Below are 57,671 nucleotides of genomic sequence, written 5' to 3' on the forward strand. Positions count from 1 at the left end.
CCCGTCCGCGACTTCGAAGAGTCCTGTCTTGGCCGACAGGGCGCCGGTGAAGGCCCCTTTCTCGTGGCCGAACAGCTCGCTCTCGACCAGCGTCTCCGGGAGGGCCGCGCAGTTGATGGTCACGAACGGCTTGTCGGCCCGGGGGCTGGCGGCCTGGAGCCCCCGCGCGACAAGCTCCTTGCCCGTTCCGCTTTCTCCCTGAATCAGGACCGCCTTGTTGGAACGACCGACCCGCTCGATCAGCCGGAAGACCGTCTGCATCACGGGCGATTCCCCCACGATCTTCAACGGACGCTGCTCCCGCTGGATGAGGGTCCGGAGATTGCGGTTCTCCCGCTGCAACCGGCTCCGTTCGTCCGCCAGCCGGCACCGCCGCTCCAGCTCCGCAAGGGGGAACGGCTTCGTGAGGTAGTCGAGCGCTCCCAGCTTCATCGCCTCGACGGCGTTCTCGACCGTCGCCTGCCCTGTGAGGATGATGACCTCCGCCTCAGAGCCGGAACTCTTCATTCGCTCCAGGACTTCCAGTCCCGAGATCCCGGGCATGTTCATGTCGCAGACGACGACATCGAAATGCCGGCGTTCCAGCTCCTTGAGCGCCTCCTGGCCGTTCCGGGCTTCGCGGACGGTGTGCCCGCGTTTCGAAAGCCATTGAGCGGCGAGCTGGCGGAACTCGTCCTCATCTTCGACGAGAAGCAGGTTCATCGGCGCTGCGGAGTCGGACATCCCTTACTCACCCGAAACAAGACGAGCCAAGCGGTTCATTCTGAACGGTCGGCGGATACGAATCCAACGGACCCGCGACCGCTCATGCATCTCAAGTGCCACCTCCCAGTTGAATCGAGAACGCCTGGATTCCGATGACGAAGGCGCGCGGCTCTTTGCGAGCCGGGCAGGGGGACGTGTCTGTCAGACTACGGTCGCCTGGTGTGGGGAGCCTTAAGCTCTAATGGCCGACGGCCGACGAGTGTGCGTGGCGTGCACACCGTGCACATTGCGAGACGGAACAGGGCGCCCGCTTGAAGCAAGATCGATCCCCGATTCTACGGCTTGAGAGAGCAGATCTCTTTTGGAGGCAGCCGCGAGGATTTCGAGGGGGCCGCGGTCGGAATCACAGATGACGGCGATGCATTCCTGGAAGTCGAAGGGACGCGAGTCCGCGCGGCACTTCGGTTGCTTTGGCCCCGGAGAAGGCCGTTCTGCGGCAGAGCGTCTTCCATTCGACACGCACTCATCTCAGGCGCCGGCATCATCGCCAGCTGCCGATTGAAAACTGACGACCGATCACTGAGAACCAGGAACAAAGACGTGAACGTGAGAGTTGTCGCGGCCGTGGGAGTTCTCTGTTCAGCCCTGGGTTGTCAGCGGGATGACGCCCCGAGCTATTCCTACTCCGCCAGAACGCAGGCGCTCCCGGTCGAGCTTCGGAGTGCGTTGACCACCGAGATGGTCGAGCAGGCAGGGACGTTCGAGACTCCTCGGCTGATCGGGGCCAAAGAGGTCTCGCGGGAGCGGCTGCTCCACGGCCAGGCGGTCTATCAGGACCAGTGCGTCCAATGCCACGGCGTATCCGGCGACGGCCAAGGCCCCGCCGCCATCTACCTGTACCCCCGGCCGCGCGACTACCGGAACGGGACGTTCAAGTTCATCACGACTCCGTATGGAGCCAAGCCGGTCCGACCCGACCTGCTGCGGACCGTTCGCCAGGGAGTCCGCGGGACATCGATGCCGTCGTTCACCCTGCTGCCGGTCGACGACCTGGAGGCGGTCGTCGACTATGTCCTCGCGCTGACCCACCGCGGCGAGCTCGAGGAGCAGCTCCTGGCGATGGCGGACTCCGAGGAGGCGATCGACAAGGAGCTGGTTCAGGACGAGTCGCTCCCGGCGATCACGAATCGCTGGAGCGAAGCCGACGAGGCTGTGGTGGCTCCGCTGACCCGCCAGCCGAAGTTCACGATGGAGCATGTCGCCCGGGGGAAGACCGCCTTCCTGTCGAAGGGCTGTTCCAAATGCCACGGCGAGGACGGCCGCGGCCAGACCGCCGACAACATCGGCAAAGACCTGTGGGGATTCACCACCCGCGCGGCGGATCTGACTTCCGGGATGCTTCACGGCGGCCAGGAGCCGATCGACGTCTATCGCCGGATCTACTCTGGAATCAACGGCACTCCGATGCCCGGGTTCGGCCTCTCGCTGCAGGGGGAGCCGGACACGATCTGGGACCTCGTGGCTTACGTGAAGTTCGTCTCCAGCCGCCGACGCGAAGGCCAGACACCGGAGCCGGGGCCGATTCGGCCGTACGTCCCGGCCGAACCGTCCGCGGCACAAGCAGCCAGCGCCACCGCCGAGAGCCCGGGAGGCTGACCGCCCTGATCGACCTCCCGCAGCTCTCTCCTGCACCTCGTCCCCGCTTCCCTTCCGTCCCCGCTGGCCCCTTCATGACAGATCGCATCCAGCTTGCAGAAGAACTCGCCCAGCTGCGGGACCGCGTCGCCGAATTGGAATCGCGCCTGTCCGGGCCGACGGAGTCCGCACCTCCCTGGGCGCCCCACTCGTTCTACACCGCCTACTACGCCACGACCGGGTTCCTGCTCGGGATCTTCGGCGCGCTGGCGAGCCTCGTCGTCAACGTCATCGGGGCGCCGCTCGCCGGCAAGAGCCCGCTCGAGCTGATCCGGGTCTACCTGACGTTCCCGCTCGGCGAGAACGCCCTGGCCCTCGCCTCGCAGCAGAAGGATCTTTACGCCATCGGCGATGGCGTGATCCTGGCGATCGGCTGCTGCCTGTACCTGGGAACCGGAATGCTGCTTGGAGCGCCGTTTTACACGCTCCTGGCCCGGCTTTCCGAAAGGCGGCCGGTGTGGTTTCGCTTCGCCGTGGCGACCGGCCTGGCCGCCGCGATGTGGTTCGTGAACTTTTACCTGCTCCTCTCCTGGATTCAGCCAGCCCTCATCGGCGGGCGATGGATCACCGACCCGAACGTGCTTCCCCCCTGGGTCGCCCTGATGACGCATCTCGTCTTCGGATGGACACTCGCGGCGCTCTACAGCTGGGGTACGTTCCACCCCTACCAGGTGCCGGGAACGGCGACGGAGGAAGCGCACTGACTCGCCCACCCCGTTCTGTTTCCAACCCCTCGCCTTTTTTGTCCTCACTGACTTCGACTGAAGGCTTCCATGGAAGCGACCGCTTCGATTTCGATCGCCGCCACCACCACATCCGCTGCCGGTCCCTCGCGCGCGTCCGACCTCGTCGAAGAGCGGCTGGTGCTGTGGTACTTCATCGCCGCGCTCAGCTACATGCTGATCTCGATGACCGCCGGCGTCCTGATGGGGCTGCAGCTCATCCGGCACAACCCGCTCCCGCACTGGGAAGTCTTTTCGCCGGGACGGTGGCGGATGGTCCACACCAACGCCATCGCCTACGGGTTCCTCGCCAACGGCTTCCTGGGGATGCTGCACTGGGTTGTCCCACGGCTTACCCGGCACCCCGTCTTCAGCCGGCCTCTCTCCTACATCATCTTCGCCGCCTGGCAGTTCGTCGTCCTGGCGACGGCGGTCGGCCTCCTGTTCGGCGAAGCACAGGGACTCGAATGGGGGGAGACGCCGGTCTGGATCGATCCCGTCGCCCAGTTGGGCCTGTTGCTCGTGGCGATCAACTTCGGCGATCCGATCCTTCGGGTCAAAGGGCCGATGTACGTCACGCTGTGGTATTTCCTCTCCGCCCTCGTCTGGACGTTCCTGACCTACGCGATGGGGAACTTCGTTCCGCAGTACTGCGTGACCGGCTCGGCGGCCGGGGCAGTCGGGGGGCTGTTCATCCATGACCTCGTCGGCCTGTTCGTCACGCCGCTGGGCTGGGGGATGATGTACTACTTCGTCCCGATCCTCCTTCAGCGGCCGATGTGGAGCCACGGGATGTCGCTCGTCGGGTTCTGGGGGCTGGCCTTCTTCTACCCGCTCCAGGGGATCCACCACTTCCTCTACACGCCGATCCCCATGTTCCTGCAGTACGGGGCAGTCCTCTCGACCATTGCCCTCGAGTTCGTGGTCCTGACGGTCATCATCAACTTCGTCGGGACGCTGCGGGGGACCGGCATGGAGTGCCTGCGGAACCTGCCGCTGCGGTACTTCTACACCGGGATCCTGTTCTACTTCCTGACCTGCCTGCAGTGCGCGCTCCAGGTCACCATGACGTTCCAGGCCCTGGTTCACTTCACCGACTGGGTCGTGGGACACGCTCACATGGTCATGTTCGGGGTCTTCAGCCTGTGGCAGCTGGGGATGATGACCTACCTCGTCCCGAAGATTCTCCGGACCGGTTGGTATCGCGAGGACTGGTGCCACTGGCACTACTGGGGCTCTGCCGGCGGACTGGTCGTCATGGCGGGAGACTTGATCCTGGGGGGGCTGTTTCAGGGGTGGTCCTGGGCGGCGCTACAGCCCTGGGAGAACTCGCTTCAGGTTTCGATCCCGTTCTGGTCGGTCCGCCTCGTCGCCGGGTTGGTGATGTTCTGGGCCCAGATCGTGTTTGTCCTGAACCTGTACCGCACCTGGCAGCGCTCGCCCGTTCGCGACTCGCTCTTCCGGATTGACCTGTCCCGCGCTGATCTGGTGCCGGCTGTCACCGTGGAAAGCTGATGGCGGTCAGTTGTCAGTCGTTAGTCATCAGTGAAATTGGCTCGGAGCGACCGATGTTCGAAAGCAAGTCCGGAATCTTCCTCGTCGCCGGGATCGGCTTCTTCGCCCTCGCGTTCCTTTCGAACGCCGCCGTCCCCGCCCTCATGTACCGCCACCTCCCCGAGAAATCGGTCCGGCAGGTCGTCAACGCGAACGTCCGATACCAGTTCGAAGACCTCGCCCAACGATACCCCGAACCCTTCCAGGCCGCCTTCGGTACGCCCCCCGCCAACCCCTCCGAGGCCGCCGTCTGGTATGACGACAAGTGCGCCGAAGCCCTCGAAATCGGCCGCAAGGTGTACGTCGGCGAAGGATGCTGGCACTGCCACAGCCAGTTCGTCCGGCCGGTTTCGAACGAGGATCGCCGCTGGGGCCCGGTCTCGAAGTCCTGGGAATACCAGAACGAACTGCAGCGCCCCGTGATGTTCGGCACCCGCCGCGTCGGCCCCGACCTCAGCCGCGAAGGAGGCCGCCGCTCAAACGACTGGCAGGCAGTCCACCTGTTCCAGCCGACCATGCTCTCCCCGACCTCCCCCATGCCCGAATACCGCTGGCTCTTTGACGGCGATCCATCCCGTCCCAACAAGCGGGGACTGGCAACCCTCACCTACCTGCAATGGCTCGGCTCCTGGCTCGAGAGCTACCCCTACTACGAGGACTACCGGCCGACCGTGATCCAGAAGCCGGAAGCCCCCACGGAGACTCCCAATGAGTAACCCCTCCCGCCGCAACCGCGTCTGGTTCTGGTTCTTCACGCTCCTGGTCCTGATCCCGACCGTCCTCGGGTTCTCGAACAAGTTCCTCGACCTGCTCGTGATCCTCCAGGGGGACGACGAAGGAGCCTTCGCCCTCACCCCCGTGATCAACTACCTCCTCGCCACCGCGGGCTTCCTGTGCCTGCTCCTGTGGACCGCCGCCCAGGGAGCCTTCCGCGACATCAACCAGCCCAGCCGCGACATGTTCGAGAACGAACGGCAACTCGACGCCGCCCTCCGCGCAGGAATGCTCCCCGCGCCCCAGCCGGTCCCCGTTTCCTCCACCGAACCCCGCCGACGATGAACCAGGACACCTCGACACCCGATCAGGACGGCCGCCAGCTCACCTACCTCAGCAACACGATCCCCTGGTTCGTGCGGCTCATGTGGGTCGTCTTCTGGATCTTCGCCGTCGCGTATGCCATCGCGTTCTTTCTTCCGGCGATCCAAAAGGAACTCGTTACGCCCCCGTAGTCGGGAACGCCCGTTGTGGCTTGGATGGTTCCTCAATGGGATGTTTCCGGCGGCTAGGCCCACCAAGCAAAATACGGCCCCCCTGGACCCCCGCCTCTCGGCGAGCAGGCTCGCCGAGAGGCGGCCGATTTGCAACCTCTTATCATGTCCCATTCCGCCTCCTGCGACTACTGCGGGCTGCCGGTCGCCACAGCGGCCTCGGCATCGGAGCCCGTCTACTGCTGCTTCGGATGCCAGTTCGCCGCCGGCGTGACGCGCGAGTCGGACGGGGCCATGGATCGCCTCTCCCTCCAGGGCCCTTACGCCCGCCTGGGGATCTCGGTCTTCTGCACCATGAACGTCATCATGCTCACAATGGCGCTCTGGGCCTACGCGGAGAATCCCGACACGCGATTCGCCGCCGCCTTGGCCGACTTCCTCCGTTACTTCGCCATGCTGTTCACGATCCCGGTCCTCGTCCTCCTGGGCCGCCCCCTGGCCGAGTCGGCGACGGGCCAACTGCGGCGGGGACTGCTCTCGACCGACTTGCTCCTCCTGACCGGCGTGCTCGCGGCCTCGGCCGCCTCGATCCTCTCGACGTTTCGCGGGAACGGCCACGTCTACTTCGAAGTCGCCTGCGTGATCCTGGTCCTCGTCTCTCTGGGACGCTGGCTCGAGGCGCACGGCCGGGTGCGGGCCTCGCAAGCGCTCGACGAGCTCGAACGCCTCCTCCCTGACCGGGTCCTGCGACTGGAGGCGACGGGAGACCAGACGGAGGAAATCCCGGTGGCCGAGATCCGCGCCGGAGACCGTCTGCGGGTCCGCGCGGGAGAACGAGTCGCCGTCGACGCGACCGTCGAGTCGGGCACGGCCTCCGTCGACGAGCAGTTCTTCACGGGCGAAAGCGTCCCGGTCCTCAAGACCGTCGGCGATGAGCTCCTGGGGGGAAGCTTGAACCTCGACGGGGACCTCGTGGTCTGCGCGCGGTCCACCGCCGAGGGAGGAGCCCTGGCACGACTCGTGAGACAGGTCCGGGAGGCGCGGCTTACCCGCGGCGAGCACCAGGCGCTGGCGGACCGCTGGTCGCGGGCGTTCTTCCCGATCATCGGGCTGCTGGCGTTGGCGACCTTCGGCGTTCATACGTGGCGGGAGCGGTGGGATGTCGGGCTCATGAACGCCCTCTCGGTCGTCCTGATCGCCTGCCCCTGCGGCCTGGCGCTCGCCACCCCGCTGGCGGCGTGGGTGGCCCTCGGAACGGCCGCCCGCCGCGGAGTCCTGTTCCGAAGCGGCGAAGCAATCGAGCGGCTGGCCCGGACCCGCCGCGTCTACTTCGACAAGACCGGAACGCTCACGACCGGCCAGCCCCGCGTCGTCCGGTTCGTCTGCGAGAACCCGCAGGACTTCGACCTCCTGCGGAACCTCTCGGTCGCGATCACGCAGTCGTCGACGCACCCCTTTTCGGTCGCGATCCACGAGTTCCTCGAAGCGGCGGGACCGATCCCGGCGCTGGAAGGATTCCGTACGGTCCCCGGGGCGGGCCTCGAAGCGGTTCTTGCCGATGGCGGGTTCGTCTACGTCGGCTCGCGGGAGTGGATGGCGTCTCAAAAGCTGGCGGTCGGACCGCGGGTCCAGGCGGCCCTGGCCGATTCGAAGGGAGCGAGCGCGTCCCACGTCTTCGTCGGAACGACGGGGAGGGGGACCGCGGCCGCCGGCGTCGGGGCGCTGTTTCTCCTGGAGGAGACCCTGCGGCCCAGCGTGGCGGCGTGTCTCGCTGGGCTGGAGGACCTGGCGATTGGGGCGGAAGTCCTGACGGGAGACCGGCGGGAGCGAGGCGAAGCGCTGCGGCGGGAGTTGGGGATTCCAGTCCGGGCCCGGCTCCTCCCCGAGCAGAAGGTCGAATGGATCCGCCGGACGGGCGGGTCTGCAGGGCGAGGAACGGAGACCGATCCCGGTGTTGTGATGGTCGGGGACGGGCTCAACGACGCTCCCGCGCTGGCGGCGGCGTCGCTCGGTATGGCTCTTGGATGCGGGACTGATGTCAGCCGCGACACTGCGGATGTCTGCCTCGTCCGCGACGATCTGGCGATGGTTCCGTGGTCGATCGGCTTCGCCCGACGGACGGTGCGGACGATGCGGCAGAACCTTGGCTGGTCGTTCGGGTACAACGGCGTGGGGGTCGTGTTCGCGGCGGCCGGGTGGCTTCATCCGGCGATCGCCGCCGCCCTGATGGTCGTCAGCAGCCTGATGGTCCTGGGGAACTCACTGCGGCTTCAGGAGGGAGAGATCTCGCCCTCGTTTCCGTCGCCGCTCCAGGAAGGCCCGGCCGGCCTGCTCCGTCCTTCGGAGGGGGTCGAGGCATGAGCGAGCTTCCGCTGGTTTTCCTGGGCGGCCTCCTGGGATCGTCGCACTGTGTCGGGATGTGCGGCGGGTTTGCGCTGCTGGTCGGGATGTCGACCACGTCGTGCCGGCAGAATGTCGCGGCGCAGCTCGTGTACAGCAGCGGCCGGTTGATGACGTACACCGTTCTGGGAGGGGCGGCGGGGCTTGCGGGAGGGCGGCTCGTCGAGCGGGTTCCAGCCCTGGCGAACGCGCCGGCGATTCTGTCTCTCCTGGCGGGGTTGTTCCTGATCGGGGAAGGGTTGTTCGCGACGGGCGTCATCCGTCGGCGGCGTCCTCGATCGGGGCCGGCGGCCGCCTGTCTGGCGGGGCCGTTGTTCGGGGCGATCCTGCGGACACCCGGGTTTCAGAACGTATTCACGGCCGGTGTCCTGACCGGGCTGCTGCCGTGCGGTCTCGTTTACGCCTTCCTGTCGCTGGCGGCGAGTACGCACGACCTGCTGCGCGGAATGACGACCATGACAATGTTCGGGCTAGGGACGATGCCGCTCATGCTTCTGACCGGCTCCGGAGCGATGCTTCTGGGGCCTGAGGCACGGAAGCGCTTGTTCCGCGCGGCGGCGTGGTGCGTTGTCGCGACCGGGCTTCTGACGGCCTGGCGGGGCTATCAGTTCTGGAATGCGCCTGTCGAACCGGGCGCAACACCTTGCCCGTTCTGCACGGTCTCAGCGCCGGTACATCCAGAGCTTGACACCACCTCGTGACTCTCCGCGAGCTTGCGAATGGAGAGTCGGGGTGGGCCTGGGCCGAAGTCCCTTCAGCCGCCGGAGGCAACCTGTGAGGAACGGTCCAGGGCACGTTAGACGGGCCGCTTGAAGACCCAGGCCAAAAGCAGACCGCCGCCGACAAGGTGCAGGAGTGCGACGAGGAACCCGACGCCCCACAGGGTGTCGGCGCCGGTTTCGTCGCGGCCGGGGCAGTTGAAGAAGCGTGTTCGGATGAGTCCGCAGATCCAGGACCAGTGCAGCATGACGTGCACGAGCAGGCCGAGGCCGAGTCCGATCAGGGTGAAGAACTGCAGGTTCCGCCACTGTGTCAGGGTCTGGCCGAGGACGGTCCAGCCAAATCCGGCCGGTCCTGCGGGAAAGACGAGGTGCAAGACGCCCGAGATCCAGACGAGGAGGAGGAAGGCGGCGAGGAGAGCTGCGTCGAGCCAGAAGTTGACGAGGGCCCACGAGATCGCGCGGGGCCGTTTGGCCTCGGGCCTCTGGTGCTCGGCGGGAGCAGAGCTGGAAACATGCCGGAGGTGGTGGGCTGCCTCCGACATGGGGGGACTTTGAGGACTGGGGGTCACGTTGGACTCAGGAAACGAAAGATGTGGGGCGGTTCGAAGACCGTCATTTGCGGCTCTGGGTGGCAGTAGAGGGCTTTCCTTCGGCGATCAGTTTGTCGCGCACGAAGCGGTGGCAGTCGACGCACTGCATCGTGACGTCCACCCAGCGGACCATTGCCTTGTCGAGGTCTCCCGCCTGGGCCGATTCACCGAGCAGTTTGGTGACGCGCTGGAAGTCGTCGCTGAACTGCCGGTACATGACGTCCTTGGAGATCCGCCATGTCTCGGCTTCGCACATCTTCGCCAGTTCGTCGGCACCGGACTTCACGAGTCGGGAGTCCTCCGTCACGAGCCCTTCCAGAATGCGGTTCGAGGCGTCGAGCTTCTTCCGCATGAACTGCTGAAGCTCTTTGGTCCGCTCGAAGCCGGGCCGCGACGGTGAAGGCCTCGGAGCGTCCTGGGCGGCGGCGCCGTGGAGGGCTTGAAAGGCCAGGACGCCAGCAGCGAGAGAGGCGGTGGCGAAGGAAGCGAAGGAAAGGAGGCGCATGGGAAAACCTTGGAGGGGGGATAGAGGCTCGTGACGCTCCAGCCGAGGGCGCGGCGGCTCTTTGCGTTGCGATGTCAGCGGGCGTTCAACAGATCGCGAAGGCGTCGGAGTTCGGATTCCTGTTCGGTCTGAAGGTCCGTGGCGAAGGTCTCGAACTCACGGCCGGCGGTTCCCCAGCAGTCGAAGCCGGGGCCGCAGCCGTTGAGGCGGGCGATGATCCCATCCAGCCGGGTGAGCAGGAGGCGGTGACGCGCTTCCATCTCGTTCGGATCGAGGGGATGCAGGGATCCCGGAAGGGAGGCGTCGGGCGGGGAAACGAGTCGATGCTCCGCCGTTTCCTCCTGGGAGAAATGCCTGGCGAGTCTTTCTCGCAGGGCGTCGAGACGCATCCCCATCTGTCCGAAGTTCGGCTTGCCCCACTCGCGGAGTTGCTCCCACCATTGCCGTTCCGATTTCAGCCGCAGGACCAGCTCTTCCTGTTCGCGGACGAGTTCGGAGAGCCCGAGTTGAGAGGGGGATACGTTCATGGCTGCGGCTCCGTAAACAGGACTGTCACCCGCAGTTCTGCATGTCGAATGCCGAACGGGTGAGCTCCGGTAAACCGACGGAACCTCGTCATTCCTTCGGTCCGCTGCCGCACAGGCCCTCGCGGAGGTGACACCAAAGAGCACGGCATGGGACGGATCCGCACACCGGGGCCCTGAGGCTCGCCCTTAGTCGGGCACGGGGGATGGTGTTGTTCTCTGGGCCTCTTGCCGCCCGTAACTGGTATGGGAGTTGCCGCCCGAATGAGGGACATCTCGTGCGAGAACGCACCTGCACTTCATCGGCCCCGTCGCCCATTCCTCGATTTTCCAGTCCTGCGACTCCGCACAGCGCGGACGCTATCCTGACGGCACACGCCCCTTTTCGTGAACGACTCCAGCCCACCGAAGATGGACCCTCAACGGCTCTTCGCCCGATACCGCGAACTGCAAGCGTACGTGGGCTGGACCGACGGGCATGCGGAGAAGATCCGATCGATCGGCCCGCTGGTGGGCCCTCATTTTCCCCGGCTGGTGGAGGATTTCTACGCGGAGATCGAGCGGCATCCGGACGCCCTCAAGGTCATCACCGGAGGAGCGGCCCAGATCGAGCGGCTCAAGGGGACGCTCGTCCTGTGGCTCGAGCAGCTGGTCTCCGGCCGGTATGACGCCGACTATGTCGTCCGGCGTTGGAAGATTGGACATCGGCATGCGGAGATCGGGCTGGATCAGGTCTTCACGAACGTCGCCCTCTCACGCCTCCGCCGCGGGCTGCACGGCGTCCTCGACGAGTTCTGGACCGGATCGGTGCAGGAACTCCTTGAACTGCGTGTGACCGTCAATACGCTCATCGATCTGGATCTGGCACTAATCGAGGATGCGTACCAGACCGAGCACTTCCTGCGGCAGCAGGCGACCGAGCGGCTGGCGCTCATCGGCCAGGTGGCGGGTGGGGTTGCTCATGAGCTGCGGAACCCGCTGAACGTCGTCAAGACGTCCGTTTACTACCTGCTCAATGCGAAGAATCCGTCGCCGGAGAAGTCTGTCAGCCATCTGCAGCGGATTGAGCGGCAGGTCGGCCAGGCCGAAGAGGTGATCGCCGCGCTCGTCCGCTTTGCGAAGATGCCCCTTCCCGATGTGGGGCCCCTGGAGATCGACAAGCTGGTCGACTCGGCGCTGGCCCTGACCGAGGTCCCGGCGAATATCCGAGTGGTGCGGAATTGTCCCGAGGGGCTGTGGGCGATCGCCGACGCCGACCAGTTGCGGATCGTCCTGGATAACCTCATCCGCAACGCCTGCGAGGCCATGCCGAACGGCGGAACGCTCTCACTGACCGCGGGGTCTCGCCCCCCATATCTCCACATCGACGTGACCGACACGGGGACGGGGATCGAGCCGGACAATCTCCAGCGCGTGATGGAGCCCTTCTATTCGACGAAGGCCCGGGGGATCGGGTTGGGGCTGGCGATGGCGAAGGCGCTTGTTGAGAAGAGTGGGGGCCGGATCAGTGTTGCCAGTGAAGCGGGGCGCGGGACGACCTTCACGGTTGGACTCAAGGCCCGGGGCGAATGAGCTTGAACCGCTAACTCGAGCGGCGCACTTGCCGGCACAGCTTTGTTTGCTCAAGCCCGATGTGCGACGGCAGCCAGGATGCAAGGGGGGCTCACCCCCTTGCATCCCCCACCAGGGTGCCCCTGGACCCGGTGAGGTCAGCGGCGCGGGGTGAGCGTTAGTAACGACTCCTTGTCGGCTTCGATAGAGACCCGATAAATTCGCTGGAGCGACGGGGCTGCCGCAAAACATGTCGAACCCGCTCGGCTGCGATCAACAGATCGTCAATGCCGGCGTGCCGCCCGACAGTCACCCGGCCCCCTCAGCCAACGCTCATGCGAAATCGCCCCTCCATCCTCGTCGTCGACGACGAACTCGACATCTGCCAGAACCTCGCCGACATCCTGGCCGATCAAGATTACGACGTCGACATCGCCAGCAGCGGCCAGGCGGCTCTCGACTGCGCCGCCCGCAAGTCCTACGACGTCGCCCTCCTCGACCTCAAGATGCCGGAGATGGACGGCATCGCGCTCTACCGGAAACTCCGGGAGATCCGCCCCGAAATTGTGGCGATCATCCTGACTGCCTACGCCAGTGACCCGACGATTCGCAGCGCCGTCCATCTCGGAGCCTGGCGGGTCCTGCCAAAACCAGTCGACCTCTTCCGCCTCTTCTCGCTGCTGGGAGACGCTGTTAAGCAGCCGCTGGTCCTAGTGGTCGACGACGACCGGGCCCTCTGCGAGAACCTGTGGGACCTGTTCCGGGAGTGGAACCTGCGCGTCTGCGTCGCCCACACGGAACCCGAAGCCCTGTGCCGCATCCACGAGCGGGCCTACCAGGTGGTCCTGGTCGACCTCAAGCTCCCCGAAGGGGACGGCCGGAACCTGATCGGACAGGTCCACGTCACCCGTCCCGACGCCCGGACGATCCTCATCACTGCCCATGCCGAAAGCGTGGGGGACGCCACGACGGACACCCGGCCGCCCGACGCCGTCTGCCTCAAACCGTTCGATCTGGAGAGGCTGCGGACGACGATCGCCAGGCTGACCGCGAGCCCCCCCCGAGAGGAGTGAGCTTGGAAGCGCCGTCCCCGCTGTCGATCCTGATTCTCGAGGACGATCCCGACGCCTGCGAAAACCTGCAGGACATCCTGGAGTTCGATCGCCATCGCGTGACGACCTTCCCGTCCTCTCGAGCCGCCCTCGCCTCCCCTGGCCTGAAGACAGCGGACGTCATCCTGCTGGACTGGAAGCTTCCTGACGCTTCGGCCCTGGAGCTCCTCCCCATCCTGACCCGCGAGGCCCCCGAGGCGGACATCGTCATTGTCACCGGTTTCGGCGACTTCGACCGGGCGGTCCTAGCCCTGCGAGAAGGGGCGGCCGACTACCTGCTCAAGCCGATCAACCCGGAGAGCCTGCGGGCCAGCATCGGCCGTCTCTCGCAGCGCCGCTGGCTGGCCAAGGAGAAGGTCCGGTCTGAGGAGATGTTCCGGCATCTCGTGGAGGCGGCGCCGAGCGTGATTCTGATCCTGCGGCGGGACCTGCAGGTCGACTACTTCAGCCCCCACGCCGAACGGGTCACCGGCTACTCCGCCGCCGAGATCACCGGCAACGGCCTGGAGCCGCTGCTGACCAAGCACGATCCGGAAACGGTCCGCAACGTCGTCGACGAGCTGTTCCGGCAGGGGGAGCTATGGGGACGTGAGGCGGAGATCGTCTGTCGCGACGGGACGCACCGCTGGCTGATGTGGAACGGGCGAGTGATCGACGACGTCGAAGGGGAGCCGGCCCTGCTGATCGTGGGCCAGGACGTCACCGAACAGAAGCAGGCGGTCGAGAAGCTGGTCCAGTCGGAGCGGCTGGCCGCCATCGGCGAAGCGATGGCCGGCCTGGCGCATGAAAGCCGCAACGCCCTGCAGCGGAGCCAGGCCTACCTTGAGGTGCTGGCGAGTGAACTGGAGGGGCAGCCGGAGCCGCTCGAACTGGTCGCGCGATTGCAGAAGGCACAGAACCATCTGCACCAGCTTTACGAAGAGGTCCGGCAGTACGCCGCTCCGCTCCGTCCGCGCTTGGCTCCCTGCGCGATCCCGCGGCTGATCGAGGAGACGTGGGCGAACCTGGAGCACGTCTGGCGGGACCGCGACGCCCGGCTGTCGTTCGCGTCACCGCACGGTCCGCCGGCGGTGGCGGTCGACCGGAGTATGATGGAGCAGGTGTTCCGGAACATCCTGGAGAACGCGCTCGCCGCCTGTCCCGATCCGGTCCGGGTGGAGGTCCGGTGCGAAGAGATCGCCAGACCTGCCGGACCGCGTCTGCGGATTGCGGTCGGCGACAACGGCCCGGGCCTGACGGTGGAGCAGAAGCGGCGGATCTTCGACCCGTTCTACACGACCAAGACCCGCGGCACAGGTCTGGGGATGACGCTCGCCCGGCGGATCGTGGAGGCTCATGGGGGGAGGATTGGCGTAGGTGACGGCGAAGGCCCAGGCGCCGAGATTATCGTCGAGCTTCCCAGCGGGAAGTAGCACGGTGCGCGGGGACGGCCCCTATCCTTCACGTCATTGGACTGAGCCCGATAAGAGGTCGGGTAAGCGTCCTCAGTCAAATGTGATCAACGGCTTGATGATCCCCTCCTCTTTGGTCTCCATCAGCCGGACCGCGCGGTCGACCTCTGAGAACGGGACGCGGTGCGTTGTCATGAGGCTCGGATCGACCCGGCCGGTCTCGATCAGGCGGAGCAGCCGATTCATGCGGACGCGCCCTCCCGGACACAATCCCCCGCGGATCGTCTTGTCTCCCATACCGACGCCCCACTCGACGCGCGGAATGTCGACCGAGTCACCGTGGCCGTAGTAGCCCGTGTTCGAGATCGTCCCCCCCGGTCGCGTCACCTTCACGCACGCCTCGAATGTCGCCTGAGCCCCGTAGCATTCGATCGCGGAGTCGACTCCGAGCCCGCCGGTCAGGCTCAGCACTTCCTCCACGACATTCCCCGAGCCGGGATCCACGATCTCGTCGGCCCCGTACCGCCGGGCGAGCGCCTGCCGGTCCGGCCGCCCCTCAACGGCGATCACGAGGCCAGCCCCCAGGAGTCTCGCTCCCACCGTGGCCATCAGGCCGACGGGCCCCTGGGCGAAGACCGCCACAGTCCCTCCCAGTGGAATGGCGGCGTTCTCGGCTCCCATGAACCCGGTCGACAGCATGTCCGCGCAGTACACCGCGACGTCGTCCGAGATGCCGTCCGGAATCGGAGTCAGGTTCGCTTCCGCGTCGTTGACGTGGAAGTACTCCGCGAAGACCCCGTCTTTGACGTTGGCAAACTTCCACCCCCCCAGCAGTCCCGAGCACTGCGACGTGAAGCCCCGCTGGCAGTTCTCACAACGAAAGCACGGGGTGATCGCCCCGGCCAAGACGCGCTGTCCCTCCCGCAGGCCACGGACCGCGCTCCCCAGCGTCGCGACGACTCCCACCCCTTCGTGTCCCAGGGTCAGCGCCTGGCGGGGGCCGATCGCCCCTTTGACTGTGTGGATGTCCGACGTGCAGACGAGAGCCCGCGTCGTCTTGACCACTGCGTCGTTGGGACCAGGTTCGGGGATCGGCTTCTGCATGAAGCCAACTCGACCGATCCCCTCCATAACAAATGCCTTCATCGAACCTGCCATCGCGACCTCACTTTTGGATCGACACTCCCCGGAGCGACCGTACCGCCGCAAGCCGGAGGGACAGGCGAGCCGGAACGGGAGACGGACTGGAAAGTCTTCAGGATGCGGTCCTCAGCTCGGGAGTCCTGGGGCGAATCACGAGCACGGGATAAGGGGCGCGCCGGACGACTACCTCGGCAACGCTTCCCAGAAGCAAGTGGGAGATCCCAGTCCGGCCATGAGACCCCATGACGACGAGGTCAATGTACTGAGCTTTCACATACTGCAGGATCCCGTCAACCGGATCGCCGACAAGGACCGCTCGATGAATGGACGGAATGCCGATCGCGGAGACGACCACCCCCGCCAGTTTGGCTTCGGCTGGCTGCGTGGGATAAGGCTCGGGCTTGGCCATGGCGGCACTGGGCCGGGACTCGACAATGTGGAGCAGGTGCAGTTCCGCACCGTACCGGCTCGCCAGGTCGCACCCCGCCTGCAGCGCTGCAAGGCTGCTTTCGCTCAGGTCGAGAGGGACAGCGATCCGCTGAAAACTCATAGTTAACTCGAAGGATGATGGTCGGATTTCGCGAGGATGGACGATTCGGCGATGGCAAGAAGTCGCACGCTGCGAGTTGGCAAAACATGTTCCTTCCTTCGCGACGATCCCCGTGCCTGCGTATGTCAGTGACAGCCCCTCGGACCACGAAGCAGTGGTGACACACTGTGTGCTCAATGGCACATGCTCGGTGTGCACTTGGGAAGATGAGCCCGAGGCGTCTGGTTAGTAAGGCTCGTCCGCGGGGGATCATCGACTCGGCTTCGTAGGGGACTCCATCACCGGATTGCGGTGTCCTTATCTGCACGAAGACTGCGAGTGTCGACCTTCGCCCTTCTCGGCAATCGCCACGCGTCGTGAGGCGTTCACACAAAGCTCGATGGAGGGCGACACCTCGTTCCCGTGCCCGAAGTCGACGACAACGCATTGAACGCTGCTTACGGTAAGGTGCGTTCCTTCCTGATTGGGGCGTAGCCTTTCAGCTGCTGCTCCTCGCCCGATGGAAATTGTTGTTACATAGTGAGTTGACTGCTGGCCTTCGTCGGTGCGGTGGAGCGCATTCTGCTTGCTAGCTGTCGGGGCTCGATGCATCGAGGGATACCGCGGCAACGAAAGCCTCAGTCGACCTCCGGATCGGACCCTGCAAACCGGATGAGTTTCATTGCGACGCGGGAAGGATCGCCGGGCAAGCGGCATCGCTGACTCTGCCGCAACGATCTGAGAGCTCTGATTCAACTTCGACGATTGAGCTCAACAACGCGATCCGAGAGTTCATCCGGCCGATTGCTACCGGTTGACTCGAACCTCCGAGCACAAAAGCAATCGGCGTTATCCGTCCTGAGTCGGTTCGCGTCGTCGCGGTTGATATACCGGAGGTCTGCGATAGGGGATTCCGGTGGAGACCTCACAGGCTTTGCGACGACTCGGAGTGGAGGGCCCGGGCCACCAGGCATCGCCATCGTGTTTTCGCTGGCGTTTTGTCACCCCTGCCGTGTTACGCGTCATTGAGTGTTGATCCGAGGTGGGCGTTTGCCGGGAACAATCGACGGCCATGTCGTGATTGGTCGTGATGACCTCTCCTTCTTGCGGATGGTCAGCGCCAGTAAGTCGGGCAGCTTTCAGGTGATGCCTGGTGTGGTGCCAATGGCGGTCCCTCGGCTGATCGAGTTGGGTCTGCTGCACGTGATCGGGGGCAGGGCGTGTATCACGGGGCGGGGAATCCGTGCCGCTGAGGCATCTCCGATCAGGGAGAGCGAGCGGTCAGTCTCGATCCGCAGTGCGGACCTGCGCTGAACACCGGCAGCCGAAGCCTTTTCTGAAGTGCTTCTTGGCGCGGGTGCGAGTGAGATGGGTGAGGCGGCCGCGAGCCGTCCCCATAGCATCAGCGATCGGAGACCAGAGCCCGGACCGGAGGATTTGCGAGGACCGGACTCGGACCGAGAGCCAGGCGCGTTGAGCGGGCTCGCTGAGCCGGTTCCCCTTATTAGCGCGCTACACGCAACCCCAGGCGATTTCCTCGCCGAATGGCCTGTGACTCGGCGAAATTCTGTGTCGATGGTTCTGAAGGAGGTGTTAAAACAGCTCCACCATCGTCCATGTACCGGTGAGTGACGCAGCCATGCCTTTCGAGAGTTGGTCCCACATCGTGGTTCTCGAAGCGGATCGCCAGTTACTTCGCACGCTTCTCTTCTCGGGCTACGCGCGGCTTCATTGCCTGCGGGACGAGGAGCGAGAAGGGGTGGACCGTCTGGCGAGTTCCGGCCTGGTGACGATCGAGTGCGCGAAGGCCCGGCTGACGGAGCGTGGCTACCGTCTGGCATTTGCCGAGCCGTGGTACGCCGGCGGCGGGGTTGCGTTCTACTGGTACCAGCGAGCGACGTCCGGCTTGAGGCCCGTATAGGGGGGCTTTCAGCGCGGGTTCGATTCTTAGCGGGACCGATGGGCTCGGTTCTGCAATGCGCCGCCGAGGCGGGGAGCAGTCATCATGTACAGAGTTATGCTGAGCCGGCCCGAATGGGACTGGCTTGTTCACTTGCGCTTCGTGCCTCTGCGCCTTGTGACGAGCGTCCAGCAGGTGGGGGCGCAGGCGGTGGCGAACATCCTCCGTTTCAAGCTGGTGGAGGAGGTCGAGGGGTACCACCATCTCACGTGGCGTGGTCTCAAGCTCATCGAGACTCCGCCTTATCCGCTGCCGGACGGCTCCCGAATCGTGAAGCTCCAGTGGGTGACGCCCCCGGAGCATGCGACGTGATGGCAGCGGTACCGACGCCGCTTCCCATCCGTGGCCCTTGTGACGCTGGGTCGTTCGCGCTGTAGGCGGCCCGCCAGCACCTCTCGTCGCTGCCGCGATTGATGTCCGGTGGGAGCCTTGCCGGGACACGCGACGGTTGCGTGGGGATTCGGTGGGATGACTTCGCCGTGTTGCGGATTCTTTCCGAGAGCATCTCGAGAACCTCCGCCGTTCTGATGGAGCTCTCGCCCTCCGCGATCGAACGGCTGGGATCCGTCTCGTCGCCTAACAAGATCTCGTTTCAATCGTCCGCACCGGCAATCGCGGTGTCTCACCATTCGCCGCGAAGCGGGACCGGCTTCCCGGCGTTACGCGCCTTCGAACCAGCCGATGGCGCGGCAGAGTTGGAACTGGGCGATGTTGTAGTCGATCACGGCGTTGAGGTACGTCTGGCGCGACGTCGCCAGAGCCTGGATCGCCTGCAGGACCTCGATCGGAAGGCCCTGGACGTTCTCGATCCGCTGCAGGTTGAGGGCGTAGGACTTCTCGGCCGCCTGAATCGCGGCGCGCGCCCGTTCGACGCGGCGCTCCCGCTGCGAGGCCTGACTGTGCGCCTCGGAGACTTCGCGGGCGATGCGGTCGAGGAGCGCGACCTGCCGCCACTGCGCCTGACGGACGAGCGACGACGCTTCGTCGCGGGCCGCCCGCTCGCCGTAGCCGAGGTTGCGGATCTCCCAGTAGGCGACCGCATCGGCATCGAGGCGGTCGTCGGTATTGCGGATCGAGCTGCCGACGCTCCCGCCCATGCCCCCGTAGCTGATACCCAACAGGACGCTGGGGATCAGCGGCGCGAGCTTCTCCCGCTTCATCCGCTCGACCGCCTCGCACACAAGGTGCTGGTGCTCCGCCAGCTCCGGACGCCGGCAGAGCCCCATCGCGACGAACTCCGCGGGAGTCTTGTCGAGGAGGAGGATCGACAGCGGGACCACCATCGGCTCGCCGCTCACGATCTGACAGGCGGGATTCGCGTGCAGGAGTTGAGCGAGCCGCGCGGAAGCGACCTGCACGTCTTCCTCGGCACTGATCAGCCGGTCTTGGCGGAGGGCGAGTTCCGCCTCCATCCGTTCGTGGTCCGACTGCAGCCCTTCGCCCGCCTTAGCATACTGGCGAGTGAGATCGGTCAGCTTCTGGGTGTTGTCGAGAGCCTCGGCGGCGATGGCGAGGGCTCGCTCGGAGCGGATGAGTTCCAGGTAGGCGACTGCGGTGTCACGGAGGATGTCGTTGCGCACGGCCGCGGCGCCGTACTGCCGGGAGGCCGCCTGATGGGCCGCGGCCCGGGGCTGGAAGATGGCGTCGGTGAGATGGAACTGGGCGATCAGGCCCGGGACCGCGGGGGATCCGGCTCCGACGGCGTTCGCGCCCATGCCCCCGTAGAATGAACTCCGCGTCGTGTTGAAGACTCTCCCGGCGACGTCCTGGATCGCCCCTTCGTGGTGGTTATAGTTGAGCCCCGCGCGGAGGGACGGGAGCCAGAGCGCGTCGGCCCGGTCGACGCGAGCGTAGGCCTCGTTAATCCGTTCCCGGGCGAGAATCACGTTGGGGTTCTGCTGCTCCGCCAGCCCGATGACGTCGGAAAGGGTGAGCGAGTAGACGGCCGCCGGTGTGGTCTCTTCCGGGCGGACCGATGTGGTTTCGTCCGGCGCCTCGGTCGAGTCGTCGGAACGGACCGACTCCGCGGCGGGGATGATGCTCTCGGGAACAGCGGAGGAGTTGGGTTTCTCGTCCTCAGTGAGCTGCTCGTCGCTGACCGTCTGAATCGTTCGGCTGGTCCCCAGGTCCGGGGTGCTATTCGATGCCCCCGGACGGGGTGAGCGGGGGCAGGATGCCCGGGCGGCCGCGGTCCCCGCGCTGAGTCCGGCCGAGGTCGAGACAGGGCCGCCGGCACTCGGGCTTTCGGCCGGCTTCGAAGCGAGCGGTCCACGGGGAGACGATGCGCAGCCCAGGACGCCCAGCAGCAGCGGAGCGAGAAGACGACAGGGGCCGGGGCGAACCATCTCACCATCCGTGGTGCGAAGGAGGAGCGCGGATGTCCTTTCCGCAGAGTTGTTATCGAAGCCCGATCCCAATTTCGCTCAATCCAACTCGCCGGCCCGGCGCTCCGTGGGAACGGTCGGTGTCAATCGCGCAACTCGGTCCGGTTGTGTGGCGCATGCCGACGTTTCCGCCTGGGAAAGCGGCGCTGAGCCGGGGAGGGCGAGCCTCCCTCTCTTTGGTCATGGCGAACGGCTTCGCCACGGAAGTACCGAAGCTTCGCTACGGCTTGCCAATCTCCACCGGCAGCCCCGGCCGGAACGCGGACGTGTTCGCGCCGATCACCTGCTCATCCCCCGTCAGGCCGCTTCGGACCTCCAGCTCGTTCCCCGCCTGCAGCCCTAGAGTAACCGGCGTGAGAACGACCTTCCCGTCCGCTCCGATCGTGTAGCAGCAGGTCCGCTTGTCCTGCGTGAAGATCGCCGTCCGGGGGAGACTGAGAACGTCTTCGAGCTCCGCCACGGTCAGCGCGACCTGCACGTACAGCCCGGGCCGCAGCCGCTTCGACGCGTTTGCCACGTCGATCTCGGCAGTCAGCGTCCGGGAGGTGGCGTTGAGGGACCAGCTCGTCCGGGTGACCGGGGCCGCCAGCGGATCGCCCGCCAGCGAGGGGACCTTGATCGTCGCCTTCGTCCCGGCGTCGACGTACACCGCGTCCCCCTCCGGAACGTCGACGAACACCCGCACCGGATCGATCTTCATGATCGTCAGCAGCGGCCGGTCCCCCGCGCCGCTTCCGCCCCCTGTTCGCACGAGGTGGCCGGTGTGAACGTTCCGCTCGACGATCACGCCGTCGAACGGGGCCCGGACCACCGAGTACCCGACCATCGCCTCCAGCCGCCGCTGTTCCGCCTCGGCCACCTTCTGCCGGGAAAGGGTCGCCGTCAGGTCCGCCCGGGCCTTCTCGAGCCCCGCCACCGCCTCGCGGGCGAGCGCCTGCACGGAGGCGATGCGGGCGGTCACTTCCTGCCGCCCCGCGGCCGCCGCATCCAGCTGCGCCTTGGTCTCTTCCAGGACCTTGCGGGTGACCGCCCCGCTCTCGACGAGCTGCGTGATCCGCTCAAACTCTGACACCCATCGCTTGTAGGTCGCCTCCTCGCGGGCCACGGTTGCTTCCGCCTCCTGCACACGGGCGTGGGCGGACTGCAGGCCCGCCTCGGCCACCTTGACCGCCGCCTCAGCTTGCGCGACTTCCGCCACCGCCTGGCCGACGAGAGCCGCCTTCTGGGCGAGCTCTTCGCGAAGCTCCGGCACGAGCAGCCGGCACAGCTCCGCCCCGGGCGTCGCGGTCGGTCCGTCTCCTTTCGGCCCGGCGACGGAATCGCCGATGTCGACCGGGATCGACTCGACGTATCCGGTCACTTTCGCGTGGAGGGGAGCGACCTCGTACGCCTCGACGCGTCCGGGGAGCTCGACGATCCGCCGCAGCGTCTTCCGCGCGGGGCGGATCGGCACCACGCGAATGGGGGGAAGCTCCCCGGCCGCCGCCGTGGATTCCGTGGGCGCCGCGGTCCTTTGACATCCGGAGAGTGTCGGAGCCGCAAAGGCGAGGGCGAGGGCCAGCAGACGGGTGGCCGTTCGAGGCGGAGAAACAGGTTGCGAGAACGTCATGGCATTTTCGGACGGAGATAGCACGCCAGTATGTGGTTCAGGTCAGGGGGCGGGAACCGGACTTGTTTCATCCGGAGCCGCTCAGGCGGAAACGGGATCCGCCGCTCCGGCCGGCGGGACGTAGTACAGGCTGTCGGCGTCCTGCGGGTCGAGCGAGGCGGACCGGTTGGGGGCTCGTCGCTGGAGGAGGGCGAACACCGCCGGCAGGACGAGGAGCGTGGCGATCGTTGCCGCCGCCAGGCCACCGATCACGGCCCGGCCCAGCGGCGCGGTCTGACCTCCCGCTTCCCCCAGGCCCAGGGCCATCGGGACCATCCCGACTCCCATCGCGAGGCTCGTCATCAGGATCGCGCGGAGGCGAAGCTCCGCTCCACGGACCGCCCCAGTCCGGGCGTCGCCGGTCTCGCGGCGGACCGATTCGGCGAAGGTCACGAGCAGGATCGCGTTCGCCATCGCCACGCCGATCGCCATGATGGCTCCGATGAATGACTGGAGGTTGAGGGTCGAACCGGTCAACCACAGGGCCAGCACCACGCCGGCCAACACCGCTGGAGCGGTCGAGATCGCCGTAAGGGCCAGTCGCGGCGACTGAAAAGTCGCCGTCAGCAGCAGGAAGATCACCAGGATCGCAAGCAGGAGGCCGACCCCCAGGCCGCTCAGGATCTGCCGCAGCGGAGGGATCTGTCCGCGGACCTCGGTCGTCACGCTCTTGGGCCTCTTACCTGCGGCGTCGAGATCCCGCAGGACCTTGTTGACCTGAGACGTCACGGCCCCGAGGTCCTCGCCGCCGATGTTCGCCGTGAGCGTGATCTCCCGCTTCATGTTGTAGCGGTCGAACTGCCCGGGCATCGTTCCGGAGGAGATCTGCGCCACGTCGCGGAGCAGCAGGGCTTGGCCGTCGCGATAGTTGACCGGGATCGTCGAGAGGTCCTCCGGCTGCGTCATGACCGGCTGCGGGATCTCGACCTGGACTTGATAGCCGATCCCGGTCTTGGGGTCGGGCCAGTAGTTCTGGGCGACGAACCGCGTCGAGGAGGTGGCGGCGACAATCGATCGCGAGACCTGCGCGGCGGTCGTGCCGCTGTACGACGCCTTCTCCCGATCGACCCGGATGTCGACCGTCGGGTAGTCCAGCGACTGGGCAATCTGGACGTCGCGAAGGCCAGGGATGGCCGCCAGAGCCGTCTGGACTTCCAGCATGTAGGCCCGGCTCTCCTGAAGGCTTGCCGCGCGGGCGGCGATCTCGATCGGTGTGGGAGAGCCGAAGCTCATGACCTCGCTCACGATGTCGGCTGGTTCGAAGGAGAACCGCAGCTCCGGAAGACGCTGTCCCAGCGTCCGCCTCAGGTCGTCCTTGGCCCGCTCCGTATTGATGCCGCTTCCCGCCTTGAGGGCGATCCGCAGAATCCCCTCCTCCGGCCCGCGGGACCATTGGTACACGCCGTTGACCGGAAAGCTCGACGGGATCGTCCCGACGTAGCCGAGCGTCAGCGCCACATTCTGCCGGCCGATCTGCTGGCCGACGGTATCCAGCACCTGCAGCGCGTAGCGCTCGGTGGCATCGATGTGCGTCCCGTCCGGAGCGCGGAACCGCAGCCGGAACTCGTTCACGCCGGACGTCGGAAAGATCTCCAGGCCAAGCTGGGGCCCCACCCCGGCGACGACGATCGCGCAGACCGACAGGTAACCCCCGACGACCAGCCACCGCGCCGTCACGAGCCCTTGGACGAGCCCCCCATAGCCCGCCGTCAGACGATCGAAGAGCGTGCGACGGTGGGCTCCCGCGTCGTGCCCCACATGCCGCAGCAGCCACACCGACATCACCGGGACAAAGGTGCTGGAAAGGATGTAGGACGCGATCATCGAGAAGCCGACCGCGAGCGACAGCGGAATGAACAGCGACCGCGCCGCCCCCTGCATAAAGAACGACGGCACGAATACCGCCAGGACGCACAGCATGGATAGCAGCCGCGGGACCGCGGTCTGGGCGTTCCCCATCCGGACCGCCTGCGCCACCGAGCCCGTCTTCTCGAACTGCGTGTGGATGTTCTCGATTTCGACGGTCGCCTCGTCCACCAGGATCCCGACCGCCAGGGCCAGGCCGCCGAGCGTCATGAGGTTGATCGTGTGCCCGCTCACCCACAGCCCGAGCGTCGCGGCGATGATCGCCAGCGGGATGTTCATCACCACGACGAAGGCGCTCCGCCAGTCCCGCAGGAACAGGAGCACCATCAATCCGGTCAAGCAGGCTCCCAGCACTCCTTCGGTAAGCAGGCTCCGGATCGCCCGGGTAACGTACGGCGACTGGTCGAACTCGAAAGCGACTTTGATGTCGGCCGGCAGTTCCCCCTGCATCGCCGGGAGAGCCTTCTTGATCTCGTCGATGACGCTCATCGTCGACGCCTCGGCCCGCTTGGTCGCCAGGATGTAGACCGCCCGCCGGCCGTTGACGAGCGCGTACCCGGTCGAAATGTCGGTCGAGTCCTCGATCGTCCCGATGTCCCGCATGTAGACCGGCGCGCCCTTCCCCGTCCGGATCGGAATTGCCCCCAGGTCGCGGAGGTCGCGGATCAGGGCGTTCGTGGGAACGACGGGATACATGTCCCCGACATGCAGGTTCCCCGACGGGCTCACGGCGTTCCCCGATGTCAGGGCCGTAATGACTTCATCCGGCGAAATGCTGTACGCCCGCAGCCGGTCCGGATTGGCGCGGATCACAATCGCCCTGGCGCTCCCTCCGAAGGGGGGCGGCGCCGAGACCCCAGGGAGCGCCGAGAACAGGGGGCGGACCTTGAAGAGCGCCTGGTCCTGGATCTCGCCGATCGTCTTCGTCTCGCTCGAAAGGACGAGATAGCCGACCGGCACGCTCCCGGTGTCAAACCGCATCACGAACGGCGAGACGGTTCCCGGAGGCATGAAGGCGCGGGAGCGGTTCACGTAGTTGATGGTCTCCGCCATCGCCTGGGCCATGTCGGTCCCGGGATGAAAATGGAGCTTCATCAGCGCCATCCCCTGAATGTTGCGGCTCTCAACGTGGTGGATGTTGCTGATGTAGAGGAAGTGGTACTCGTAATAGTTGGTCAGCAGCCCCTCCATCTGGGCCGGGTCCATCCCGCCGTACGGCTGGCAGACGTAGATCACCGGCAGGTTCAGGGCCGGGAAGATGTCGACCTTCATCGTCTGCAGCGGCAGCTCGATCCCGTACTTCTCGAGCGCCCGATCGATCCCCTTCGGCCGCAGCGCCACCATCCCCGCCAAGAGGACAGCGATCACCCCCACCAGCACGGTGTAGGGTCGTCGAAGGGCGAACGTGATCGGGTTCATGAATTCCTTCCACGGCAGGACGCGCCGATGCCGGGAGTGAGATACCTTTTGCCGGCGCACGGCTGGCGACGTCCCCGATCCATCCCGCGGGTCGATCCCATCGGCGGATCATTCCCGACGTCTTGTGACGCCATTCCGCGGGACTCGCTGTCGATATCGGGTTTCGACACAAGGCTACGAGGCCGACCCCTTTTCCGCGAGCATCGAATACAAGGCGTCGTAGAGGAGCCGTCCGCGTTCGAGGGCGGTCGCGTCATCCGGACTGATCCGGCGAAGACCCTCGCAAAGCAGATCGAGACCCGGCGCTACCCGTTCGATGTTCACCGGCTGCACCGTATCGGCCTCGTCGATGATGCGGGCAATGCGGTGCAGAGTCGGATCGGACAGCTTGTGCTCGTGAACCAGCGCGTGGAACGAGCAGTGTCCACCGTGGTGGGAGAACCGCACCCCGGGGATATCGAACGGCTGCGCGTCGGCGGCCCACGCCGCTCCCCGCGGGATGAACACGAACTTCGCCTTGGGATCGATCTCTCTCAGGATGAGCCAGGCGCATCCGATGCGATCGACACCGACGTTCTCCCAGGTCACCCATTGCATCGCATTCACCTCTGTCCGGCATCGAGCAGCCGGGCGCGCGTCTTCTTACCAAGCTCCGATGCGAAGTAGTCTTTGGCCTGCGCCTGCTGGAACTGCTTCGACAGCGCCACCAGGTCGCGGTCCTTCTTCTTGAGGGCCGCGACAATCGCCTCGTACTCCGCGAGCACCGGCTCCTGGAACTTCTCGACGAGGGCTTGCTCGCTGGTCGCGTCGATCTGGTCGGCCTGCCACAGGACCGCTTCACCCTTCAGCTCGGTGATCTCGGCCGCCAGCCACTGGAACTGCTCCAGCGTCCGCGGCGTGTTGGGCAGGACCCAGACCGCGTCCTGCACTGCGATCGCCCCCAGCTGCTTGAGCTTTCGCCAGACGAAGACGCGGCCGGCCGTCGGCTGGCGCGGGATCCGGTAGACGAGGAGCAGCCATCGCATGGGACCTGGCGCCTCAGCCGTGGACCAGGGGATAAATCAACAGGCCGGCAACGGCCGCACCGAGGACGACGAACGGTTCCGGGAGCTTCCTGAAGCGCATCAGCAGCGTGACGGTGAGGACCAGCAGGGCCACCTTGATCCAGTCAGGCGTCCAACCGTCGCCGAAAACGGTGCGTCGCCCCAGGACAAGGCAGGCTCCCGCGATCGCTCCGACGGCAGCGGCCGTCACGCCATCGACGAAGGCCACGATTCCGGGCCGTTTGCCGTGCTTCTTGAAGTACGGAGCTGGAATGACCGTGAAGAGGTAGCAGGGGAGGAACGTCGCCAGGGCGGCCACCGTCGCGCCGGCGGTTCCGGTCCAGAAGTCGGCGCCGCGGCCGGTGACCAGATAACCGATGAAGCCGACCGTGATGACGACGGGCCCCGGCGTGATCATCGCGACGGCGACGGCATCGAGGAACTCCTGATCGTTGAGCCAGCCATACTCCTTCACGACGCCGCTATACAGGAACGGGACGATCGCGATCCCGCTGCCGAACACGAACGCCCCGGCCTTGGTGAAGAACAGGGCGATCTGCGTCAGCAATTCGACGAGCGGAGTCTGCAGCACGGTCGGCAAGGCGATGGCCGGAAGCGAAATCGCGGCAGCCCGCCGCTGCTGCGCCGCCCGAACACCCCAGACCAGGACTCCCGCGCCCAGAAACAGCAGAATCGGCTCACTCTCCGTGACGATCGTCGTGGCAGCGCTCGCCGCGTAGATCCCCCAGAGGAGCGGGCTTCGACCGACGGTCTTCTGCGTCAGCTTCCACGCGCTGAGCGCGATGATGCCGATCACGGTTGCACCGACGCCGTAGAACACCGCCTGCATCCAGCCGATCCCGCCGAACTCGGCATAGGCCCAGCCCAGCCCCAGGACCATCAGGAAGGAGGGAAACACAAAGGCCAGGCCGGCAGCGGTCGCTCCCAGGACGCCGTAATGAACGTAGCCGAGGTAGATGGCCAACTGGGCGGCGAGAGGTCCTGGCATCAACTGGGCGAGGGTCAGTCCCTCTTTGTATTCCGCTTCGCTGATCCAGCGGCGGGTTTCGACCAGGTCGCTGTGCATGTAGCCGACCAGGGCCACCGGGCCTCCAAATCCGAAGGTGCCGAGACGCAGGAAATACGACGTCAACTGACCAATCGAGTACGTGGAGACCGAGGTGGCAGTGGGGAGTTCGGGAGAAGCCATGTCGCCACCGGGAGGAGTAACCATGGTTACATGCCGACGAGAATAGGCTCCCGCGCGTTGGCCCACAAGAGGTGTCATCGAGGGAACGTTCCATGTTCCCGCGGGCACACAACAATTGCAGGAGCACCAGTGGACTCCCTCAGGGCGGAGAGGTCGAACCAGCTCATGGCTTCCTTGCCGGCACTGACAATTCGCCGGCAGCCCGTAATCAGCCCATCGACGAGGGCCACTTTGGCTCCGGCCATGACCGCTTCAAACTTGTTGATGCGCGGTGTGTCGCTGGGCATAAAGACGTAGACCTCCATGCCGGCCCGGGCCGGCATAGGCTGCCATCTCGCCCCCGGCGTTGCCGGCGGTGGGGATCGCCAGACGCCGCACGCCCAGTTTTTTGGCCATCGAGACTGCCGATGCCTGCCCGCCCGCTAGGGACGATTGCTTGCGGTGTCGCTCGATGTCGGAGGCGATTTTCCCTCTGGCCCCACCAAGTTACCCAAGGACCCGGTTGCGGAACAGTTCCGGACCACCGTCCAGCGAACGCCCCATTGATCGATTTGGCATTTCGACGTGCTCCCGGGATTTCCGGCGACAGGGGCATCAGACAAGACGTTGTTAATGCGATCAGGTAGGGTAGATGTGTTGCCCGTCTGGTCACCCCCCTGTTCTGAAAACTGCTTCGATCGGATGTCGCCCGGAATGATGTTGCTGGTCTCGCGATTCCGCTTTGTGCTTCCGCTCGTCGGAGGCCTGCTCGCCTGGTGCGGTTCGCTTCCGGCGGCCGAGCCGGCAGGGGGCGAACCGAACATCGGCCCGCTGGAGCGGACCTTCGAGCAGCGGGTGAAGCCTTTCCTCGACACCTACTGTCGGTCGTGCCACGGCTCCACGAAACCCCAGGGGGAGCTCGACCTGACTCCGCTCGGTTCGGCAGACTCGGTCGCCGAGGATCACAAGCGGTGGGAACTGGTGCTGGACCGGCTTCGCGCCGGGGACATGCCCCCGGAGGACGCCAAGAAACAGCCGCCCCAGGACCATCGCCGGGAGGTCATGGCCTGGATCGAGGCGGCCCGCGCGGACGTTGGGGAGAGGACGGCCGGCGATCCCGGCCCGGTCCCAGTCCGGAGGCTCAGCAATGCCGAGTACAACTACACGATCCGGGATCTGACCGGCGTTGATCTCGCTCCCACCAAAGACTTCCCTGTCGATCCTGCCAACGAGGCCGGGTTCGACAACTCGGCGGAGTCCCTCAGCACCTCGCCGGCGCTCGTCAAGAAGTATCTCGACGCCGCCCGCAAAGTGGCGGACCATCTGGCCCTGACGGCGGACGGGTTCGTCTTCTCGCCGCATCCGGTGATCGCCGAGACCGACCGGGACAAGTTTTCGGTGAACCGGATCGTCGCCTTCTACCGGCGGCAGCCGACCGACTTCGCCGACTATTTTCTCGCGGCGTGGAAGTACAAGACTCGGGTTCGCCGCGGCCAGCCGGAGGCGACGCTCGACGGTCTCGCGGCCGAGGCCCGCATTAGTGCGAAGTACCTGGCGACGGTCTGGGGTGTGTTGAGCGAGCCGGCGGAACCGGTCGGACCGATCGCCGCCCTGCAGGCCCTCTGGAACGGGATCCCCGACGATGCCGATCCCGCCGCCGCCAAGAGCGTGTGCGACCAGATGCGATCGTTCATCACGGACCTCCGGCCGAAGCTGGTCGAGAAGGTCGAGAACCTCAAGTCGCCGAAGATGCAGAACGGCTCGCAGCCCCTCGTGCTCTGGAAGAACGAGCGGATGGCGGCGAACCACACGCGGTACGCCCCGGGGAGCGCCCTGAAGCTGGAGAAGTCGAGTCTGCCGGAAGGCTCCGCCGCCGCGAAGGCGATGGAGGTCCCGAGCAGCGAGGAAGACGAGCCGAAGTACGAAGCCACCTTCGAGAGGTTCTGCGAAGTCTTCCCCGCCGCGTTCTACATCTCCGAACGCGGCCGCGTCTTTCAGAACGAAGAGAGCCGCGGACGGCTGCTGAGCGCCGGCTTCCACAACCAGCAGGGCTACTTCCGCGATGACGGGCCGCTCTGCCGGCTGCTCCTCGACGATGCACAGAACCGGGAGCTCGACCGGCTCTGGCACGAGTTCGACCTGATCGCCGACACGCAGCAGCGGCAGTACCGGGCCTTTATCTGGTATGAACGAGCGGAGTCGGGCTTCATCCGCGATGAAGTGTTCGACTCGTTCCGTTCCGAGGACAAGGACTCCGTGACCGAGAAGCGGATCCGCGACCTGGAGACGGTTTACCTTGCCAAGGCGGTCGAGGCCGGGGCGAAGGAGACCGCCCGGACCGCGATCACCGATTATTTCGACGCGATGAACCGGAAGATCCGCGGGATCGAGGCGGTTCGCATCGGGTCGGAGCCGAAACACGTCGCGGCTCTCGTGGCGTTCGCGGAAAAAGCCTACCGCCGCCCCCTCGCGGCGGCCGAACGGGAGAGCGTTGCGGCGTTCTACCGGACTCTCCGGGACAAGGAAGGCCTGCGGCACGAGGACGCGATCCGGGATGGTCTCGTCAGCCTCCTGATGTCTCCCAACTTCCTGTTCCGCCTCGGCTCGTCCGACTCTTCGCTCGAGAAGACCACGGCCGACAAGAGCGTCCCGCTCGACGACTTCGAACTCGCGAACCGACTGAGCTACTTCCTGTGGGCGAGCATGCCCGACGAAGAGCTTCTCGCGCCGGCCGCCGCGGGCGAGCTGCACCAGCCGGAGATCCTCGCGGCTCAGGTCGACCGGATGCTCAAGAGTCCCAAGGTCCGGGGTATGGCGGTCGAGTTCGCCGGGAACTGGCTCGACTTCCGCCGCTTCGAGGAGCACAACGCCGTCGATCGCGGCCGGTTCCCGACCTTCGACAACGATCTGCGGCAGGCGATGTTTGAAGAGCCGGTCCGGTTCTTCACCGACCTCGCGACCCAGGACGGCTCGATCCTCGACGCTCTCTACGGCGACCACACCTTCGTCAACAAGCCGCTCGCGAAGCACTACGGGATGCCGTTTCCTGATGGTGCCGCGGACGACAGCTGGGTCCGGGTTGATCACGCCGGAGAGTACGGCCGCGGGGGGCTGCTCCCGATGTCGGTGTTCCTGACGAAGAACGCTCCCGGCCTCCGGACGAGTCCGGTCAAGCGGGGCTACTGGGTCGCCAAACGGCTTCTCGGCGAACATATCCCGGCTCCGCCGCCGGACGTCCCCGAACTCCCTGCCGACGAATCGAAGGCGGAGCGGTCGCTCCGCGAAGCCCTCGCGCAGCATCGCGAGATCGCCAGTTGCGCGAGCTGCCACCAGCGGTTCGATTCGCTGGGGCTCGTGTTCGAAGGGTACGGCCCGGTCGGCGAACGGCGGTCGGTCGACCTCGGGGGCCGCCCGGTCGACGCCCACGCCCTGTTCCCCGACGGCGGCGATGGCAACGGCCTCGCCGGCCTCACGCAGTACATCCGCGACCGCCGACAGCAGGACTTCGTGGAGAACGTCAATCGCAAGCTCCTGACCTACGCCCTCGGCCGCTCGCTGCAGCTCTCCGATGAAAAGCTCCTCCGCGAGATGCGGGAGAACCTCCAGAAACACGACTTCCGCTTCTCCGCGATCGTGCAGACAATCGTGGCTAGCCCTCAGTTCCGCCACCGCCGCGCCCCGGCCGATCCCGCTCTCAGTTCCCAGTAGAGGTTGCCATGAACTCCTCCGCAGGCCAGAAGCCGGGCGTCTCCCGCCGTATGTTCCTCCACGGCGTCGGCGTCTCGATGGCGCTGCCGTGGCTCGAATCGGTCCCGGTCTGGGGGGACGCTCCCGCCGTAGCCGCCGTAGCCGCCGCAGCCGGCGGTGAAGTGGCGGCCGCATTCCCTCAACGCTTCGCTGCCCTGTTCATGGGGTGCGGAGTGAACCCCGACCGCTGGTGGGCCAAGGGAGCCGGCGAAGAGATGGAGTTGAGCGAGAGCCTTGAGCCGCTCGCGAAACTGAAATCGAAACTCAACGTGGTCAGCGGACTGTTCAACAAGTCCGCCACCGGGGTCGGGATCCATCCCGGACAGACCGGCAACATCCTCTCCGGCGTCGCGCTCCAGCGGGGGGCGTAGCTCCGGGGCGGCATCAGTATGGACCAGGTCCTCGCCGAGCATTTCCGGAACGAGACCGAACAGCCGAGCCTCGTCCTGGGGTGCGAGCAGCCGGTGACCGGCTACCACGAGACGAACTTCTCGATGGCCTACAGCTCGCACATCAGCTGGCAGAACGCGACCTCGCCGGTCCCGATGGAGGCCTACCCGTCACTGGCGTTTGACAGCCTGTTCGACAACCGAGGCAACCGCCGGAATGAGAGCGTCCTCGACCGGGTCCGCGAAGAGGCCGCCTCGCTCGACCGCCGGATCAGCACCGCCGACCGGGGTCGGCTCGACGAATACCTGACGAGTGTGCGTGAGGTCGAGAAGCGGGCTCAGGCCGCCCGGGCCCACAAGGCGACGGCGGACGAGCGGGCGTGGAACAGGAGCACCCCGGCTCCGACGATGAAGCGGCCTGACGACGGTCTGCCGGAAGACATCCGCGAGCACATGCGGCTGATGTGCGACATCATTGCCATTGGATTCCAGACCGACAAAACCCGGGTCGCCACGCTGCTGATGTGCCGTGACATTTCGGGGCTGTTCTACCCGTTCCTCGGCGTGCGGGACGCCCACCACGGGGCCTCGCACCATGACCGCTCCGACGGGTACCACAAGATCACGCACTACTACGTCGGCCAGTACGCCTACCTGGCGGAGCGGCTCGCCGGCATGGCCGAAGGGGACCGAACGGTCCTCGACAACTCCTGCCTCCTGTTCACGAGCAGCATGTGGTCGGGGAGCGCCCACGACTCGAGCAAGGTTCCGCTGCTGCTGGCTGGGGCTCTCGGTGGAACTCTCGAGACCGGCCGGGTCCTCGACTACGTCGGCAAGGACGACGCCGACCGGAAGCTCTGCAGCCTGTACCTTGGGATCCTAGACCGGATGGGAGTGAATCAAGAGATGTTCGGCGACGCCGACACACGCCTCGCGGGGCTATAACTGTCCGGGCCGGTCGCCGGTTTGGATGCCCCGAAGCATGGGGCTCTCGAACGTCGCAGTATTGACGCACATCTAGGCGCTCGTCTCTGTCTCTCTGCCGTAACAAATGGGGAGCATCTCGATTCAGCGTCGAGGATCGAGGCTGAAAAAGCGAGCCGGGAATTTACTCGGCCGATTGTTCCCGGTTGACTCGAACCCTCGTACACGCCGGTAACAAACGAACGAGTGAACTGCCGCAACAGCTGATCTGTAGACGGGTTGCGACGGCATCACAGGCAACTCGGCACTGCCGAGCAGAATTGGGCCCCCTGGAGGCCTGCCACGTTCAAAGCTTGTCATCGGCCCGATGATTCCCTCCTCCGTTCGGGCTCGCGGGCGTCACAACGATCTCACCCAGCTAAATCCCCGTCAGAAATGCGTCACTATCTCTAGAGGACCCGCCTAGCACTTCGCGACCGGCAATCCTCAGTCTTCAGAGGAGCGATGCATGAATGAGGTGCACGGAGCAGAGAGCCGGCTGACTCCCGCCCAGATTCGGATTGCCGAGGTCATCGCCTTGGCGATTGCGGCGCGGTGGCGAACAATTCAGGGCGAGGGCGAACCTGATCGATCTCCGCCTGACGGGCAACCGGCTTCACCAGTTCCCCGAAGTGAAGGGACCGAGTCCGGCGATTCCCGAAGCGTTCAGCGGTGATGGCGAACGACGTCGCCAGTGTTGGAAGTCAGGTGCACCGGCGGAGCCGGGCCGGGAGAAGGAGGGAGTGTCTCAGTGATCGTATTTGAACTTGAGAAGCTGGCCGAACGTCCATGTCTGGCGAAGACGTGGTACTACGTGCTGCCTCCCCGACTGCTGAGCCTGCTTGAGGCCGAAGGGGTGACGAAGCGATTCGGTGCGTCGCTCTGGGCCGAAGAAGTCGAGCTTGGCAAGCTGGCCGAGCAACTCGGAGCCGTTGGCTTTCGAAATGGAAGCCTGGTCTTCGACCGGGTTCTGGTGCCGCCGCCGAAGCTCCAGGATCAGGGACTCGCTCGTCGGATGATGGAGGAGTGGAGGCTCCACGATGCCGAAAGAGCCACGCTATTGAAAGAGGCCCAAAGCCGGCTCGACTTCGAACGTGAGACCGCGAGGGGCTACTGCGGTTGGCTCTTTACCAACCCGGCATTTCGCTCCGAGTTCCAGGCTCTACAGACGGCGATGCCGCAGCTTCTCCGGCCCGAAGGAGAGATCCTGCTTCCTGCCGGCCCGACGAACTCGGAAACCGAACTGCGAGGGATTCGACGCGAAACGATGGATCTCAGTCTCCTGGAGGACTTTTGCCTGCGCTGGAGACTGAATCACGTCGTCGGCCCGAGGAGCGTCATGCCGCTGGGGCGTCAGGAGGTCTCGCCGCTTCCCTCCCTGGATGCCGCCCGTGCACAAGAGGTCGGCCGGATCGCGTTTACGCCGGATATCGCCCGGCTCCCGCCGCGTGATGAGCTTCGAGAACGTGAGGAGGCAGCCATTCGGTTCACCGCTCGGTCGGCCGAACATCTCCGCGAGTGGATCAACCTCGTCGAGTCAAACACTCTGGGTAAGAAGTCGATCGCACGGTGGGCTCGGATCTACGGTCTCCAGCACTACTGGGGTGTCCTCTACGAGCGGCATGGAACATCACTCAATCGAACAGGATCGAAGGTTCGTGACGCATTCGCCCAGTGGCTGGAGATCGACCGGTCGACGCTCGAAGGGGATCTCAGCCAGATTCGGCGTCGGCTGGGGGGAGCTTTTGAGTCCCCGCGCGGGCGATCCCTGGATTGGAACGCCGGGGGATGAGGGAGCCATCCCACTCTTCCGCTTGATTTCGATCAACGTGGCCATCGCCGCGCGGCTTCTCCGGCATTCTGCTTTCTGAAAGAGCCCGGGCAACTCCCGGCGATTGGCAGCGGCGCGCTTTTCCAACTGTCGAGCCCCCTGTCCGACAGGCTTAATGACATGCGGCAGGTCTGGCCGGCTTTGGCGGGCGCTTCTCGCGAGAGCGCGTCATGAGCTGACGTCTCACCGATGTCCTGCCAGAACGGCCCGTGACAAGGGCGGATGTCGGTCCGACATCCCCTGCTGTTTTCTAGGCGTCGCCACGGAAGTCTTTGGTGGGGCGGCGACAGTCGCCGACCCACCTTCTCCCCCGGGGACGATGTCCCACCAATCAGAAGCAGAAAACATGAATCATTCGCTGAAAGACAACACCCTGAGGAAGCTCGATGAGCTCCTCAGATCGAATCCGGCGCGCCGCAGGAAGCGCAGGCAGGAGCATGAGAAAGCCTCGTACGCCCGGTACTCGAGCAGGCGTCTGCAGAATGAGGCGAGCATCGAGGACCAGAACCGCGAGACGTGCGGTCTCGCCGGAGTGGCGATCAAGCCCGAGCTGCAGTTCGCCGACAAGGGCATCTCCGGAGCGGAGCACAACCGCGAGGGGCTGTACCAGATGCTCGAAGCTGCGGCCGATGGAGAGTTCAGCGAGTTGTACGTCTTCTCTCTGAGCCGGCTCGCTCGCGAGTACGTCTTCACGATGTCGCTGCTCAAGTGGTTGGTTTACGAGTGCGGTGTTCGGGTCCGTTCCAAGGTTGAGGGGATCGACACGGATGTCTCCAACTGGGAACTGCAGTCGGCGATCCAGGCCATGTTTGCAGAGCAAACCCGAAAGGAGATCCAGGAGAACGTCCGGCGCGGATTGCTGGGTAATTTGGCGTCCTTCTACAGCCTCGGAGACTATTGCTTCGGATTCGAATCGCATCCGGATCCGAACGGTGCGTCTCGGAAGGCTGGGGGCATTGAAGTGCCCAAACGTCGGTATGCCATTCACCCCGAAAATGCCAACTGGGTGAAGCGGATCTTCGACTGGTTTGTCCGCGAGAACCGTGATATCCAGTGGATCGTCCGTGAGTTGAATGAGCTTCAGGTTCCCCGCGACCACCGGGCCACCAACACGCATTGGGATCACTCGTCGGTCCGTCGGCTCCTCGAGTCGACGAAGTACATTGGACTCTGGACCTGGGGCCGCCGGAAGAACTGTCGGAGTCCCCTCACCGGAATCAAGTTTCGGCAGTTGCGCACGGACGAAGAGATCCTGAAGTGGAACCGTCAGTTCCCGGAGCTGCGGATCATCGACGATGAAACCTTCCACTTGGCCCATTTGAAGCTGAAGGCCAATGCCAACCGGGTCGCCGCATACCGCCGCCCTGATGGCAAGCTGGGTGGCGCTGCCGGCCCGAACGGAGTGCCGCGGCATCTGCTGCAGGGCCTCTTGCACTGTTCGGCCTGCGGGTCGCCCATGCACGTCACCGGTCCCAAGGCGAGGTACCTCCGTTGCCGCGGATACCGCGATGGGCTCTGTGACCAGCGGAGTCAGCTCCCGCGCGATCTGGCAGAACAGAAGATTCTGCAGCTCGTGAGTGATCGGATTCTGCGTGACGACGAGTGGACCAACCTCATTGTCACTAGGACCATCGAGCATTGGCGCACCGAGTGGAAAGGCCTGCCGAACGACATCGACACCCTGCGCAGGCGTCTGCGTGAGTGCGAGAGCGGCATTGAGAACCTGCTGAATAAGATCGAGCGGAGTAAGGTTGCCATTCCGTCGGTCGACAAGCGGCTTGAGGAACGTCTGCAGGAGAAGCAGCAGCTCGAAGACGATCTGGCCAATGCATCGGATCGCCTGACGAAGGCCCCGGATGAGCGGGGGCGAGAGGACATCGTAAGGGAGCTTGGCAAGCTTGATTCCGTCATCCGGTCTCAGACTCCGGCGGCTGCAGTCGCCTTGGCGGACTTGCTGGGTGGACCGATCCTCGTCTCCACCATCCCGGCGCCGCGTCGTATGCGGAAGGCGTTTCAGCTGGCGATTCCTTTGACCGTGGACCACGTGCTCTTCGCGACGGGACTTCTCCGCTCCGAAGTGCCGCGACCGACAGATAAAGAGGCCCTGCCCCTGAAGATTGATGTCGAGAGACCTTCGCTGAGAAGGACTCAAGCTCAAGTTGCCTGGAGGCTCCTCCATGAGGGAAAGGCCGCTAAGGACATCGCCCTCGAACTGGGGGTGTCGCGGAGTCGCGTGACCGTCATCCTCCAGGAGCTGGCCGCAACAAATCGGCTAGGCTTGAGCGTGAAGCAGTTGCACGCGCTGGCGAGGTCGAGGCGCGCCGCACCTCCAAAGCTGGCTGACCGTCTCGAACCGCGCGTCATGGAGCTCTTTCGCGAGGGCCACCTGATCGAGGAGATTGCCACGGAACTCGGATGCAGCGATGCCACTGTCCATAAGGCCATCGCCAACTGGCATCGGACCCGCGGTCTGGCAGTTCCGGACGGGAGGACTCGGCGGAAGCAGCTCACCAAAAAGGTTCGGCGGCTTCCCACGGACGGGGCAGCGGAGAATACGTAGTTCGCCGACGCCTCGCCTTCGACAACGCCGATCGAGGTAGATCGCGATCCACACAGTCCTTTCCGTCGAACCGAACTCCGCAGTGCCGTCAGAACTCAGTTCCGACGGCACTTCTTTTTGCGCTCGTGGCAGTTGGCTAAATCCCAATCGCTTTTGCGTCACTAACGGTGTTCACCCCGAATCGTCCCTCTTCTTGTTTGCGAATTTCACTTCCTTCCCAACATCGAAAGGCCCCACACGGAATGTCCCACATCGTCCACATCCAGACGGAGGTCCGCGATCCCATCGCGGTCTCCAACGCCTGCAACCGGCTCGCCCTCCCTCAGCCTGTCTCAGGGGAGCACCAGCTTTTCTCCAGCCGCGTCCGCGGCCTGGGAGTGCGGCTCCCTCGCTGGCAGTACCCCGTCGTCTGCCAGACTGAGTCCGGCCAGCTCCAGTACGACAACTATGAGGGCCGTTGGGGGGATCCCGCGGAGCTCGACCGCTTCCTGCAGGGCTACGCGGTCGAGAAGGCGAAGCTCGAAGCCCGTCGCCAGGGACACAGTGTCACCGAACAGGCCCTGGAGAACGGCTCGATCCGTCTCACCGTCCGGGTCGGAGGCTGAAGAACCCTATGAAGACCATCGAGATCACGGTCACTCCGAATGGCCAGACGCAGGTCGAGACGAAGGGGTTCGAAGGGAGCTCATGCCGCCAGGCGAGTGAGTTCCTCGAACGAGCCCTCGGTCGCACGACTGATGAGCGGCTCACGCCGGACTTCTACGCCACGCAATATCAGTCACACCACACTGAGACCAAGGCCTGACGGCTCCTGCCGCAGGTCTCTCGGCGCTCATCTTCAATCGTCCTTGGGCCCTCTCCCCGGACACGCTTCCCACATTCTCACCCTCAACGGAGACCACCGATGACGCTCACCGAGCGTTTGCAGGAGTCGGTCCGCGCCTGCTTCACCGGGCTGTGGATCGAATCCCATGAACATCAGGATGCTCTGCTGGAGATCCAGCAGCTCTGCCGCCAGGAAGGCTGGCAACTCGCCACCTGGGACATCGACCAGGGGCTTGTCGGTCCCGGAGCCGCAGCGGCTTCGGCGGCGGATCCGCTCTCGGCCATCCGGTCGCTGGGAGCCCTCGCCCCACCGGAGGGAACGACGCTTCTCGTCCTGCAGAACTTCCACCGATTCCTTCAGTCCGCTGAGATTGTCCAGACGCTCTCCCGGCAGATCTTGGCCGGGAAGCAGAATCGAACGTTCATCGTCGTCCTGGCGCCGGTCGTCAACATCCCGGTCGAACTCGAGAAGTTGTTCCTCGTCCTGGAGCACGAGCTCCCAGGGCGAGACCAACTGGCCGAGATCGCCCGCGGGATCGGGACGGAGCAGGGAGACCTTCCGAGCGGCGGCGAGTTGGGCACCCTCCTCGACGCCGCTTCGGGACTGACCCGCTACGAAGCGGAGGGGGCCTTCAGCCTGTCCCTGGTCCGGCAGGGCCGAATTACCCCGGATGCCGTGTGGGAGCTGAAGACGCGGACGCTCCGCAAAAGCGGCCTGATGTCGCTCTACCGCGGCGAAGACTCCTTCGACAGCCTGGGAGGACTTGCCGCCCTCAAGGCCTTTTGCCGGCGGTCTCTGCTGCATCCCCGCGGGCGGACGAAGCCCAAGGGAGTGCTCCTGTTGGGCGTCCCGGGGACCGGCAAGAGCGCCTTCGCTAAGGCGCTCGGCCGGGAGACGGGACGTCCCACGCTTTGTCTCGACATCGGAGCCCTCATGGGCTCGCTCGTCGGCCAGACCGAGCAGAACATCCGGCAGGCGCTTCGCATTGCCGATGCGATGGCGCCCTGCGTCCTGTTCATCGACGAGGTGGAGAAGGCGCTCAGCGGCGTGTCAGGGTCCGGAGACTCGGGAGTCTCCTCCCGGCTCTTCGGATCCCTCCTGACCTGGATGAACGACCACATGTCGGACGTGTACCTCGTCGCCACCTGCAACGACATCTCCCGGCTTCCTCCAGAGTTCTCCCGGGCGGAACGGTTCGACGGGATCTTCTTCCTCAATCTGCCGGGGCAAAGTGAGCGGGAGGCGATCTGGCGGCTCTACGTCGAGCAGTTCGGGCTCGATCCCGATCAGAAGCGTCCGGCGGATGAGCACTGGACAGGAGCAGAGATCCGAGCCTGCTGCCGCTTGGCGGCCCTGCTCGATCTGCCGCTCGCCCAGGCGGCTCAGAACGTTGTTCCGGTCGCCGTGACCGCCGCCGAGTCCGTCGATCGGCTCCGGAACTGGGCCAGCGGGCGTTGCCTCTCGGCAGATCAGCCGGGGATCTACTCCGCAGGATCCCTCTCGAAACCGCCGCGGCGGAAGATCACCCCTTCTCAGAACTGATCCGTAACCCAGGAGTTCGCCTTGCTCACATCGCGTGATCTGGCTGTCCTCCGGGCGGCTCTGATGTTCTTCGATGAAGAGTTGAGCCCGCACGGCGGTGATGCATATCGGCCGTACGTTCCGAAGGGACTTCGACCGGACTTACGGACTGAGGAGGTCACAGGGCTCCGCAGCCGACTCAAGGCAGCCCGCGTGCGCTACCTGTGCTGTAATGCCGCCGGGACTCAGGCGGTCTCTACGCGGCTCCTGCCCCGGCTGTCCTCGGCAGAAGCGATGGCAACAGCCGCGGGCGGACGGGTCGTGACGGTCCTGGTCCTGCCCGACTGACTCAGAGTCCGGTCATGAGCTCGGCCAGACTGATCCCCAGCGTCCGGGCGATCGCTTCAATGTTTCTCAGGGCTACGTTCCGCTCGCCGCGCTCGATGCCGCCGACGTAGGTACGGTCGAGCTCGCAGGCGGCGGCAAAGGCTTCCTGGCTGTAGCCCTGCTCCTTCCGGAGCGTGCGGACCCGCTGTCCAAACCGCTCCAGGATGTCTGCTCGCCGTGCCATCACGGCATTCAATGTTGACTATGCGCATCGCTCCACGGACTATGAGTATCATTCCGTGAGCGGCCATTCTGCGGGATCAAGGCGGTCCAATGGCCGCGGGCTCCTTCTCCATACGTGCTTTTCCTTCACCATCCTCCTCAATCGAGGTCTTTGCATGACGTTACCACTCAACTCCGGCGGCTCGCCGTCGCCTCCATTGCCCACGACCGGATGGCCGTGGGGCCAGATCGCCATTCTGCTGTTCGGCCTCAGCATGGCCCTCTCGTTTCTCAATGACGCCTCCCGCCATCTGACGGGTCGGGAAGTCGATGCGATTGTCGGATTCGCTGGACTGCTCGTTCTCACGGGAGGGGGCCTTGGAATCTTCGCCCTCTGGAAGGCCTGGCGGCTTCGCTCCACAGGACACCGGCTCACGCGATTGAAGAGACTGACGCAGGTCAATCGCGGTGTCTGGGGACTGGTCCTGGGGCTGACGGCACTCTCCGTCCTCGTCCCGGGGTTCCGCGCGGCGTCATCGGCCTCGCGACAGGGCCATCCCGGCCCTCCGTCCGGAAGACTGCGAGTCATCTCCTCTCCCAACGGCGCCATCGCGATGAAGGTGCCGGAGGAATGGACGGACTATCCGCGTGAACTGCTCGCCTCTAACGCATTTGGCGCCATCGACCCGACGCAGCAAATGGGAGTCGCGGTCTTCGTCGAGGATCGCCGCAATCTGGATGCAAAAAGCGCCCAGGAGTATGCGACGCTCGTTTCGAGTCGGTTCTCCAGGGCCTTCGACAAAGTCGAGCTACTCGAAGCGACGATGTCGTCTCGCCCTGGAGATCCTGAGTTGCAGGAGTATGTCGACGCCACTAAGGACGGGGAACGAATGCGGTTCTTGCTCGCCTACGTCATCCGGCCCTCACTCTTCATCCAACTGCGGGCTTGGGCTCCCCCGTCGGTCTTCGAACAGAACGAAGTCCAACTGGCGGAGATCCTGAGATCGGTCCATTACCCGGGCGGCGAACTGCAGCTCCGTGACCTTTCAGCCTCGCCCCCCTGACCGCCATCCGCCCGCCCTCACGTCTGGAGGTCGCGGAACCGACCTGATCAGGATCCAGCAAGGCACATGGGCCCTACGGGCAATCGCCGGTGCTCATCGTATTCGGGGTATCCGCCCGAGATCCGTTCACTAACCCATCACCCTCGTATCGCTGAGGTTCAAATGACAGAGGTAAGTCGTCCGAACGAGGCGTCAGAAGGCGAGTGGGACTGGATTCAAAAGCCGTGGCCCTGGGGCCAGCTGGCTTGGATTCAGTTGGGCCTGTCCTTCCACCTCCACCTGGCGTCTCAATGGCTCGTTCCGAAGGAGAGTCCTTTCTATCAACTGCTCGCACCATCGATGACGATCCTGGGCCTGACTGGGCTTGCAACAGGAGCGTTCGCACTCTGGAAATCCCGGCAGCTCGAGCGATCTGGCGCCTCTCTTCCAACGTACAAATGGGCGGACAGGACGCTGTTCTTCCTCGTCATCTGGCTCATGGTTCTGTTTGCCTTAGATTCTGCAAGAAGCTCTCGGAACCTACGACCGCCCGCCGTGGATCCGGAGCCAGTCGTTCAGCCGAACGCCGGCAGCAAGCCAGTTCTTCAAACGAGCGACAACAAGTTCGAAGTCGACGTTCCTGTCACTTGGATCGAGTCGTCGCCGAATCGCTCGCAGCCCGTCGATGTCTCCAGGTCTGATCCATCAGGCAAGTTTGGAGTCGGACTGCGTTCGCAGCCGCGGACGGAGCTTCAAGTCCGCAATGCGGCCGAGTTTGGACTGGCACAATTCGAAGCGTTCTCGAAGGCCTTCGATCAAGTGACAGTTCTGGATTCGACGGCGTCGATGCGTCCGGGGCGTCCGCCGTTTCAGCAGACGGTCGAGACCGTCCATCAGGGTGTCCGAACCCTCTTCATCTTGTCCTACCAGGAGTCCGAGAAAGCCTTCATTCAATTGAGCGTCTGGGGACCGCCGGACGAAGTGGAGGTTCTCCGAGAGATTCAGCGCCCCATCTGGGAGAGCCTCCGAGAAGTTCGCTAGTCGTCTATCGGATCGATCGCGACGACTCGTCTCTGATCACTCATTTTTGCAGGATCGCTGTTGGGCGGTCGTGATTCCCTGAATCGCGGCTGCCTTTTTGTTTGCGCCATCAATTCCTCAAAGGAGCTCTCATGCCCTCTGTCTCGACGGACGAACCACAACCGGCCTCGTCCAACAGTTCCCGAGCCTCACAGCGACTCCGCACGACGATGGCCGCCACCCGCGTCAGCTTCACCTGGATGGGAGTCCGCAAGGCCCTCAGCCAGGAACAGAAGGCGCAGGCGGCCGATCAGTTCGACGCGGAAGCGAAGTACGTCTCCGCCAGCAAGAAGCTCCTCGACACCCAGCATCCGCAGTTTCGGGCAGTGACGGGCGTCCGAGGCAAGATTGTCCAGTTCTGGAAGTCCCAGACTCTGCCGTATCCCGAACCCGGTGTCCGGCTCATCCCGCAGAAGGCGATCGGACGGTTCGACGAGGTCCTCAGCGAGTACCGAGGCGAACTGAACGATGCCGTCGTGGGACTCGACGACGTCTACTCGGAGCTGCGAAGTGCGGCCCGTAACCGCCTTGGTCGCCTGTTCAATGCCTCCGACTATCCGGTTTCGCTGCGGGACGAGTTTGCGGTCAGCTGGGACTTCCCGGCAGTCGAGCCGCCGAACTACCTCCAGCAGCTCAACCCGGCCCTGTACGAGCAGGAGAGTCTGCGCGTGCAGGCCCGCTTCGATGAGGCGGTCCAACTGGCCGAACAGGCCTTCCTCGACGAGCTGTCCAGGCTCGTCGAGCACCTCACCGAGCGGCTCTCCGGATCCGAAGACGGCAAGCCGAAGGTCTTCCGGGACTCGGCCGTTGAGAACCTCAGCGAGTTCTTCGATCGCTTCCGCCGGCTGAACATCCACTCCAGCGACGAGCTCGACGCCGTTGTCGAACGGGCTCGGAATCTGGTGAGTCAGGTTCAGCCGCAGCAGCTCCGCGACGATGCGCCTCTTCGCAGCCGCATGGCGTCGCAGCTCGCGAACGTCCAGGCCTCGCTCGATGGCCTGATGGTCGATCGGCCTCGCCGCTCGATCATCAGGCCCGCCCGGCCGGAGTCGACGTGATGGAGGTGCTTATCCATCACGACGGCAACGTAACCACGCTTTACGACGAGACTCTCGATCTCAGACCGCTCGGCCGCCAATCCATCGAACGGGCTAGCCAAGTCGAGCCGGATCACGAGGGCCGCTGGACAGCGCAGCTGATTGGAGGACCCCGGTTGGGGCCCTTTGATCGCCGGTCCGACGCCATCGCGGCCGAGATCGCCTGGCTGGAAGCGAACCGTCTTTCCGGCGGGTGAGCCAGCCCGAAGTCGGATGCGCACGCTCTCGAACCATCACACGCCGCCCGCGTTGGGCGGCGTTTTCTTTTTGGCCTGCAACGGAGCCCACATGTCCCTACGTCAGACCTTTGAAGACTGCGCCGTGCAGTCGATCGCCGAAATCCTGGAGGAGAACCTGCCCGGTGAGCAGCAGGACCTCGACCGGGAGATCTCGCGTGCAACGGGCGACAGCCCGCAGACGATCGGCCAGCACGGCTTTGTGCGGTTGAGGTCGTTCCCCGTCGAACGGGATCCCGAGGACCTGATCGTCGATTGGGACGCGCTCGACCTGGAACGGAATGTTCCCATCGCACCCTAATCGCGGGGCCACCGGCGGCTGATTGCCGCCCAGTTGCCACGCATGACATTGCTGCAATCGCTCGTCATGCCGCTCGAAGTCGGGCGGCTCCTCGCACAACTCAGAAGGAGATTCGTTTGAGTGCTCGTCAGAAACTGAACAATGCCCACGTCAATGGAGCTCTGATCGTCGCGGCCCTAATCGGGACAGCGAGCGGCTCGTGGGCCGTCTTCCTCCTTACCGCTCTCACTGGGCTAGCGATGGCTCTTCATTCGGGAGCGATCCGCTTGGGACCACGCAACAGACGCGATCGTTGACCCGAACTGAGCCCGACTCTTACGCGAACTGGATTATCCTCCACTTCGTACCGTCGGAGTGCCCCCACCGTACGGTGGGGGCACTCTGGCAAACGTTTAGCTATCAGCGACGTTTATGAAGCGAGCTCACAGCTCTCCTTTGAAGGATGCGAGATCCACTTCAGAGTGCGAAGAACGCACCGAGTTCAAGATCAATGGGACCTCCGCCAACCGCGAACTGTCTTTCGGTCGTGCCGAACTTGCGACGTGATCCGGTTGTAACGGCTTCTCGACGCGCATTCCCCGTACTGCGGTCAGCGGATCTGAGCTGCGCCACATTGATCCGACGTCGATCGTCGAAAAATAGGGGTGAAACGGACTCTGTACCTCACGGATGAGGCGGCGCGGTGAACTGGCGGTTGAGAATTGCCGGGTGTGCATTCTCCATCATTTGCCTCCTGCAAATGATGATGCCCTGCCATTGCGCGAACCACATCGCCACCGAAACTCAATCGGGAGGATGCAGTTGCTGCGGGGCGTGTGATCACGTGTGCCCGTCCTCGGACGACGCCTGCAAGGCTGGCAAAGAATCTCAGAAGCACGAGGCTCCAGCACCTTGTGAGAAGTGCGCCAAACGGCCTTTCGTCGCTGCGTACAAGATTGAAACCGGCTCGGAGAATGTGGACGGGGCGATCTCGGTAACGCTCCACACCGAGTTCCGCCTGTCCGTCGGCCACTACGAACCCCTTGCAGTTCGCTCGGCATGGTTGGACATCGTCATTGAGGCGAGGTGCACGCAGAGGATGCAGGTTTAGAAGGGACAAACGGCTGTCTCAACCGTTCCTGTCCCTCTTCTCGCATCTCCACAGGTCCCTCAATGTCTCCCTCTTCTGCCGCTCATGCGGCCTTGATTTCTCTTTTGCTGGCAGCCGCAAGCGGCTGCCGGACAAACGGCATCCCTCTTTCGGCTTACCGGGCGGAAACGCCCGCAACACCTGTTGCCGCATCTGCTTCCGAAGACGCGCCGGCCATCCCTTCGTCCGATGTGCAACTGACCGCAGCCGAGGAACTGGTTAAGGACTCGGCCGTCCCCAACCTCGAAGCGGTGGAGGTCCTGGACCTCGCGACACTTGAGCAGTATGCCCTGGAAAACAACCCTGCGCTGAAGCAGGCGAATGCCTCGGTCGCGAAGGCCGTTGGCTTTCGTGACCAGGTGGGGCTCTATCCCAATCCGACGGCGGGCTACAACGGCACGCAGCTGGCCGACCGTGGAACCGATCAGCACGTCGGTTTCATCGAACAGGAGATCGTCACGGGGCACAAGCTCCAGAGAAACCGGCTGGTTTTGGCGCAAGAGGTCCAGGCTCAACTCTGGCAGGCGGAAGCAACACGGCTTCGCATCGTGACCGATGTCCGGACTCGCTTCTACGAGACATTGGCGGCCCAGGAGCGTGTTCGGCTCGCCCGCGAGTTCGAAAGCGTCGCAGCCGAAGGTGTTCAGGCTGCCCGGAAGCGAATCGATGCGTTGGAAGGGAGCCGCCCCGAGCTGCTACAGACTCAGATCCAGCAAAGTGAGATCCAGCTACTGAAGCAACGGGCCGAGATCGCGTATCTCGCCTCGTGGAAATCCCTCTTCGCTGTCATCGGGACGCCGTGTGAATTCAATCGGGGCCTGGCGGGAAGCCTGGAAGTTCCCCTCGAAGAGCAGGACTGGGAAGCAACCTATGGTCAGTTGGCCGAGGTGAGCCCGGAAGTCCGGATGGCGTGCTCGCGTGTCGCGCGGGCACAAGCCAACCTCGAACGGCAGCAGGTGCAACCGATTCCCAATCTCGCCGTGATGGTCGCCGGCGGGTATGACAAAGGGACTGGATCCGAGCTGATCAACACCCAGGTCGGCGTGCCGATCCCCCTGTTCAATCGAAACCAAGGCAACATCGCGGCCGCCTGGGGCGAATATTGTCGGGCCACCCAGGAGTTGCAGCGGGTCAAACTCGCGTTGCGGACGCGGCTCCTGGAAGCGGGGCGAACCTACGATTCCGCCGCGGCGCAGGTCCGCCGATACGACGAAGACATTCTGCCGATGGCCAAGGAGGCTCTGACCCTGGCTGAGCAATCCTTCCGTGCGGGAGAGATGGAGTTCCTGCAGGTCCTCATCGTTCGCCGAACCTTCTTCGATTCAAACCTGCAGACGGTTCAGGCCCGGATGGAGTTCGCCCAAGCCTCAGCATTGGTCGACGGACTCCTGCTGTCCGGGTCGCTGTCGGAATCGACCGACACCGCCGCGGATGACGGGTTGCGTGGTCAAACTCTCGGCGGACAATGACGTCCGCGGGACGACAGCGTGACATCGATATGACGCAAGACGGCGGGCGCGGGCGGTGTCACCGAATGGGTGAAACCGCCCTTCCTGCCCCGGTTTGCGCTCATACTGCGCCTCGGTGTGCATCGTCCGCATGACAATTGCGGATTGATCATCAGCCGCGATTCTCATGTTGAACTTCATCTTGACCCGATAACGTTGGACAGCAAAGATTAGTTGGCCAGGATGTCCCGGGGGTTTCTGTGAACGTGCTCGTCCAGTCCACAATGATCGCCGTGATGCTGTTGCACAGCATCTGGGGTTGTTGCTGGCATCACGATCACGACCATAGTTCCTGCACATCGGCCGTCGGGCATGCCGCGGGCCACGCGTCGCACTCGCATGATTGCGGGCACTCAGACGCTGAGCATTCGCACGACTCCGAAGATCCTTGCGATTCGCCGGACCATCCGCATGTTCCCTGCGACCATGACGAGTGTGTCTATCTGCTTGTGAAGGCAGCCGGCGTTCCGGCATCCTTGGACGTGGCCACGATTGCGTGCTTTGATCGCGTGTGGCCGATTCGGAGCTTCGCGGAAGTCCATCGCTGTATTGAGACTGCGGTGACGTCTTCCCGTTCATTCACTGCTCTAGATTCCTGCGCGCTCTTGCAGGTCTGGCGCGTCTAGAACGCGCTCATTGCTTCTGTCGGGCGTGCCCGGCTTGACGCTGTCCGCATGCGTTCGAGCCGATTCATGGCCCTGCCCGGGATATCGCTGATCTCTTTGCGATAACGGCTGCGCGCGACTCTGACGTGCCTCGCCCTTCCCTTTCCGTCTACTTGGACGACCGGTCCTGTCATGAAACGCCCATTCTCCGCGCTGAGCGTACCGCTCGCGCTGGCCCTTCTCTGTGTCATCCTTGTCTCACTGGGATGGGTCACCCGCAATACCTGGCTCCCGGCCATGCGCTCGCAGTTCGAGTCGTTCTCCAAGGCCCCGTCGGCTTCAGAGGGCGATGTCGAACACGCGGCGCACGAGGACCACCCCGGTCACGACGAAGCGACCTCGCTTGAGCTGTCACGACAGGCTCGGGAGAACCTGGGGCTGAGCTCTGCGTTCGTTCGTCCGATTGAACTCTCCACCTTTCGAAAGACGGTTTCCGTACCGGCTCTGATCGCGGAACGCCCCGGCCAGACCAAGACGATCGTGTCGACACCCATGACGGGGGTCGTGACCAAGGTGGCCGCCTTTCAGGGAGCCGCCATCGAACCGGGAACGATGCTCTTCAGCATCCGTCTGACGCACGAGGACCTCGTCCAGTCGCAGACTGAGTTCGTTAAAACACTTGGAGAGTTGGATGTCGAGAATCGGGAAGTTGCCCGACTCGAAACCGTCGCTCAAAGCGGGGCGGTCGCCGGAAAGACGCTTCTGGAACGACAGTACAGCCGGGAGAAACTCGAAGCTCTCCTGAGAGCCCAGAAGGAGGCGCTCCGGCTCCACGGGCTCTCGGAACGGCAAGTTGAACAGATCGTCAAGGACCGGCGATTACTCAGCGAGCTGCGGATTGTGGCTCCAGGTGGTCCCCAGGGGCGGTCAGACGAACTGCAATTGTCGGAGAAGCTCCCCTCGGGCGCGGTCGCGGCCTTCGATGGCGAGATCTCATCCTCTCCCGATGGCGGCGCACCTTCGACACCGAACGTCGCCGGCCCGCTCATCGTCGAAGAAATCCTCGTACAGCGAGGACAGTCGATCGAGCAGGGGGCCCAGTTGTGTTCGCTTGCGGATTATTCCCGCCTGTACATCGAAGGACGGGCCCTTGAGCAGGACGGCGCCGTGATCAATGCGGCACTGGCCAAGAGCTGGACGATCCAGGCTGTCTTTCCGGACGGGGCGACGATCGGTGACCTGCCGCTGGCCTACGTGGCGAGCGAAGTGGATCCCGAGTCCCGGACGCTGAAGTTCTACGTCGACCTGCCGAACAAGATCCTGCGCGACTCGCGGAGTGTCGACGGGCAACGATTTGTCTCCTGGAAGTTTCGCCCGGGGCAAAGGCTCCAGCTCCGTGTCCCCGTCGAGGAGTGGCCCGATCAAATCGTCGTTCCCGTGGACGCCGTGGCTCAGGAAGGGGCGGAGTCCTATGTCTTCCAGCAGAACGGGCAGCACTTTGACCGGGTCGGCGTGCGCGTTCTCTACCGCGACCAGACCTCGGCCGTGATTGCCAATGACGGCTCCCTCTTTCCCGGCACCGTGGTGGCGTTTCGCAGCGCCCACCAGATGCAGATGGCACTTAAGAACAAAGCTGGCGGGGCGATCGATCCCCACGCCGGGCACACCCACTGAGCGGCAGCCCCACCAGACCGTCCGCGACTGTGGACCAGAGGATCTTTCATGCTCAATGCCATCATTCGTTTCGCCCTGCATCAGCGCCTGCTGACGATGGCCCTGGCCCTGTTCCTGACCGGATATGGGACCTGGGTCGCCCTGCAGATGCCGATCGACGTCTTTCCCGATCTCGACCGGCCGCGCGTCGTCGTGATGACCGAGGCTCCGGGGCTGGCTCCGGAGGAGGTCGAGACGCGGATCACGTTCCCACTCGAAACGGCGCTGAACGGAGCGAACGGTGTTCAGGCCGTCCGGAGCACTTCGGGAATCGGCCTGTCGGTCGTTTACGTCGAGTTCGATTTTGGCACGGACATCTACATCGACCGGCAGATCGTCGCCGAACGCCTGGCGGCCGTCGGCGAGAACATGCCGCCGGGGGTCCGCCCTCAGCTCGCGCCGATCTCGTCGATCATGGGCCAGATTCTTGTTCTGGGGATGTGGAGTGAGGACGGTGCCACGGACCCCATTTCTCTCCGCACGCAAGCAGACTGGGTGTTGCGGCAACGCCTTCTGACGATTCCGGGAGTCGCGCAGGTCTTCAACATGGGAGGAGGTCGAAAGCAGTTTCAGGTGCTGGTCGACCCTGATGCCATGATCCAGTACGGCGTCAATCTGGGTCAGATTCGTGAGGCGCTTCAGCGAAGCAACGAGAACGCGACAGGTGGCTATCTCGATCAGCAGGGGCCGAACGAATTGCTGGTCCGCGGCCTGGGCCGTTTGCAGACGATCGAGGACATCCAGAAGGTCGTCGTCACGATTCGAGAGAGTCGGCCGGTGGCCCTGGCGCAGGTGGCTCGGGTCGTTGAGGCTCCGCAGGTTAAACGGGGTGACAGTGCCGCGTTCGTTCGGGAAGCGGACGGCAAGAGCTCCGGTGGGCCCGCGGTCGTGATGACGATCAGCAAGCAACCCGGGGCCGATACGCGGGCCATCACGGAAGCGATTCTGAAAGCGGTCGATGACCTGCGTCCTTCGCTTTCCAAGGATATCCGGATTGCGCCGCTGTACAGCCAGAAGGAGTTTATTGACCGGGCGATCGAGAACGTGATGGAGGCCCTCCGAGACGGCGGGATCCTGGTCGTCATCATCCTGTTTCTGTTCCTGATGAACTTCCGGACGACGTTCATCTCGCTGACCGCCATCCCGCTCTCGCTGGTCATGACGGCGGTCGTCTTCAAGATCACCGGCATGTCGATCAACACCATGACCCTCGGCGGGTTGGCGGTGGCGATCGGCGAGCTCGTCGACGACGCCATCGTCGACGTCGAGAACATCTTCCGGCGACTCAACGAGAATCGATCGGCTGCGAACCCGAAGCCGACGCTGCTGGTTGTGTTCCAGGCGAGCACGGAGGTCCGCAATTCGATCGTCTTCAGCACGATGATCGTGTGCCTGGTGTTCATCCCCCTCTTCGCCCTCGGCGGGATGGAAGGGCGTCTGTTCACGCCGCTGGGAATCGCCTACGTGGTGTCGATTCTCGCGTCGCTGATCGTGTCGCTCACCGTCACGCCGGTCCTCTCCTACTGGCTGCTCGGATCGGCCAAAGGAGGAGGACATGAGCACGACGGTCCCTTATTGCGGCTTTTGAAATGGGTGGCCGACAAGGTGATCCGCTTCAGCTTGGCCTTTCCGCGGTTCAACCTTCTCGTCGTTGTGCTCGCCGTGGCCATCGCTGGTCTCGCGGTCGTGCGATTGGAACGCGACTTCCTTCCTCCGTTCAACGAAGGGGCGGTCCAGCTGAATGTGCTGCTGCCACCGGGGACCTCGCTGGCGTCCAGTATTGAAATCAATGGTACGGTCGAGAAACGTCTCGCCGAACTCGACGATGTCATCGCGTTCGTCCGACGAACGGGCCGCGCCGAGCTCGACGAGCACGCGGAGCCGGTTAGCGCGAGCGAATACGTCATCGAGATGGATCCAAAGTCCCCCCGCGGTCGCGAAGAGCAGCTGGCCGAACTGCGGGAGGCGATGGCCGAGATCCCAGGGATCGTGACCGCCGTCGAGCAGCCCATTTCGCACCTGATTTCTCACATGCTCTCCGGCGTGAAGGCTCAGATCGGGATTAAGATCTTCGGTGATGACCTCGATCTCCTTCGGCGGAAGGCCGAGGAGCTGAAGTCCCGGATCCAGTCGGTAACCGGGGTGAAAGATCTGATTGTCGAGCAACAGACCATCATCCCGCAGTTGCGGATTGAGCTCGACCGGGACCAGTTGCTCCTGCACGGACTCAACGCGGCCGATGTCAACGAGTTCATCGAAACGGCCATGAACGGCCATACCGTGTCCGAGATCTTCCAGGGGCAGCGGTCGTTCGACCTCGTCTTGCGGCTGGAACAGAACGCCCGCGAAGACCTGGAGGTCCTCAAGCGACTGACGATCGACTTGCCCGAGGGGGGAAAGATCCCGTTGGAAGCGGTCGCCCGCATCTACCCTTCGGGCGGCCCCAATTCGATCAGTCGCGAAAAGGTCCGGCGGCGAATCGTGATCCAGTGCAACGTCTCGGACCGCGGCCTCGTCGATGTCGTGCAGGAAATTCAACAGCGGTTGAAGCCGTTTCAGGAAAGTCTGCCACAGGGCTACTACCTGGAGTTCGCCGGACAGTTCGAGAGCGAGCAGAAGGCCTCGCGACTGATCGGCCTGCTGTTCCTCGTCTCGTTGACCGGTGTGTTCCTGGTGCTGTTCACCATGTTCCGCTCGGTCAACCTTTCGCTGCAGGTCATGGCGGCTCTGCCGATGGCCTTCATTGGCTCGGTGGCCGCTCTGGTGCTGACGCATCAGACCCTGACTGTCGCAGCAATGGTTGGCTTCATTTCGCTGGCCGGGATCGCCTCACGTAACGGGATCCTCCTGCTGAACCACTACATCCACCTCGTCCGCTATGAGGGGGAGTCGTGGACCAAGGAGATGATCGTTCGGGCGGGTCTTGAGCGGCTGGCACCGGTGTTGATGACCGCCCTGACGGCCGCGATCGGACTCGTTCCGCTCGTCCTGGCGGCGGATGAACCCGGCAAGGAGATTCTCTATCCCGTCGCCACCGTGATCCTGGGGGGCGTCATCAGCTCTACTCTGCTCGACTTCTTCGTCCACCCGGCCCTCTTCTGGCTGTTCGGAATCGGCGAAGGAGAACGGGTGGTCCGGGAATCGCATGAAGAAATCGAGCTCGCCGAAGAGCACGAACTCCGTCCGGCAACGAGTGCCGCGACTTCTCCCTCCGCAGGGTCGACGTCATCCGACGATGTCTTCCGGCCCGCGGCTCACTGAAATGGAATGTCCCATGAAACGCGTTGAAGCTTGGTTGCTGTGTACCACTCTCTTCTGGGGAGCCGCCGCCGCGCCGGCTCCTGTCGCGGCGGAACAGCCGCATGGTCACTCCCACGACGGAGACGGACACGATCACGGTGAAGTCGTGGCCTATCGACTGGCTGACTGGAAAGAAATGCACTTCGAAGACCCGATGAAGGCCGCCCAACATCTGAAGGCGGTCAAAGACCTCGGATGCGAAGCCAAGCAGGAGAAGCACGGGGGCCACATTGACGTCATCTACCGCTGTCCGCAGTGGCGTCAGACCCCCGTCCAGAACCACAAGCTGGCCGAACAATGGCTGGGATGGCTGAAGGGGGCCGGGTTCGACACGCATCATCCGGACGTGCACGAGAACTTTCTGCACGGCGATGAGGAGATCGAAATCCGTCTGAGCGAATGGAAGACCGCCCACATGGAAGGAGCGATGGCCGCGCAGGCGAAGGAATTCACGACAACGCTCCGCGACATGGGTTGCGAGGTCCGTTCCGAGACTCATGGCGGCCATGTCGATCTCGCATTCCGTTGTCCGATCTGGGTCACTCTTCACGTCCCGAACCACGACGCGGCCGAGAAGTGGCAGACCTGGCTTCGCGGCCACGGTTTCGAAACACGGCATACGCACTGAACCTGTTCCGCAGGGAGCGCTGCGGTGCGATCGATTGTTGGTCCACTCGGTCGCCTGCAGCCTCCCTGCTTTTTGGCTTTCACCCTGTTCGTTTCACCAGAAGGAATCGCTTGATGCCTCGCGCCACACTGACCGCTCTCCTGGGATTGACGCTCGCAACGTTGGGATGTGGAGGAGCTGCCCCGCAATCCGGAGCTCTCACCACACCGCCGCCGCCAACCGTCTCCAGCGAGGCCGGTCACGACGATCACGGACACAGTCATGACGAACACGGACACCCGACGGAAGGTCCGCACCACGGCGTCCTCGTGGAATTAGGAAAGGAGGAGTACCACGGCGAGATCACTCACGATGACAAGGAAGGGATTGTCACCGTCTACCTGCTCGACGGCTCTGCCAAGAAGGCCGCATCCACAGCTGCCAAAGAAGTAACCATCAACGTCAAGCATGGAGACAAGCCGGAGCAGTTCAAGCTGCCCTCGGCCCCTCAGGCCGATGACGCTCAAGGGACGAGCTCCCGATTTGAGCTGCGGGATAAGGAACTGGTGGAACACCTCGACGAGAAGGGGGCGACCGCCACGCTGCAAGTGACGATTGGGGAAACGGCCTTCAGCGGAAAGATCCCGCAGGGTGGCCACGACGGTCATGGGCACACCCACGACTGATCGTTTGATCGCTTTCTGAATCACGCACATCGACACGGCGTCGACGCTCGGTCGGACGCTTTAGGGGGAAGCTATGTCCAAAATGACCTGTCCGCTGCTTGCGACACTCGTAGTCGGCACCGTCAGTTGGCGGCTCCTGGCGGCGGTCCTGACGCCGGACGTCGGCTTTGTTCTGCCAGCACCCAAGGTGGCCCATCTCACATGCGGGCAGTGTGCCAGTACTCTCGAGGCCACCTTTCGCCGGCTCGGAGTGGAGACGAAACGGGTGGCTCACGACGACCACACGGACATTCATTACAGCTGTCCGCGGTGGCGGGTGGCGGTCGTCGACAGTCACGAACAGGTGGACGACTGGAAGCGATGGCTCCATCAGCATGGATTTGCGACTAATCATTGATCGACCGGGGCACCTCTCCCTTCCATTCGAACACACCTCTCTGAACCGACTCCTCGCTATGAACTCTGAACTGGACGGCGGAAACATCCGCGCGTCGCTCCCCTACCGCATTCGGCTCCCCCTGACGGCCGTCTGCCTGTTGAGCGGTCTGATCCTCACGATCCTGTCCGAGCCCCGCTTTCCTTCGGAGAGCGAACATCACTCGCTGTTCACCGTGGGAGGCTTCTCGTCACTGGTGATGGGGATCCTGCTTCGCATGTGGGCCGCCGCGTCGATCAGCGGCCGCAAGAGCGAGCAGCTGGTCACCACCGGCCCCTACTCGCTCACTCGCAACCCGCTTTACCTCGGAACGCTCCTGATCGTGACCGGGTTCCTGCTGCTTTGGCACAGCGCCACGATGGTCGTCCTGACCATCCCCCCAATTCTGATCTACGTCCTGGGAGTCGTTCCGGCGGAGGAGCGAGTTCTGGCCGTGCGGCACGGCGACCGATTTGTCGAGTACGCACGGCGCGTCCCGCGGTGGATTCCCGTCTTTCGACAGTACGTTGCGGAGCCGTCTCCCGCCTTCAACACGGCGAGCTTCTGGAAGGAAGTCCAGTCCGCCGCCTGGTGGGTTAGCCTTGGCGTTCTCTCGCACGTTCTATGCGAGCTGCGGGCGGCGCCGTGGTGGACGGAACCGCTGCGACTCCCCTGAAGCGCCCCTTTATTCCCTAACACGCCAAACATTCGACGGAGACGAACTGATGGAGAAGCTGATCGAAGGTCTGCGGTACTTCCACGCCAACGTGCTCTGGCAGAAACGCGAGCTGTTTGAAGAATGCGCCTGGGGCCAGCGTCCCTTCGCCATGCTGATCACCTGCTCCGACTCGCGACTGCTTCCGGAAACGCTCCTGCAGCTGGCGCCAGGAGATCTGTTCGTCTCGCGGAATGCCGGAAACATTGTTCCTCCGCCGGACTGGCCAGGGGGCGAGGCCGCCGGAATTGAATACGCCGTTTCGGTCCTCGGCGTGACGGACCTCATCGTCTGCGGCCACTATCGCTGCGGCGCCGTCGATGCCCTCTTTCGCGAGTCGGATCCGAGCCGGCCGGCGATTGATGACTGGCTCCGCCACGCGGCGGAGACGCGGGAGATCATTGAACGAGACCATCCCGCTCTGACCGGCGAGGCCCGCTGGGACAAGGCGGTCGAACAGAACGTCCTCGTCCAGTCACGCCATCTCGCCCAGCATCCTGCCGTCGCTTCCCGGCTGTCGGCAGGGACCGTTCGGATTCACTGCTGGACAGTTCGACTCGAAACGGGCCAGATCCTGACTCAGTCGCGAGAACACGAAAGATTCGTGCCGCTGCTGGAGTTGCCTGTGATCCGAGCGACCGCAGTCAGCCCCCGGCGGCGCGCGGCGCCGATCTCCTTGCGTCCGTCCCGACGGATGCTCCGCTGGGGGACAGCAACGCTGGTTGCTTCCGCTCTGGGTCTCCTGACTCTGGCCGGTGGAGAGGATACGACTCGCCGCCTTCGGGGACTTCCACCGAGTTGTGTCTGTTTGAACGACGGCCGCGGTGCCAACGGCATCCTCCCGGGCTGTTCAGCAGCTTGCCCAGCCCCGAAAGCGGGCGAATCAGTGACGGGTGAACTGGAGCGGGCGGAGAGAAATCACGCATGGGAATAACGGTCGATCTCGCCGGCTCAGCTCCCGAGACGCGTCGTTCTCCAGTCTCATCGACCTGGGTGAACGGCCTCGTCCTCCTCTCCGGCTGCGCCGCCCTGGTCTACGAGATCTCCTGGACAAGGCAGCTCGGGATCCTGTTCGGACACACCAGCCAGGCGGCGGCCGTCGTCCTTGCCAGTTACTTCGGCGGCATGGCCGCCGGGTACGCCGTAGGAGCGCGGTTGTCGAGGTCCGTCTCCCCTCTACGCGGATACGCGATTGCCGAACTCGTCCTCGCCGGTTGGGCGTTTGCCGTCCCACCACTTCTTCACCAAATGAGCGGCTCCTCGCTGCTTTCCCTCGTTGATGGTCTGCCGCCGACGGTCTCGATCGCCGTTCGGATCCTTTTGACACTGACGATTCTTTCGCCCGCCACAATTGCGATGGGGGCCACACTCCCCCTGCTGGCGCGGCACTTCTCCGATACCGCCGAACGACCGGCGGCCGCGACATCCGCGGCGTACGCCTGGAACACGCTGGGGGCGTTCACCGGGATCGCCTCGACGATCGGAGGCCTTCTCGTTCACCTGGGGGTCGAGAAGAGCAGCTTCGCGGCGGCCGGTGCCTCGCTCCTCTGCGGCCTCGGCGCCCTCGGCCTCGCCCATCGAAGGGAGCCAATCGTGCGCAGCTCTTCGAAGGAACCCGCCGTCCCGCCTCCGTCCGCAGAGGACCGTGCTCGATTTCGCCGATCGCTGACCATCGCCGCGCTTTCGGGTTTTGTAACCCTGGGGCTCGAAGTCCTCGCGTCGCGGCTCTTCTCCCTGGTGTTCCACAACAGCACCCAGACCTTCGCGATCGTCGTCGCCGTCTTCCTGTTCGGGCTCTCGCTGGGGGCCTTCCTGGCGTCGCGGCTCATGGCGCGCGTCTCCCCGGAATCCCTGATCCGTTATGGGTTGTGGATCGGAGGAGCGGGAATCTCGCTTTCGGTCGTCGGCTTCGCCTGGGGAACGGGAATGGAGTATGTCCGTCTGGGGCCCACCTTCTCCGCTTACATCCTGCGCAGTCTGGCCCACGTTGTCGCAGTCCTCCTGATGCCTGCGATCGCGCTGGGAATTGTGCTGCCGGCCGCCTGGCAGGGTGCCGGCAGCACCAGGCTGTCTGAGACGGTCGGTCGGCTGACCTTGGCCAACACTGTGGCGGCCGCGACCGGTGCGCTATGCGCCAGCTTTGTCTTGCTCCCCTGGCTCGGACTGTGGAGGTCGGTGGGCCTGCTCAGCTGTGCCGCATCCGCGGGGGCACTTCTGGCTGGCAACATTTCCCGTCGACGAGCCGCGGTCTCGTTGACGGCATGTCTCCTGAGCCTTCCCCTCTGGCTCCCGCTGTCCTCAGCGTTGTCCCGATCTTCAGCGACTCAGGCGAGCGACTTCCGAGGCCTCGTCGAGCGGTGGTCGAGCGCGGAACGGGGCGAGGCTCTGCTCCGTCGCTGGGAGACCCCCTATGGGTGGATTGACCTGACGCAGAGCGACGCCACGAATGCGTACCGCATCCGTCAGAATCTGCACTACAGCTATGGCTCCAGCGGCGAAGACGTCGTCCGGGAACGGCGGCAGGCGCACCTGCCGCTCTTGCTGCATCCCGATCCCCGCGACGTGCTGTTCTTGGGGCTGGGTACCGGGATTACCTCGTCTGGCGTTCTGCCACATCCGGAGGTCCAGACGGCCACCATCGTTGAGCTCATCCCCGAAGTCGTGACCGCGGCGAAGGTCCTGGCGGAACGGGACGGCCGGGATCTGTCCGACTCGCGGCTCGCGATCGAAGTGGATGACGCCCGGCACTATCTCCGGGGGACGGACCGACAGTTCGATGCCATCGTTTCCGACCTGTTCGTCCCCTGGGAGAGCACGACCGGTTACCTCTACACCGTCGAGCACTACCGCGCGGCCCGCGCGAGGTTGCGACCGGGAGGGCTCTTCTGTCAGTGGCTGGCTCTCTATCAGGTCGGCGAGGCGGAGCTGGAGCTGATTGCGGACAGCCTGGCCTCGGTCTTTCCGCACGTCACGTTGTGGTGGGGGCGGCT

Annotated in this window: 48 protein-coding genes and 1 pseudogene (2 of these 49 running past the window's edge); 35 read left to right on the plus strand and 14 right to left on the minus strand. The window is 64.5% G+C overall.

Features of this window, described 5'->3' with window-relative positions; translation table 11 throughout:
• Positions 1 to 723: the 5' end (the start) of a sigma-54-dependent transcriptional regulator gene (locus VT03_RS19490; RefSeq protein ID WP_075094530.1), read on the minus strand. Its footprint begins 732 nt before the window's first position; 723 of the gene's 1,455 nt are visible here — the first part of the coding sequence; it begins with the start codon at positions 721 to 723; its stop codon lies off the left edge, out of view.
• Positions 724 to 1,305: 582 nt separating this feature from the next.
• Here VT03_RS19490 and VT03_RS19495 point away from each other — a divergent pair.
• The 8 genes from VT03_RS19495 to VT03_RS19525 all read left to right on the plus strand — a co-directional run bounded on the left by VT03_RS19495 (position 1,306) and on the right by VT03_RS19525 (position 8,985).
• On the plus strand, positions 1,306 to 2,361 hold the full coding sequence (locus tag VT03_RS19495) for a c-type cytochrome (protein ID WP_156514622.1): 1,056 nt from the start codon (positions 1,306 to 1,308) through the stop codon (positions 2,359 to 2,361).
• A 74-nt stretch (positions 2,362 to 2,435) separates the two neighbouring features.
• Positions 2,436 to 3,104, plus strand: coding sequence for a hypothetical protein (locus VT03_RS19500; RefSeq protein ID WP_075094532.1), 669 nt, complete (start codon positions 2,436 to 2,438; stop codon positions 3,102 to 3,104).
• A 69-nt stretch (positions 3,105 to 3,173) separates the two neighbouring features.
• Positions 3,174 to 4,637, plus strand: coding sequence for a cbb3-type cytochrome c oxidase subunit I (locus VT03_RS19505; protein ID WP_082846357.1), 1,464 nt, complete (start codon positions 3,174 to 3,176; stop codon positions 4,635 to 4,637).
• 53 nt (positions 4,638 to 4,690) lie between these two features.
• On the plus strand, positions 4,691 to 5,392 hold the full coding sequence (locus VT03_RS19510; protein WP_075094533.1) for a cbb3-type cytochrome c oxidase subunit II: 702 nt from the start codon (positions 4,691 to 4,693) through the stop codon (positions 5,390 to 5,392).
• On the plus strand, positions 5,385 to 5,735 hold the full coding sequence (locus VT03_RS19515; RefSeq protein WP_075094534.1) for a hypothetical protein: 351 nt from the start codon (positions 5,385 to 5,387) through the stop codon (positions 5,733 to 5,735). The genes VT03_RS19510 and VT03_RS19515 overlap by 8 nt, the downstream gene beginning before the upstream one ends.
• Positions 5,732 to 5,905: a hypothetical protein gene (locus tag VT03_RS34275; RefSeq protein ID WP_197489008.1), complete on the plus strand. Its 174-nt coding sequence runs from the start codon at positions 5,732 to 5,734 to the stop codon at positions 5,903 to 5,905. Before VT03_RS19515 ends, VT03_RS34275 begins: the two co-directional genes overlap by 4 nt.
• A 144-nt stretch (positions 5,906 to 6,049) precedes the next feature.
• The gene (locus VT03_RS19520; RefSeq protein ID WP_075094535.1) at positions 6,050 to 8,245 is read left to right on the plus strand and encodes a heavy metal translocating P-type ATPase; all 2,196 of its coding nucleotides are present in this window, start codon (positions 6,050 to 6,052) and stop codon (positions 8,243 to 8,245) included.
• Positions 8,242 to 8,985 carry a sulfite exporter TauE/SafE family protein gene (locus VT03_RS19525; protein ID WP_075094536.1) on the plus strand — a complete coding sequence of 248 codons (744 nt, stop codon included), beginning with the start codon at positions 8,242 to 8,244 and terminating at the stop codon, positions 8,983 to 8,985. Before VT03_RS19520 ends, VT03_RS19525 begins: the two co-directional genes overlap by 4 nt.
• Before the next feature lie 95 nt (positions 8,986 to 9,080).
• On the opposite strand, the gene VT03_RS19530 is transcribed toward VT03_RS19525, so the two are convergent.
• From VT03_RS19530 to VT03_RS19540, 3 genes are all read right to left on the minus strand, one after another.
• A complete protein-coding gene (locus VT03_RS19530; protein WP_075094537.1) occupies positions 9,081 to 9,548 on the minus strand; it encodes a hypothetical protein in 468 nt (155 codons plus the stop codon).
• Positions 9,549 to 9,618: 70 nt separating this feature from the next.
• Positions 9,619 to 10,101, minus strand: coding sequence for a hypothetical protein (locus tag VT03_RS19535; protein WP_075094538.1), 483 nt, complete (start codon positions 10,099 to 10,101; stop codon positions 9,619 to 9,621).
• A 74-nt stretch (positions 10,102 to 10,175) separates the two neighbouring features.
• Positions 10,176 to 10,628 (minus strand): hypothetical protein, encoded by a 453-nt coding sequence (locus VT03_RS19540; RefSeq protein ID WP_075094539.1) that lies wholly within the window; start codon positions 10,626 to 10,628, stop codon positions 10,176 to 10,178.
• Positions 10,629 to 11,036: 408 nt separating this feature from the next.
• Here VT03_RS19540 and VT03_RS19545 point away from each other — a divergent pair, with 408 nt between their 5' ends.
• The 3 genes from VT03_RS19545 (at position 11,037) to VT03_RS19555 (ending at position 14,700) form a co-directional block, all read left to right on the plus strand.
• Positions 11,037 to 12,197: a sensor histidine kinase gene (locus VT03_RS19545; RefSeq protein WP_075094540.1), complete on the plus strand. Its 1,161-nt coding sequence runs from the start codon at positions 11,037 to 11,039 to the stop codon at positions 12,195 to 12,197.
• A gap of 314 nt (positions 12,198 to 12,511) precedes the next feature.
• Positions 12,512 to 13,249 carry a response regulator gene (locus VT03_RS19550; protein WP_075094541.1) on the plus strand — a complete coding sequence of 246 codons (738 nt, stop codon included), beginning with the start codon at positions 12,512 to 12,514 and terminating at the stop codon, positions 13,247 to 13,249.
• 2 nt (positions 13,250 to 13,251) lie between these two features.
• Positions 13,252 to 14,700 (plus strand): ATP-binding protein, encoded by a 1,449-nt coding sequence (locus VT03_RS19555; protein ID WP_197489009.1) that lies wholly within the window; start codon positions 13,252 to 13,254, stop codon positions 14,698 to 14,700.
• A gap of 72 nt (positions 14,701 to 14,772) precedes the next feature.
• On the opposite strand, the gene VT03_RS19560 is transcribed toward VT03_RS19555, so the two are convergent.
• Positions 14,773 to 15,825, minus strand: a complete 1,053-nt coding sequence (locus tag VT03_RS19560) for an NAD(P)-dependent alcohol dehydrogenase (protein ID WP_075094542.1) — start codon at positions 15,823 to 15,825, stop codon at positions 14,773 to 14,775.
• Between the two features lie 109 nt (positions 15,826 to 15,934).
• The gene (locus VT03_RS19565) at positions 15,935 to 16,372 is read right to left on the minus strand and encodes a universal stress protein (protein WP_075094543.1); all 438 of its coding nucleotides are present in this window, start codon (positions 16,370 to 16,372) and stop codon (positions 15,935 to 15,937) included.
• A gap of 1,618 nt (positions 16,373 to 17,990) precedes the next feature.
• Here VT03_RS19565 and VT03_RS19575 point away from each other — a divergent pair.
• Positions 17,991 to 18,272, plus strand: coding sequence for a hypothetical protein (locus VT03_RS19575; RefSeq protein WP_075094545.1), 282 nt, complete (start codon positions 17,991 to 17,993; stop codon positions 18,270 to 18,272).
• 84 nt (positions 18,273 to 18,356) lie between these two features.
• Positions 18,357 to 18,623, plus strand: a complete 267-nt coding sequence (locus VT03_RS19580; protein ID WP_156514623.1) for a hypothetical protein — start codon at positions 18,357 to 18,359, stop codon at positions 18,621 to 18,623.
• A 347-nt stretch (positions 18,624 to 18,970) separates the two neighbouring features.
• Here the strand turns inward: VT03_RS19580 and VT03_RS19585 are convergent, their stop codons facing one another.
• The 7 genes from VT03_RS19585 to VT03_RS34280 all read right to left on the minus strand — a co-directional run bounded on the left by VT03_RS19585 (position 18,971) and on the right by VT03_RS34280 (position 28,186).
• Positions 18,971 to 20,656, minus strand: a complete 1,686-nt coding sequence (locus VT03_RS19585) for a TolC family protein (protein WP_075094547.1) — start codon at positions 20,654 to 20,656, stop codon at positions 18,971 to 18,973.
• Between the two features lie 259 nt (positions 20,657 to 20,915).
• Positions 20,916 to 22,151 (minus strand): efflux RND transporter periplasmic adaptor subunit, encoded by a 1,236-nt coding sequence (locus tag VT03_RS19590; RefSeq protein WP_075094548.1) that lies wholly within the window; start codon positions 22,149 to 22,151, stop codon positions 20,916 to 20,918.
• Between the two features lie 234 nt (positions 22,152 to 22,385).
• Positions 22,386 to 25,628: an efflux RND transporter permease subunit gene (locus VT03_RS19595; RefSeq protein ID WP_075094549.1), complete on the minus strand. Its 3,243-nt coding sequence runs from the start codon at positions 25,626 to 25,628 to the stop codon at positions 22,386 to 22,388.
• Between the two features lie 174 nt (positions 25,629 to 25,802).
• Positions 25,803 to 26,225, minus strand: coding sequence for a chromate resistance protein ChrB domain-containing protein (locus VT03_RS19600; protein WP_075094550.1), 423 nt, complete (start codon positions 26,223 to 26,225; stop codon positions 25,803 to 25,805).
• 5 nt (positions 26,226 to 26,230) lie between these two features.
• On the minus strand, positions 26,231 to 26,653 hold the full coding sequence (locus VT03_RS19605; RefSeq protein WP_075094551.1) for a Chromate resistance protein ChrB: 423 nt from the start codon (positions 26,651 to 26,653) through the stop codon (positions 26,231 to 26,233).
• Positions 26,654 to 26,666: 13 nt separating this feature from the next.
• Positions 26,667 to 27,881 (minus strand): chromate transporter, encoded by a 1,215-nt coding sequence (locus VT03_RS19610; protein WP_075097197.1) that lies wholly within the window; start codon positions 27,879 to 27,881, stop codon positions 26,667 to 26,669.
• A 74-nt stretch (positions 27,882 to 27,955) separates the two neighbouring features.
• Complete coding sequence (locus VT03_RS34280; protein WP_231870482.1) at positions 27,956 to 28,186, minus strand: hypothetical protein; 231 nt, start codon at positions 28,184 to 28,186, stop codon at positions 27,956 to 27,958.
• A gap of 388 nt (positions 28,187 to 28,574) precedes the next feature.
• On the opposite strand from VT03_RS34280, the gene VT03_RS19620 reads away from it, so the two are divergent.
• From VT03_RS19620 to VT03_RS19655, 8 genes and pseudogenes are all read left to right on the plus strand, one after another.
• Complete coding sequence (locus tag VT03_RS19620; protein ID WP_197489011.1) at positions 28,575 to 31,568, plus strand: DUF1592 domain-containing protein; 2,994 nt, start codon at positions 28,575 to 28,577, stop codon at positions 31,566 to 31,568.
• A gap of 8 nt (positions 31,569 to 31,576) precedes the next feature.
• A pseudogene (locus VT03_RS19625) lies at positions 31,577 to 32,941 on the plus strand (DUF1552 domain-containing protein).
• A gap of 769 nt (positions 32,942 to 33,710) precedes the next feature.
• The gene (locus VT03_RS19630; RefSeq protein ID WP_075094553.1) at positions 33,711 to 34,751 is read left to right on the plus strand and encodes a hypothetical protein; all 1,041 of its coding nucleotides are present in this window, start codon (positions 33,711 to 33,713) and stop codon (positions 34,749 to 34,751) included.
• 385 nt (positions 34,752 to 35,136) lie between these two features.
• Complete coding sequence (locus VT03_RS19635) at positions 35,137 to 37,350, plus strand: recombinase family protein (protein ID WP_075094554.1); 2,214 nt, start codon at positions 35,137 to 35,139, stop codon at positions 37,348 to 37,350.
• 242 nt (positions 37,351 to 37,592) lie between these two features.
• The gene (locus VT03_RS19640; RefSeq protein WP_075094555.1) at positions 37,593 to 37,955 is read left to right on the plus strand and encodes a DUF1257 domain-containing protein; all 363 of its coding nucleotides are present in this window, start codon (positions 37,593 to 37,595) and stop codon (positions 37,953 to 37,955) included.
• 8 nt (positions 37,956 to 37,963) lie between these two features.
• Complete coding sequence (locus VT03_RS19645) at positions 37,964 to 38,155, plus strand: DUF2997 domain-containing protein (RefSeq protein ID WP_075094556.1); 192 nt, start codon at positions 37,964 to 37,966, stop codon at positions 38,153 to 38,155.
• Between the two features lie 99 nt (positions 38,156 to 38,254).
• Positions 38,255 to 39,718, plus strand: a complete 1,464-nt coding sequence (locus tag VT03_RS19650; RefSeq protein WP_075094557.1) for an AAA family ATPase — start codon at positions 38,255 to 38,257, stop codon at positions 39,716 to 39,718.
• 21 nt (positions 39,719 to 39,739) lie between these two features.
• A complete protein-coding gene (locus VT03_RS19655) occupies positions 39,740 to 40,045 on the plus strand; it encodes a hypothetical protein (protein WP_075094558.1) in 306 nt (101 codons plus the stop codon).
• A 1-nt stretch (position 40,046) separates the two neighbouring features.
• Here the strand turns inward: VT03_RS19655 and VT03_RS19660 are convergent, their stop codons facing one another.
• Positions 40,047 to 40,268: a helix-turn-helix domain-containing protein gene (locus VT03_RS19660; RefSeq protein WP_075094559.1), complete on the minus strand. Its 222-nt coding sequence runs from the start codon at positions 40,266 to 40,268 to the stop codon at positions 40,047 to 40,049.
• Positions 40,269 to 40,422: 154 nt separating this feature from the next.
• Between VT03_RS19660 and VT03_RS19665 the strand changes: the two genes are divergently transcribed.
• The 14 genes from VT03_RS19665 to VT03_RS19730 form a co-directional block, all read left to right on the plus strand.
• Positions 40,423 to 41,310: a hypothetical protein gene (locus tag VT03_RS19665; protein WP_156514625.1), complete on the plus strand. Its 888-nt coding sequence runs from the start codon at positions 40,423 to 40,425 to the stop codon at positions 41,308 to 41,310.
• Positions 41,311 to 41,472: 162 nt separating this feature from the next.
• Entirely contained in the window at positions 41,473 to 42,330 is an 858-nt protein-coding gene (locus VT03_RS33665) for a hypothetical protein (protein ID WP_197489014.1), read from the plus strand.
• A 131-nt stretch (positions 42,331 to 42,461) separates the two neighbouring features.
• Positions 42,462 to 43,427 carry a hypothetical protein gene (locus VT03_RS19675; RefSeq protein WP_075094562.1) on the plus strand — a complete coding sequence of 322 codons (966 nt, stop codon included), beginning with the start codon at positions 42,462 to 42,464 and terminating at the stop codon, positions 43,425 to 43,427.
• Entirely contained in the window at positions 43,427 to 43,663 is a 237-nt protein-coding gene (locus VT03_RS19680; RefSeq protein WP_075094563.1) for a hypothetical protein, read from the plus strand. The genes VT03_RS19675 and VT03_RS19680 overlap by 1 nt, the downstream gene beginning before the upstream one ends.
• Positions 43,664 to 43,679: 16 nt before the next feature.
• Positions 43,680 to 44,003, plus strand: a complete 324-nt coding sequence (locus VT03_RS19685) for a hypothetical protein (protein ID WP_075094564.1) — start codon at positions 43,680 to 43,682, stop codon at positions 44,001 to 44,003.
• A 1,065-nt stretch (positions 44,004 to 45,068) separates the two neighbouring features.
• Positions 45,069 to 46,601 carry a TolC family protein gene (locus VT03_RS19690; RefSeq protein ID WP_156514627.1) on the plus strand — a complete coding sequence of 511 codons (1,533 nt, stop codon included), beginning with the start codon at positions 45,069 to 45,071 and terminating at the stop codon, positions 46,599 to 46,601.
• A gap of 836 nt (positions 46,602 to 47,437) precedes the next feature.
• Positions 47,438 to 48,919, plus strand: coding sequence for an efflux RND transporter periplasmic adaptor subunit (locus VT03_RS19695; protein WP_075094566.1), 1,482 nt, complete (start codon positions 47,438 to 47,440; stop codon positions 48,917 to 48,919).
• 48 nt (positions 48,920 to 48,967) lie between these two features.
• The gene (locus VT03_RS19700) at positions 48,968 to 52,219 is read left to right on the plus strand and encodes an efflux RND transporter permease subunit (protein WP_075094567.1); all 3,252 of its coding nucleotides are present in this window, start codon (positions 48,968 to 48,970) and stop codon (positions 52,217 to 52,219) included.
• 13 nt (positions 52,220 to 52,232) lie between these two features.
• Entirely contained in the window at positions 52,233 to 52,886 is a 654-nt protein-coding gene (locus tag VT03_RS19705) for a hypothetical protein (RefSeq protein ID WP_075094568.1), read from the plus strand.
• Positions 52,887 to 52,999: 113 nt separating this feature from the next.
• Positions 53,000 to 53,551 carry a hypothetical protein gene (locus tag VT03_RS19710; protein WP_075094569.1) on the plus strand — a complete coding sequence of 184 codons (552 nt, stop codon included), beginning with the start codon at positions 53,000 to 53,002 and terminating at the stop codon, positions 53,549 to 53,551.
• A 73-nt stretch (positions 53,552 to 53,624) separates the two neighbouring features.
• The gene (locus VT03_RS33670) at positions 53,625 to 53,948 is read left to right on the plus strand and encodes a hypothetical protein (protein WP_075094570.1); all 324 of its coding nucleotides are present in this window, start codon (positions 53,625 to 53,627) and stop codon (positions 53,946 to 53,948) included.
• Between the two features lie 58 nt (positions 53,949 to 54,006).
• On the plus strand, positions 54,007 to 54,642 hold the full coding sequence (locus VT03_RS19720; RefSeq protein ID WP_075094571.1) for a methyltransferase family protein: 636 nt from the start codon (positions 54,007 to 54,009) through the stop codon (positions 54,640 to 54,642).
• Between the two features lie 49 nt (positions 54,643 to 54,691).
• Positions 54,692 to 55,615, plus strand: a complete 924-nt coding sequence (locus VT03_RS19725; RefSeq protein ID WP_075094572.1) for a carbonic anhydrase — start codon at positions 54,692 to 54,694, stop codon at positions 55,613 to 55,615.
• Positions 55,606 to 57,671, plus strand: partial view of a fused MFS/spermidine synthase gene (locus VT03_RS19730; protein WP_082846364.1) — the 5' portion only. The gene runs 394 nt beyond the window's last position; the window shows 2,066 of its 2,460 coding nt (coding positions 1–2,066); it begins with the start codon at positions 55,606 to 55,608; the stop codon falls past the right edge of the window. Before VT03_RS19725 ends, VT03_RS19730 begins: the two co-directional genes overlap by 10 nt.

Origin of the sequence: Planctomyces sp. SH-PL14, from assembly GCF_001610835.1 — a bacterium.
GTDB lineage: Bacteria > Planctomycetota > Planctomycetia > Planctomycetales > Planctomycetaceae > Planctomyces_A.

Coding starts and splice junctions, on each gene's coding strand:
- VT03_RS19500 (WP_075094532.1), top strand. CDS start 2,436: ATGACAGATCGCATCCAGCTTGCAGAAGAACTCGCCCAGCTGCGGGAC.
- VT03_RS19505 (WP_082846357.1), top strand. CDS start 3,174: ATGGAAGCGACCGCTTCGATTTCGATCGCCGCCACCACCACATCCGCT.
- VT03_RS19510 (WP_075094533.1), top strand. CDS start 4,691: ATGTTCGAAAGCAAGTCCGGAATCTTCCTCGTCGCCGGGATCGGCTTC.
- VT03_RS19515 (WP_075094534.1), top strand. CDS start 5,385: ATGAGTAACCCCTCCCGCCGCAACCGCGTCTGGTTCTGGTTCTTCACG.
- VT03_RS34275 (WP_197489008.1), top strand. CDS start 5,732: ATGAACCAGGACACCTCGACACCCGATCAGGACGGCCGCCAGCTCACC.
- VT03_RS19520 (WP_075094535.1), top strand. CDS start 6,050: ATGTCCCATTCCGCCTCCTGCGACTACTGCGGGCTGCCGGTCGCCACA.
- VT03_RS19525 (WP_075094536.1), top strand. CDS start 8,242: ATGAGCGAGCTTCCGCTGGTTTTCCTGGGCGGCCTCCTGGGATCGTCG.
- VT03_RS19530 (WP_075094537.1), bottom strand. CDS start 9,548: ATGTCGGAGGCAGCCCACCACCTCCGGCATGTTTCCAGCTCTGCTCCC.
- VT03_RS19535 (WP_075094538.1), bottom strand. CDS start 10,101: ATGCGCCTCCTTTCCTTCGCTTCCTTCGCCACCGCCTCTCTCGCTGCT.
- VT03_RS19540 (WP_075094539.1), bottom strand. CDS start 10,628: ATGAACGTATCCCCCTCTCAACTCGGGCTCTCCGAACTCGTCCGCGAA.
- VT03_RS19545 (WP_075094540.1), top strand. CDS start 11,037: ATGGACCCTCAACGGCTCTTCGCCCGATACCGCGAACTGCAAGCGTAC.
- VT03_RS19550 (WP_075094541.1), top strand. CDS start 12,512: ATGCGAAATCGCCCCTCCATCCTCGTCGTCGACGACGAACTCGACATC.
- VT03_RS19560 (WP_075094542.1), bottom strand. CDS start 15,825: ATGAAGGCATTTGTTATGGAGGGGATCGGTCGAGTTGGCTTCATGCAG.
- VT03_RS19565 (WP_075094543.1), bottom strand. CDS start 16,372: ATGAGTTTTCAGCGGATCGCTGTCCCTCTCGACCTGAGCGAAAGCAGC.
- VT03_RS19575 (WP_075094545.1), top strand. CDS start 17,991: ATGCCTTTCGAGAGTTGGTCCCACATCGTGGTTCTCGAAGCGGATCGC.
- VT03_RS19580 (WP_156514623.1), top strand. CDS start 18,357: ATGTACAGAGTTATGCTGAGCCGGCCCGAATGGGACTGGCTTGTTCAC.
- VT03_RS19585 (WP_075094547.1), bottom strand. CDS start 20,656: ATGGTTCGCCCCGGCCCCTGTCGTCTTCTCGCTCCGCTGCTGCTGGGC.
- VT03_RS19595 (WP_075094549.1), bottom strand. CDS start 25,628: ATGAACCCGATCACGTTCGCCCTTCGACGACCCTACACCGTGCTGGTG.
- VT03_RS19600 (WP_075094550.1), bottom strand. CDS start 26,225: ATGCAATGGGTGACCTGGGAGAACGTCGGTGTCGATCGCATCGGATGC.
- VT03_RS19605 (WP_075094551.1), bottom strand. CDS start 26,653: ATGCGATGGCTGCTCCTCGTCTACCGGATCCCGCGCCAGCCGACGGCC.
- VT03_RS19610 (WP_075097197.1), bottom strand. CDS start 27,881: ATGGCTTCTCCCGAACTCCCCACTGCCACCTCGGTCTCCACGTACTCG.
- VT03_RS34280 (WP_231870482.1), bottom strand. CDS start 28,186: ATGGAGGTCTACGTCTTTATGCCCAGCGACACACCGCGCATCAACAAG.
- VT03_RS19620 (WP_197489011.1), top strand. CDS start 28,575: ATGATGTTGCTGGTCTCGCGATTCCGCTTTGTGCTTCCGCTCGTCGGA.
- VT03_RS19635 (WP_075094554.1), top strand. CDS start 35,137: ATGAATCATTCGCTGAAAGACAACACCCTGAGGAAGCTCGATGAGCTC.
- VT03_RS19640 (WP_075094555.1), top strand. CDS start 37,593: ATGTCCCACATCGTCCACATCCAGACGGAGGTCCGCGATCCCATCGCG.
- VT03_RS19645 (WP_075094556.1), top strand. CDS start 37,964: ATGAAGACCATCGAGATCACGGTCACTCCGAATGGCCAGACGCAGGTC.
- VT03_RS19650 (WP_075094557.1), top strand. CDS start 38,255: ATGACGCTCACCGAGCGTTTGCAGGAGTCGGTCCGCGCCTGCTTCACC.
- VT03_RS19660 (WP_075094559.1), bottom strand. CDS start 40,268: ATGGCACGGCGAGCAGACATCCTGGAGCGGTTTGGACAGCGGGTCCGC.
- VT03_RS19665 (WP_156514625.1), top strand. CDS start 40,423: ATGACGTTACCACTCAACTCCGGCGGCTCGCCGTCGCCTCCATTGCCC.
- VT03_RS33665 (WP_197489014.1), top strand. CDS start 41,473: ATGACAGAGGTAAGTCGTCCGAACGAGGCGTCAGAAGGCGAGTGGGAC.
- VT03_RS19675 (WP_075094562.1), top strand. CDS start 42,462: ATGCCCTCTGTCTCGACGGACGAACCACAACCGGCCTCGTCCAACAGT.
- VT03_RS19680 (WP_075094563.1), top strand. CDS start 43,427: ATGGAGGTGCTTATCCATCACGACGGCAACGTAACCACGCTTTACGAC.
- VT03_RS19685 (WP_075094564.1), top strand. CDS start 43,680: ATGCGCACGCTCTCGAACCATCACACGCCGCCCGCGTTGGGCGGCGTT.
- VT03_RS19695 (WP_075094566.1), top strand. CDS start 47,438: ATGAAACGCCCATTCTCCGCGCTGAGCGTACCGCTCGCGCTGGCCCTT.
- VT03_RS19700 (WP_075094567.1), top strand. CDS start 48,968: ATGCTCAATGCCATCATTCGTTTCGCCCTGCATCAGCGCCTGCTGACG.
- VT03_RS19705 (WP_075094568.1), top strand. CDS start 52,233: ATGAAACGCGTTGAAGCTTGGTTGCTGTGTACCACTCTCTTCTGGGGA.
- VT03_RS19710 (WP_075094569.1), top strand. CDS start 53,000: ATGCCTCGCGCCACACTGACCGCTCTCCTGGGATTGACGCTCGCAACG.
- VT03_RS33670 (WP_075094570.1), top strand. CDS start 53,625: ATGTCCAAAATGACCTGTCCGCTGCTTGCGACACTCGTAGTCGGCACC.
- VT03_RS19720 (WP_075094571.1), top strand. CDS start 54,007: ATGAACTCTGAACTGGACGGCGGAAACATCCGCGCGTCGCTCCCCTAC.
- VT03_RS19725 (WP_075094572.1), top strand. CDS start 54,692: ATGGAGAAGCTGATCGAAGGTCTGCGGTACTTCCACGCCAACGTGCTC.